General features: G+C 68.5%; 46 protein-coding genes (1 of these 46 only partly in view). 25 read left to right on the top strand and 21 right to left on the bottom strand.

What is annotated here, in order from left to right:
- The first annotated feature begins 533 nt into the window (after positions 1-533).
- The 8 genes from rpmH (at position 534) to ACQP0P_RS47850 (ending at position 5,947) form a co-directional block, all read left to right on the top strand.
- On the top strand, positions 534-671 hold the full coding sequence (rpmH, locus tag ACQP0P_RS47885) for a 50S ribosomal protein L34 (protein ID WP_010849920.1): 138 nt from the start codon (positions 534-536) through the stop codon (positions 669-671).
- Positions 672-732: 61 nt separating this feature from the next.
- Entirely contained in the window at positions 733-1,155 is a 423-nt protein-coding gene (gene rnpA / locus ACQP0P_RS47880; protein ID WP_433369937.1) for a ribonuclease P protein component, read from the top strand.
- Complete coding sequence (yidD, locus tag ACQP0P_RS47875; RefSeq protein WP_425580431.1) at positions 1,155-1,427, top strand: membrane protein insertion efficiency factor YidD; 273 nt, start codon at positions 1,155-1,157, stop codon at positions 1,425-1,427. The genes rnpA and yidD overlap by 1 nt, the downstream gene beginning before the upstream one ends.
- Before the next feature lie 4 nt (positions 1,428-1,431).
- A complete protein-coding gene (yidC, locus tag ACQP0P_RS47870) occupies positions 1,432-2,382 on the top strand; it encodes a membrane protein insertase YidC (protein ID WP_433369934.1) in 951 nt (316 codons plus the stop codon).
- Positions 2,383-2,417: 35 nt separating this feature from the next.
- Complete coding sequence (locus ACQP0P_RS47865; protein WP_433369932.1) at positions 2,418-2,921, top strand: protein jag; 504 nt, start codon at positions 2,418-2,420, stop codon at positions 2,919-2,921.
- Positions 2,922-3,114: 193 nt separating this feature from the next.
- On the top strand, positions 3,115-3,810 hold the full coding sequence (rsmG, locus tag ACQP0P_RS47860) for a 16S rRNA (guanine(527)-N(7))-methyltransferase RsmG (protein ID WP_433369929.1): 696 nt from the start codon (positions 3,115-3,117) through the stop codon (positions 3,808-3,810).
- A 196-nt stretch (positions 3,811-4,006) separates the two neighbouring features.
- Positions 4,007-4,930 (top strand): ParA family protein, encoded by a 924-nt coding sequence (locus tag ACQP0P_RS47855; RefSeq protein WP_433369926.1) that lies wholly within the window; start codon positions 4,007-4,009, stop codon positions 4,928-4,930.
- Positions 4,931-4,972: 42 nt separating this feature from the next.
- Positions 4,973-5,947: a ParB/RepB/Spo0J family partition protein gene (locus ACQP0P_RS47850; RefSeq protein ID WP_433369923.1), complete on the top strand. Its 975-nt coding sequence runs from the start codon at positions 4,973-4,975 to the stop codon at positions 5,945-5,947.
- A 471-nt stretch (positions 5,948-6,418) separates the two neighbouring features.
- Here the strand turns inward: ACQP0P_RS47850 and ACQP0P_RS47845 are convergent, their stop codons facing one another.
- The 3 genes from ACQP0P_RS47845 to ACQP0P_RS47835 all read right to left on the bottom strand — a co-directional run bounded on the left by ACQP0P_RS47845 (position 6,419) and on the right by ACQP0P_RS47835 (position 10,038).
- Positions 6,419-7,477, bottom strand: a complete 1,059-nt coding sequence (locus tag ACQP0P_RS47845) for a threonine aldolase family protein (RefSeq protein WP_433369920.1) — start codon at positions 7,475-7,477, stop codon at positions 6,419-6,421.
- Between the two features lie 186 nt (positions 7,478-7,663).
- Positions 7,664-8,617 carry a D-alanine--D-alanine ligase family protein gene (locus tag ACQP0P_RS47840; RefSeq protein ID WP_433369917.1) on the bottom strand — a complete coding sequence of 318 codons (954 nt, stop codon included), beginning with the start codon at positions 8,615-8,617 and terminating at the stop codon, positions 7,664-7,666.
- 188 nt (positions 8,618-8,805) lie between these two features.
- Positions 8,806-10,038: a PLP-dependent aminotransferase family protein gene (locus ACQP0P_RS47835; protein ID WP_433382466.1), complete on the bottom strand. Its 1,233-nt coding sequence runs from the start codon at positions 10,036-10,038 to the stop codon at positions 8,806-8,808.
- 298 nt (positions 10,039-10,336) lie between these two features.
- Between ACQP0P_RS47835 and ACQP0P_RS47830 the strand changes: the two genes are divergently transcribed.
- Positions 10,337-10,957, top strand: coding sequence for a GNAT family N-acetyltransferase (locus tag ACQP0P_RS47830; RefSeq protein WP_326646217.1), 621 nt, complete (start codon positions 10,337-10,339; stop codon positions 10,955-10,957).
- Positions 10,958-11,711: 754 nt separating this feature from the next.
- Here the strand turns inward: ACQP0P_RS47830 and trxA are convergent.
- From trxA to ACQP0P_RS47790, 8 genes are all read right to left on the bottom strand, one after another.
- Positions 11,712-12,035, bottom strand: a complete 324-nt coding sequence (trxA, locus tag ACQP0P_RS47825; RefSeq protein ID WP_433369914.1) for a thioredoxin — start codon at positions 12,033-12,035, stop codon at positions 11,712-11,714.
- 62 nt (positions 12,036-12,097) lie between these two features.
- Positions 12,098-13,033, bottom strand: a complete 936-nt coding sequence (gene trxB / locus ACQP0P_RS47820) for a thioredoxin-disulfide reductase (RefSeq protein WP_433382463.1) — start codon at positions 13,031-13,033, stop codon at positions 12,098-12,100.
- Between the two features lie 160 nt (positions 13,034-13,193).
- The gene (locus tag ACQP0P_RS47815) at positions 13,194-14,114 is read right to left on the bottom strand and encodes an anti-sigma factor family protein (RefSeq protein WP_433369912.1); all 921 of its coding nucleotides are present in this window, start codon (positions 14,112-14,114) and stop codon (positions 13,194-13,196) included.
- Positions 14,104-14,751 (bottom strand): RNA polymerase sigma factor SigM, encoded by a 648-nt coding sequence (sigM, locus tag ACQP0P_RS47810; protein WP_433369909.1) that lies wholly within the window; start codon positions 14,749-14,751, stop codon positions 14,104-14,106. The genes ACQP0P_RS47815 and sigM overlap by 11 nt, the downstream gene beginning before the upstream one ends.
- Positions 14,752-14,865: 114 nt before the next feature.
- Positions 14,866-16,380: a protein kinase family protein gene (locus ACQP0P_RS47805; protein WP_433369906.1), complete on the bottom strand. Its 1,515-nt coding sequence runs from the start codon at positions 16,378-16,380 to the stop codon at positions 14,866-14,868.
- Positions 16,381-16,575: 195 nt separating this feature from the next.
- Positions 16,576-18,180, bottom strand: coding sequence for a murein biosynthesis integral membrane protein MurJ (murJ, locus tag ACQP0P_RS47800; protein WP_433369904.1), 1,605 nt, complete (start codon positions 18,178-18,180; stop codon positions 16,576-16,578).
- A 21-nt stretch (positions 18,181-18,201) separates the two neighbouring features.
- Positions 18,202-20,325 carry a DUF6049 family protein gene (locus tag ACQP0P_RS47795; RefSeq protein WP_433369901.1) on the bottom strand — a complete coding sequence of 708 codons (2,124 nt, stop codon included), beginning with the start codon at positions 20,323-20,325 and terminating at the stop codon, positions 18,202-18,204.
- Between the two features lie 46 nt (positions 20,326-20,371).
- Entirely contained in the window at positions 20,372-20,893 is a 522-nt protein-coding gene (locus ACQP0P_RS47790) for an aminoacyl-tRNA deacylase (protein ID WP_433369898.1), read from the bottom strand.
- A gap of 160 nt (positions 20,894-21,053) precedes the next feature.
- On the opposite strand from ACQP0P_RS47790, the gene ACQP0P_RS47785 reads away from it, so the two are divergent.
- Positions 21,054-22,463, top strand: coding sequence for a CCA tRNA nucleotidyltransferase (locus tag ACQP0P_RS47785; protein WP_433369895.1), 1,410 nt, complete (start codon positions 21,054-21,056; stop codon positions 22,461-22,463).
- A 64-nt stretch (positions 22,464-22,527) separates the two neighbouring features.
- Positions 22,528-23,727 (top strand): adenosylmethionine--8-amino-7-oxononanoate transaminase, encoded by a 1,200-nt coding sequence (locus ACQP0P_RS47780; protein ID WP_433369892.1) that lies wholly within the window; start codon positions 22,528-22,530, stop codon positions 23,725-23,727.
- Here the strand turns inward: ACQP0P_RS47780 and ACQP0P_RS47775 are convergent.
- Complete coding sequence (locus tag ACQP0P_RS47775) at positions 23,681-24,979, bottom strand: MFS transporter (RefSeq protein WP_433369889.1); 1,299 nt, start codon at positions 24,977-24,979, stop codon at positions 23,681-23,683. The genes ACQP0P_RS47780 and ACQP0P_RS47775 overlap by 47 nt on opposite strands.
- Before the next feature lie 136 nt (positions 24,980-25,115).
- Here ACQP0P_RS47775 and idi point away from each other — a divergent pair, with 136 nt between their 5' ends.
- The gene (gene idi / locus ACQP0P_RS47770) at positions 25,116-25,697 is read left to right on the top strand and encodes an isopentenyl-diphosphate Delta-isomerase (protein ID WP_433369886.1); all 582 of its coding nucleotides are present in this window, start codon (positions 25,116-25,118) and stop codon (positions 25,695-25,697) included.
- A gap of 102 nt (positions 25,698-25,799) precedes the next feature.
- Here the strand turns inward: idi and ACQP0P_RS47765 are convergent, their stop codons facing one another.
- Both ACQP0P_RS47765 and ACQP0P_RS47760 read right to left on the bottom strand, forming a co-directional pair.
- Positions 25,800-26,879, bottom strand: coding sequence for an inositol-3-phosphate synthase (locus ACQP0P_RS47765; RefSeq protein ID WP_433369884.1), 1,080 nt, complete (start codon positions 26,877-26,879; stop codon positions 25,800-25,802).
- Between the two features lie 30 nt (positions 26,880-26,909).
- Positions 26,910-27,578 (bottom strand): helix-turn-helix transcriptional regulator, encoded by a 669-nt coding sequence (locus ACQP0P_RS47760; RefSeq protein ID WP_433369882.1) that lies wholly within the window; start codon positions 27,576-27,578, stop codon positions 26,910-26,912.
- A gap of 604 nt (positions 27,579-28,182) precedes the next feature.
- On the opposite strand from ACQP0P_RS47760, the gene ACQP0P_RS47755 reads away from it, so the two are divergent.
- Genes ACQP0P_RS47755 through ACQP0P_RS47745 form a run of 3 tightly spaced genes read left to right on the top strand, consistent with a single transcriptional unit; the run spans position 28,183 to position 33,328 of the window.
- Positions 28,183-30,840, top strand: coding sequence for a transglycosylase domain-containing protein (locus tag ACQP0P_RS47755; RefSeq protein WP_433369879.1), 2,658 nt, complete (start codon positions 28,183-28,185; stop codon positions 30,838-30,840).
- Positions 30,840-32,147 (top strand): glycosyltransferase family 87 protein, encoded by a 1,308-nt coding sequence (locus ACQP0P_RS47750; RefSeq protein ID WP_433369876.1) that lies wholly within the window; start codon positions 30,840-30,842, stop codon positions 32,145-32,147. The genes ACQP0P_RS47755 and ACQP0P_RS47750 overlap by 1 nt, the downstream gene beginning before the upstream one ends.
- A gap of 59 nt (positions 32,148-32,206) precedes the next feature.
- The gene (locus tag ACQP0P_RS47745; RefSeq protein WP_433369873.1) at positions 32,207-33,328 is read left to right on the top strand and encodes a mannosyltransferase family protein; all 1,122 of its coding nucleotides are present in this window, start codon (positions 32,207-32,209) and stop codon (positions 33,326-33,328) included.
- Between the two features lie 95 nt (positions 33,329-33,423).
- On the opposite strand, the gene ACQP0P_RS47740 is transcribed toward ACQP0P_RS47745, so the two are convergent.
- On the bottom strand, positions 33,424-34,182 hold the full coding sequence (locus tag ACQP0P_RS47740; protein WP_350913676.1) for a deoxyribonuclease IV: 759 nt from the start codon (positions 34,180-34,182) through the stop codon (positions 33,424-33,426).
- Between the two features lie 94 nt (positions 34,183-34,276).
- On the opposite strand from ACQP0P_RS47740, the gene ACQP0P_RS47735 reads away from it, so the two are divergent.
- Complete coding sequence (locus ACQP0P_RS47735) at positions 34,277-34,459, top strand: hypothetical protein (RefSeq protein ID WP_030919717.1); 183 nt, start codon at positions 34,277-34,279, stop codon at positions 34,457-34,459.
- 40 nt (positions 34,460-34,499) lie between these two features.
- Here ACQP0P_RS47735 and ACQP0P_RS47730 read toward each other — a convergent pair whose 3' ends face one another.
- Complete coding sequence (locus ACQP0P_RS47730; RefSeq protein ID WP_433369869.1) at positions 34,500-34,775, bottom strand: hypothetical protein; 276 nt, start codon at positions 34,773-34,775, stop codon at positions 34,500-34,502.
- Between the two features lie 257 nt (positions 34,776-35,032).
- Between ACQP0P_RS47730 and rpsF the strand changes: the two genes are divergently transcribed.
- The 7 genes from rpsF (at position 35,033) to ACQP0P_RS47695 (ending at position 39,547) form a co-directional block, all read left to right on the top strand.
- Positions 35,033-35,323, top strand: coding sequence for a 30S ribosomal protein S6 (rpsF, locus tag ACQP0P_RS47725; RefSeq protein WP_030919721.1), 291 nt, complete (start codon positions 35,033-35,035; stop codon positions 35,321-35,323).
- A gap of 77 nt (positions 35,324-35,400) precedes the next feature.
- The gene (locus ACQP0P_RS47720; protein ID WP_355547721.1) at positions 35,401-35,949 is read left to right on the top strand and encodes a single-stranded DNA-binding protein; all 549 of its coding nucleotides are present in this window, start codon (positions 35,401-35,403) and stop codon (positions 35,947-35,949) included.
- 83 nt (positions 35,950-36,032) lie between these two features.
- On the top strand, positions 36,033-36,269 hold the full coding sequence (gene rpsR, locus ACQP0P_RS47715; RefSeq protein ID WP_012895699.1) for a 30S ribosomal protein S18: 237 nt from the start codon (positions 36,033-36,035) through the stop codon (positions 36,267-36,269).
- A gap of 14 nt (positions 36,270-36,283) precedes the next feature.
- On the top strand, positions 36,284-36,730 hold the full coding sequence (gene rplI, locus ACQP0P_RS47710; RefSeq protein WP_433369866.1) for a 50S ribosomal protein L9: 447 nt from the start codon (positions 36,284-36,286) through the stop codon (positions 36,728-36,730).
- 229 nt (positions 36,731-36,959) lie between these two features.
- A complete protein-coding gene (locus ACQP0P_RS47705) occupies positions 36,960-37,841 on the top strand; it encodes an ABC transporter substrate-binding protein (RefSeq protein WP_433369863.1) in 882 nt (293 codons plus the stop codon).
- A gap of 61 nt (positions 37,842-37,902) precedes the next feature.
- The gene (locus tag ACQP0P_RS47700; RefSeq protein ID WP_433369861.1) at positions 37,903-38,769 is read left to right on the top strand and encodes an amino acid ABC transporter permease; all 867 of its coding nucleotides are present in this window, start codon (positions 37,903-37,905) and stop codon (positions 38,767-38,769) included.
- A 34-nt stretch (positions 38,770-38,803) separates the two neighbouring features.
- Entirely contained in the window at positions 38,804-39,547 is a 744-nt protein-coding gene (locus ACQP0P_RS47695) for an amino acid ABC transporter ATP-binding protein (protein WP_433369858.1), read from the top strand.
- A 69-nt stretch (positions 39,548-39,616) separates the two neighbouring features.
- Here the strand turns inward: ACQP0P_RS47695 and ACQP0P_RS47690 are convergent, their stop codons facing one another.
- A complete protein-coding gene (locus ACQP0P_RS47690) occupies positions 39,617-41,164 on the bottom strand; it encodes an APC family permease (RefSeq protein WP_433369855.1) in 1,548 nt (515 codons plus the stop codon).
- Between the two features lie 159 nt (positions 41,165-41,323).
- Complete coding sequence (locus tag ACQP0P_RS47685) at positions 41,324-42,646, bottom strand: MATE family efflux transporter (RefSeq protein ID WP_433369853.1); 1,323 nt, start codon at positions 42,644-42,646, stop codon at positions 41,324-41,326.
- 338 nt (positions 42,647-42,984) lie between these two features.
- On the opposite strand from ACQP0P_RS47685, the gene dnaB reads away from it, so the two are divergent.
- The gene (gene dnaB, locus ACQP0P_RS47680) at positions 42,985-44,340 is read left to right on the top strand and encodes a replicative DNA helicase (RefSeq protein ID WP_030919742.1); all 1,356 of its coding nucleotides are present in this window, start codon (positions 42,985-42,987) and stop codon (positions 44,338-44,340) included.
- Positions 44,341-45,011: 671 nt separating this feature from the next.
- On the top strand, positions 45,012-45,377 hold the full coding sequence (locus ACQP0P_RS47675) for a DUF5335 family protein (protein WP_433369850.1): 366 nt from the start codon (positions 45,012-45,014) through the stop codon (positions 45,375-45,377).
- A 147-nt stretch (positions 45,378-45,524) separates the two neighbouring features.
- On the opposite strand, the gene ACQP0P_RS47670 is transcribed toward ACQP0P_RS47675, so the two are convergent.
- From ACQP0P_RS47670 to ACQP0P_RS47660, 3 genes are all read right to left on the bottom strand, one after another.
- Positions 45,525-45,782, bottom strand: a complete 258-nt coding sequence (locus tag ACQP0P_RS47670; protein ID WP_433369848.1) for a zinc-binding dehydrogenase — start codon at positions 45,780-45,782, stop codon at positions 45,525-45,527.
- Between the two features lie 104 nt (positions 45,783-45,886).
- Positions 45,887-46,624 carry a phosphodiesterase gene (locus ACQP0P_RS47665; protein ID WP_433369845.1) on the bottom strand — a complete coding sequence of 246 codons (738 nt, stop codon included), beginning with the start codon at positions 46,622-46,624 and terminating at the stop codon, positions 45,887-45,889.
- Positions 46,625-46,751: 127 nt separating this feature from the next.
- Positions 46,752-47,174, bottom strand: the 3' portion of a protein-coding gene (locus tag ACQP0P_RS47660; protein ID WP_433369842.1) for an ABC transporter permease. Its footprint extends 312 nt past the window's final position; only the last 423 of its 735 coding nucleotides appear in the window; its start codon lies beyond the right edge, outside the window; its stop codon occupies positions 46,752-46,754.

Below are 47,174 nucleotides of genomic sequence, written 5' to 3'. Positions count from 1 at the left end.
GAGTCGGCTCCCCTCCTCCCGACGCGGCCCCCGCTGGCCTACCGCGATCTGTTTATCCACATCGATGGCCGCCGGAAGCACCGGATCTCGCCGTTGTCCACACGCCGGGCGTCCCGTGGCACCTTCGTGGGCATCGTTCGATATCCACACCGAATCCACAGGCTGTGCACAGTCTGTTACCCGCGGTCCGACGCGTCCTCGCAGTGGAGAGAGGGTTTGGAAGGGCCGTGGGTAGCCCTGTCCACAGCTGTGTACAAGACGTTGTCCACAGCCTAGTGGCAGTACGGGGGGGACAGAGTGCACATCCTGTGGACGGCGGGGCGCCGGTGGAAAACGTGCCTGTGGAAAGGTGGATAACCTGTGTTCGCGTGCTCCAGGATGTTCTCCGGTTTGACCTGGGACGCGCCTGCCCCGTAACGTACGACGGTCGGCTTGCCACGCGGCGGCTATTTCGCATGCCCCGCATCCGGCAGGCCAGCCATTGTCGAGCGTCCCCATGTGCTGGGGATGCGTCTTGAGCCTGGAGCCCACTCGTGAGCAAGCGTACTTTCCAGCCGAACAACCGCCGTCGTGCGAAGACCCACGGCTTCCGGCTCCGCATGCGCACCCGCGCCGGCCGCGCCATCCTTGCCGCTCGCCGTCGCAAGGGCCGCGCCGAGCTCTCCGCCTGACGCATCCGTTGCGCCCGGTCCGCCGGGCCAAGGCAGCAGCGCCCATCGCCCGTCGGCAGCGATGCCGACGGGCGACAGGCGTACCTGCCCAGGGTCACGAAGATCTCTCGTGTTGCCGTCCGGGTCCCGCATGCGCCGGGGCGACGATTTCGCCGGCGCGATCAGAAGGGGAAGCCGAGCAGGCCGCCCCACCCTGGTCGCGCACTTTGGCATGCGCCCTGACGCTGACGATCCCCCCCTGGTCGGATTCGTGGTGAGTCGCGCCGTGGGAGGCGCGGTCATCAGAAATCGGGTCAAACGTCAGTTGCGACACCTCATGCGAGACCGTCTCGACCGGCTTCCGCGAGGTAGCCTGCTTGTTGTACGCGCCAATCCATCGGCCGCGTCCGCGCGAAGCGAGCGCATTGCCGCCGAACTCGACGTCGCGCTGGATCGTTTACTCAGGCGGCTAGAGCCCCCGGGGGCTCGCATGGATGGGCGATGATGACGGCGCAGCAGATCGCCGGGATTTCTCCGGCTGCCAGGATCCTGATGGCTCCGATCCGGTTCTACCGGGCCTTCGTGAGCCCTTTGCTGGGTCCCCGTTGCCGTTTCCACCCCTCGTGCAGTGCCTATGGCCTCGAAGCCGTGGCCGTTCACGGCGCGCTACGCGGCACATGGTTGACGATCCGGAGAATCGGGCGTTGCCACCCATTCCATCCCGGAGGCTTTGACCCGGTTCCCCCGGGCCGGTCCGACGAAACGCAAGGGAGCTAGCTCGGTGGAGCTGTCCTGGCTGAACTGGCTTTACACGGCCGTCGCCCAAGTGATCACCTGGATTCACGAGGGCTACAGCACCTTCATCCCGAGGAACAGCGGGCTCAACTGGGCGCTGACCATCATCACGCTCACCGTGCTGATGCGGCTGCTGATCTTCCCGCTCTTCCTCAAGCAGATGCGCTCCTCGAAGAAGATGCAGGAACTGGCGCCAAAGGTCCAGGAGATCCGCAAGCGCTACAAGAACGACAAGCAGCGGATGAACCAGGAGGTCATGGCGCTGTACCAGGGGCAGGGCGCCAACCCGCTGGGTGGCTGCCTGCCGATTCTGGCGCAGTTCCCGATCTTCATCTCGATGTTCACCGTGCTCCAGGCCATGGCCAACAGCCCGGTTCCCAAGTTCGGCATGACCCAGCAGCTGATGGACAGCGCCAGGGCGGCCCACATCTTCGGCGCGCCGATCCCGGCGACCTTCTTCACCAGTTCGAACGACATCATCGCGCTGAACGCCGACCCCATCGTCACCAAGGTCGTTCTCGCCGTCTTCGTGGCGATCAGCTCGCTGACCACCTTCCTTACCGTCCGGCAGAGCGTGACCCGCTCGATGGCCCAGATGCCGGACAACCCGATGGCGCAGCAGCAGAAGATCCTGATGTACGTCTCGCCGCTGTTCGCCATCTTCTCGCTGAACTTCCCCCTGGGCCTGATCCTCTACTGGGTCACCACGAACCTCTGGACCCTCGGCCAGCAGCACTGGTTCTACAGCCGCAACCCCTCCCCGGTGGTCGACGCGAAGGGCAACGTCACGACCCCCGAGCCCAAGCCGAGCCTGCTGAGCAAGGTCAAGAAGACCGCCCCCGAGCCCGAGGTGCCGTCCGCGCCGGAGCCCAAGGTGGTCCGCCAGCAGCCCACCCGCCAGCCCCGCAGCAAGCGGACCGGTAGCAAGAAGTCCTGACGTCTCATCCCGACAGCACGAAGGAGTGGCCGGACGTGACCGAGGCCGAGGCCGAGAGGGAGCCCGTGAAGGCGGCTCCCGATCTCGCCGCCCTGGAGCAGGAAGGCGAGATCGCGGCGGATTACGTCGAGGGTCTGCTCGACATCGCCGACATCGACGGTGACATCGACATGGATGTCGAAGGTGATCGCGCCGTGGTGTCGGTGGTCGATATCAAGGGCGGTGATCTGGTCGGCCCCAACGGCGAGGTGCTGGAGGCCATCCAGGAATTGACGCGTCTCGCGGTCCATCGCCAGACGGGTGAGCGGTCGCGCCTGATGCTCGACATCGGCGGCTACCGCGACCGCCGCCGGAGCGAGCTGAGCGAGCTCGGCACCAAGGTCGCTGCGGACGTCAAGCGGGACGGCGAGCCCAAGTCGCTGCAGCCGATGACCCCGTTCGAGCGGAAGATCGTGCATGATGCCGTCGCGGCGGCGGGCCTGCGGAGCGAGTCCGAGGGCGAGGAGCCCCGCCGTTTCGTGGTGGTCCTCCCCGTCTAGCGACGGCGCGGACGGGCAGCGGCCGCCGCCCCTGGTTCTTCCAGGGGCGGCGGCCTTTTTTTGCGGCCTGTTCCGTACGATGTCGGCGGGGGCATACGAGTTCGGGGCCCGCGCCGTGCGGTGCCGTCGAGGCGGGCCGTTAGCCTTAAGACCGGCCTGACCCCGACATTTCCGAGGGAAGAGTGAGCGTCGAGTGAGTGACCAGATCCCTGAGCCGCCCGAGGTCGCGCGCGAGGTGTTCGCCGGTGACGCCTGGGCCAGGGCGGAGGCGTTCGCGGAACTGCTGGCCGGCCCCGGGGTGGTGCGCGGGCTGCTCGGCCCGCGGGAGGTGCCGCGCATCTGGGACCGCCATCTGCTCAACTGCGCGGTGGTCGCCGAGGCGGTGCCCGCGGGCGCACGCCTGGTCGACATCGGTTCCGGCGCCGGACTGCCGGGCCTGGTCCTGGCGATCGTACGGCCGGACATCACCGTCACCCTCCTGGAGCCGCTCCTTCGCCGGACGGTCTTCCTGGAGGAGTGCGTGGAGTCGCTGAAGCTCGGCAACGTCGAGGTGTTGCGCGGCCGGGCGGAGGAGTTCGCGGGCAGGCGGGAGTTCGACGTCGCCTCCGCCCGTGCGGTGGCACCGCTCGACCGCCTGCTGAAGTGGGCGCTTCCCCTTCTGCGTGAGGGGGGCGAGCTGCTGGCCATGAAGGGCGAGCGTGCCGCGGAGGAATTGGCGGACGCCGAACGGCAATTGCGGTCGAGTGGGGTTCAAACCGCTGAGCTCACATCGGTCGGGCACGGTAAGGTCGAGCCGCCCACAACTCTCATCCGGGTGGTCGCCGGTCGAGCTCCAGAAGGAGCGCGGAAGACCGCTCGCCGGAAGGATCGCGCCTCGCGAGACAGGTAGCGCGAGGCCAGTAGACAAACCGAGCAAAGCGAGTACGAGGCCAGTGGACGACCGTACAGGTGCGATTGCCAGCGCGACGAGCGGTCTCGGCTGGCCCGAGGATCCGGCCGCTTTGCCACATGGACGCCTTTCCGGTCTGGGTTGGCCGGCACCGGCTCCCGGTGCCGTAGTCAGGCCGGTTGAAAGGACGACGACCGTGACCCAGACCCCCCTTAATCCCGGCGACTCGCCGCTGGTACGAGAGGCACTCAGCTCAGTGGTTTCACGTGAAACACCGACCCGGAAGACCACCGCTCCCGGAGGTTCCACCGGGGTCCGAGATGGAGATTGGCCCCGCCCTCCCAAAACCCGGATCTTCACCGTCGCCAACCAGAAGGGCGGCGTCGGTAAGACCACCACGTCGGTCAACCTGGCGGCAGCGCTGTCCATGCACGGCCAGCGGGTGCTCGTGGTCGACCTCGACCCCCAGGGCAACGCCTCGACGGCCCTGGCCGTCGAGCACCGTGGCGACGTACCGGACATGTACAAGGTGCTCGTGGAGGACATGCCGCTCGCGGAGGTGGTGAAGGAGGTCCCGGACATGCCGGGTCTCTACTGTGCTCCCGCCACGATCGACCTGGCCGGTGCCGAGATCGAGTTGGTCTCCATGGTCGCCCGTGAGGCTCGCCTGCAGCGCGCGCTGACCGCGTACGACGCCGTTGAGTTCGACTACATCCTCATTGACTGCCCTCCCTCGCTCGGCCTGCTCACCGTCAACGCGCTGATGGCCGCCAACGAGTTGCTGATCCCCATCCAGTGCGAGTACTACGCGCTGGAGGGCCTTGGGCAGCTGTTGAGAAACGTGGATCTGGTCCGCGCCCATCTGAACCCCACGCTTGATCTCTCCACCATCCTCATGACGATGTACGACGGACGCACCCGCCTGGCCTCCCAGGTGGCCGACGAGGTCCGCTCCCATTTCGGCGCGACGGTGTTGAGCACGTTGATTCCCCGGAGCGTGCGCGTCTCCGAGGCCCCGAGCTACGGTCAGTCGGTCATGACGTACGACCCGGGCTCCAGCGGCGCGATGGCCTATATGGACGCCGCTCGTGAGATCGCTTATCGCGGTGTGGCCGTATGAGTACCGCGAATGCGGGCGACATCTTGAGCCTCGGGAGGGGCAGTGAGTAAGCAGCCGAGAGGGCTGGGCAGGGGACTGGGGGCCCTCATCCCGACGGGCCCGGCCGTCGTCGCCGAGACACCCGTGTCGATGACCGTGACGATGGTCGCTCCGGAGCCGGCGGTGCCGGAGCAGCCCGGCCCGAAGCCGGTCGCGGGCGCCTACTTCCTTGAGATCCCCGTCGACGACATCGCGCCCAACCCGCGCCAGCCCCGCGACGTCTTCGACGAGGAGGCTCTGAAGGAGTTGGCCGCCTCGATCGGTGAGGTCGGCCTGCTCCAGCCGGTCGTGGTGCGCGCGACAGGCGAGGGGCGCTACGAGCTGGTCATGGGCGAGCGCCGCTGGCGTGCTTCCAGGCTCGCCGGCCTCTCCGAGATCCCCGCGATCGTGCGGAGCACTCAGGAGGACAAGCTCCTGCTTGACGCGCTCATCGAGAACCTCCAGCGCGAGCAGCTCAACGCTCTGGAGGAGGCGGCGGCCTACCGGCAGTTGCTCGACGACTTCGGTGCGACCCACGAGCAGCTCGCCACCCGCGTCGGCCGTTCCCGTTCGCACGTGACCAACACACTGCGTCTGCTGAACCTGCCGGCCGGAGTACAGCTCAAGGTCGCGGCGGGAACGATCAGTGCGGGCCACGCGCGAGCCCTACTCGGCCTGGACAACCCCGCCGCCCAGGAGCATCTCGCCCACCGGATCACGGCCGAGCTGCTGTCGGTCCGCGCGGTCGAGGAGATCGTCGCCGTGGGCGACGCCAAGGCCGCTCCGGCTCCGACTCAGAGAGCTCCCCGGACCAAGCCCGCCGAGGAGCCCGCCCTCCGGCACCTGGCAGACCGTCTCTCCGACCGCTTCGAGACCCGGGTGAAGGTCGACTTCGGCCGCCGTAAGGGGCGCATCGTGGTGGAGTTCGCGACCATCGACGACCTGGAGCGCATCATCAGCACGATGGCTCCGGGATCGCTGCAGGTGCAGGAAGGATGATTTCCGGCAGGGCTTGTCGGCGCGGGGTCGATGGGGCCCCCGTTGTGAGCCGGTGAATCCCGCCCCCCGCTCCCCTCTCCCGGAGGGTTCTCCGCTCGAACGGCCTCCCTGTTTCACGTGAAACAGGGAGGCCGTTCTCATGTTCCCGGCGCCGCCCTCGCGTGACGCCCCTCCTTGGCCGTCGTACGCCACCGCGACGGTCGAGCGAAGCCCTCCCGTTCGATACGCCTCGCCGCACGCGCACGCGAGGCCTCAGGGCCGTACGGCTGCCAAGCATTCCGCCCCTGACGCCGGCGCGCCGGGGTTGGCCGGTGCGGCCCCCGTCGTCGTGACGGAGGCGGCGCCGTTTCACGTGAAACATCGAGCGCCGATCGACGCGGACGGGCAGGGGTGCCGTACCGGAACGCCGAGGTTCGCATTCGGGGACGGCGGGCTCGCACGGACGGCTGTTTCACGTGAAACAGCCGTCACTCAGGAGCCGGCCGCCTCCTGGACGGCGAGCCGGATGTCGGCGACGAAGGCGTCGACATGTTCGGAGGTGGTGTCAAAGGAGGTCACCCAGCGGACCACGTTCTCGGCCGCGTCCCAGACATGGAAGAGGTAGCGCTGCTGCAACTCCGCGATGACCTTCTCCGGAAGGGCGGGAAAGACCGCGTTGGACTGCACCGGGTAACGCAGGGAGACGCCGGGGAGGTCGGCGACGCCCTCGGCCAGGCGGTGGGCCATGGCGTTCGCGTGGGCGGCGTTCTCGCGCCAGAGATCATCGGTGAGGAGCGCGGTCAGCTGGGCGGAGACGAAGCGCATCTTGGAAGCGAGCTGCATTCCCTGCTTGCGGAGGAACGGCGTCGGGGCGTCCAGTTCGGGGCGGAGGACCACGAGCGCCTCGGCGCCCATGGCGCCGTTCTTGGTGCCGCCGAAGCTGAGCAGGTCCACGCCCGCGTCCGTGGTGAGGGAGCGGAGCGAGCAGCCGAGTTCGGCCGCCGCGTTGGCCAGCCGGGCGCCGTCCATGTGCAGGAAGAGACCGTGCGCGTGCGCGAACTCCGCGAGCTCGGCGACCTCGTCGGCGGTGTAGCAGGTGCCGCACTCGGTCACCTGGGAGATGGAGACGACCCTGGGCTGGGAGTGGTGCGCATCCCCCAGCACGGACAGCCTGCCCCGGATGTCGTCCACGGAGATTTTGCCGTCATCGGTGGGGATGGTGACCAGCTTGACACCGAGCACGCGTTCGGCCGCGCCGCACTCGTTGGTGTTGATGTGGGCGGTGACCGGGCAGAGCACCGCGTCGTACGGCCGCAGCGCGAGTCCTAGTCCCACGACGTTGGCTCCGGTGCCGTTGAACATCGGGTAGACGGTCGCCTGGGGGCCGAACTCGGCGCCGAAGGCGTCTTCCATCGCGGCGGTCCAGACGTCCTCGCCGTAAGCGGGGGCGTCTCCGGTGTTCGCTTCGAGGACGGCGGTGAGGACCGCGGGGTGCACGCCCGCGTGGTTGTCACTGGCGAAGCTCTTGGGAAATGGGGTGGAGGTCAGCACACGGCCAGCGTAGGGGGACACCGGTACGCCCGGCCCGCTTCCCTCCACCGAACCGCCGTCGGGCCCTTACCGGCCCTCGATCGGCTGATGATCGGACCGCCGGTGTTCCCGACAGGGGCCGCGCTCCAGGCTCCCCGCCCGGCCCCTGTCGCGCGCTTCGACCATTCCCAGCGGAGCGAGCGGAGGTCAGGCGCCGCGGGCGGCGGCCTGTTCGAGGAGGATCCGGCAGAGGGTGCCGAGGTCGTCGCCGGCGGCCTCCACGGCCATGGGGAGGAGGGACGTCTCGGTCATACCGGGGGCGACGTTGACTTCGAGGAAGTGCGGCAGGCCGTCCGCGTCGACGATCAGGTCGGTGCGGGAGATGTCCCGGAGGCCGAGGGCGGTGTGCGCGGTCACGGCCATCTCGGCGCAGGCCGCGGAGACCTCGGGCGAGAGGCGGGCAGGGGCGAAGAACTCGGTGTGCCCGGCGGTGTAGCGGGCCGCGTAGTCGTACACGCCCTCGTCGGGGACGATCTCCACGGGAGGCAGGGCCACCGGCCCGTCCCCGAGGTCGACCACGGAGACGGCGACCTCGACGCCGTCGATGCAGCGTTCGATCAGCGCGGTGTCGCCGTAGGCGAAGCAGCCGACCATGGCGGCGGGAAGTTCCTCCGCGCTGCGGACTATCGACGCACCGAGCGCGGAGCCGCCGCGGGACGGCTTGACGAACAGGGGCAGGCCGAGGCACTCCACGATGCGGGCCAGCACCGCGGAGGCGCCGAGGTCGTGAAAGGTCTCCTTGGGCAGCGTCACCGATTCGGGGGTGCGCAGACCGAAGGAGCGGACGACGGTCTTGGCGGTGGGTTTGTCGTAGGCGACCCGGCAGGCGTCGGGGCCGGCACCGACGTACGGGACGGAGAGGAGTTCGAGCACCGTGCGGATGGCGCCGTCCTCGCCCGCCCCGCCGTGCAGGGTGACGAAGACCGCGTCCGGCGGGTCCGCGAGTACGGAGGGAACCAGCGACGCGTCGGTGTCGCGGGTCTCCACGGAGATGCCCGCCCCTCGCAGCACCTCACTCACCCGTCGCCCCGAACGCAGTGAGACCTCCCGCTCGTAGGAGAGTCCGCCCGCCAGGACGAGCACATGGCCCAGGTCACTCATCCGACATACCTCTCGTCAAGGCCCGCTCCGAGCCTGTCCTGTCGCTCTCGTCGCGCATGGCCCGGCCTTCCCGGCGGACCGGATCTATCGCCGCGCACCGGCACAGGAAGTCACCGTACGGTACCGGGTGGGAGGAGATCATGCCGGTAGGTGTCCCGTGACGACGGGACACCTACCGTGCGGCATGGTTACGCGAGATCGGGGCCCGGGGTGTCGACCCCGGCGCGGTCCGGAGACGAGCCGGTTCCGAACGTGTCGCGGACACGGAGCTCCTGTTCGATCACCCCGGCCAGGCGGCGGACGCCTTCGCGGATGCGGTCGGGCTCCGGATAGCAGTAGGAGAGCCGCATGTTCCGCGCGCCGCCGCCGTCGGCGAAGAAACCGGTGCCCGGTACGAAGGCCACTCGTTCGGCGACCGCGCGGGGCAGCAGGGCCTTGGAGTCGAGCCCCTCGGGGAGGGTGGCCCAGACGAAGAACCCGCCCGCGGGGCGGGTCCAGGTGACGCCGGCGGGCATCAGAGCCTCCAGCGAGGCGAGCATGGTGTCGCGGCGCTCGCGGTAGAGCTCTCTGAACGACTTGATCTGCTCGAGCCAGGGCTGGGTGGCGAGATACTGGCCGACGGCCAGCTGGGTGAAGGAGGAGTGCGAAAGGACCGCGGACTCCATCGCCAGCACCAGCTTCTCGCGGACGGCGTGCGGGGCGAGCGCCCAGCCGACCCGGAAGCCGGGGGCCAGGGTCTTGGAGAACGAGCCGAGATAGACCACGCCTTCGGCGTTGTCGGCGCGGAGCGTCCGCATGGGCTCGCCGTCGAAGCCGAGCATGCCGTACGGGTTGTCCTCGACGATCAACACGTCGGCCCGCTGGCAGATCTCCAGGACCTGCTGCCTGCGCACGGCGTTGAGCGTCACCCCGGCGGGGTTCTGGAACGTGGGGATCGTGTAGAGGAACTTGATTCGTTTGCCCGCGCTCTTCAGGGCGTAGATGGTCTGGGCCAGCGACTCGGGGACGATTCCCTCGCTGTCCATCGCGACGTGGATGACATTGGCCTGGTAGGCGGCGAACGTGCCCAGGGCTCCGACGTAGGAAGGCCCCTCGGCGAGCACGACGTCACCCGGGTCGATGAAGATCCGGGTGATCAGGTCGAGGGCCTGCTGGGAGCCGACGGTCACGACGACGTCGTCGGCGTTCGCCTCGATGCCCTCCGGCCGCATGACGTCGCAGATCTGCTCGCGCAGGTGCGGGTCGCCCTGACCGGAGCCGTACTGGAGCGCGACGGGACCGCGCCTGGCGACCAGGTCGGCGACCAGTTCCCCCACCACGTCCAGGGGCAGGGCGGTGACGTACGGCATTCCGCCGGCGAGCGAGACCACCTCGGGCCTCGACGCGACGGAGAAAAGAGCTCGAATCTCGGAGGCGACCATCCCGGTTGCTCGTGCCGCGTACCGGTCGACGTAGGCGTCGATGCGCGATCCCTGGGTCGGAGCGATGGCCTGACCATGATCTTTATCCTGGGGCACGGTCCACCTCCTAAATTGTGTGGCGCATAAAGCGCTCATATTAGAGAAACCAGGTTACGTCAGAGGTCGTAGTCATCTGCGTGTGGGGATGGGACCTCCTGAAACCAAGACCCGCACTGAGCTACGATGCCAGCTGGAGACGCCGTTTTCGCGCGTTTTTCGCCATGGCTTGCACTCGTCTCGCCAGGATTGGGGCCAACAGGTGTCGCGTCGGCTGGCAAACGTCACCCTCGACAATCTCGACGACCTGCCGCGCCGCTGCCGCCGGTGCGTCTTCTGGGAGCTCGATCCCGTCAACGCGGATCGGGCGGTGAAGGCCGGTGATCCGGGGCTGGAGAAGGAGGCCTGGATCTCCTCCACGCTGCTGGAGTGGGGAAGCTGCGGCAAGATCGTCTACGTGGACGGGGTGGCGGCCGGTTTCGTGCTCTACGCGCCGCCGCACTACGTGCCGCGCTCGGTGGCCTTCCCGACCTCGCCGGTCAGCGCGGACGCGGTGCTGCTGATGACCGCGCACATCATCCCCGAGTTCTCCGGGGGCGGCCTGGGCCGGATGCTGGTCCAGGGCGTGGCCAAGGACCTGACCCGGCGCGGGGTGCGGGCGATCGAGGCGTTCGGCGACCTGAAGTGGGAGCAGCCGGGCGCGTGCCTGATGCCCGCCGACTACCTGCTCTCCGTGGGTTTCAAGACGGTCCGTCCGCACCTGCGCTTCCCCCGCCTCCGCCTGGAGCTCAAGAACGCCGTCTCGTGGCGTGAGGACGTCGAGGTGGCACTGGAGAGGCTCCTTGGGAGCATGAGTCCGGAGAGGGCCCTGCGGCCCGTCTGAGACCCCCTGGAGCCCGTACGGCGCCCCCGCCTCCGCCTGGAGCTCAAGAACGCCGTCTCGTGGCGTGAGGACGTCGAGGTGGCACTGGAGAGGCTCCTGGGGACATGAAAGTCCGGAGAGGGCCCTGCGGCCCGTCTGAGACCCCCTGGAGCCCGTACGGCGCCCCCGCCTCCGCCTGGAGCTCAAGAACGCCGTCTCGTGGCGTGAGGACGTCGAGGTGGCACTGGAGAGGCTCCTGGGGACATGAAAGTCCGGAGAGGGCTCTGCGGCCCGTCTGAGACCCCCTGGAGCCCGTACGGCGCCCCCGCCTCCGCCTGGAGCTCAAGAACGCCGTCTCGTGGCGTGAGGACGTCGAGGTGGCACTGGAGAGGCTCCTGGGGACATGAAAGTCCGGAGAGGGCTCTGCGGCCCGTCTGAGACCCCCTGGAGCCCGTACGGCGCCCCCGCCTCCGCCTGGAGCTCAAGAACGCCGTCTCGTGGCGTGAGGACGTCGAGGTGGCACTGGAGAGGCTCCTGGGGACATGAAAGTCCGGAGAGGGCTCTGCGGCCCGTCTGAGACCCCCTGGAGCCCGTACGGCGCCACCTTGGAGTCCGCGCGTTCCTGCATGCCCGCGATCTGGGAGCCGAGGCCCGGTAACGCCCGGCGCATGTGAAAGCCCCCCGCGGTGGGGCGGGGGGCTTTCTGTGGGTGGGTGTGCCGCTCGGAAGCGGGTGATACGGCGGGCGCCGTGGGGGGCGGCCGGCCGCAGGGGGCCTAGATGATGCCCTCGAGCTCGCGAAGCAGCATGGCCTTCGGCTTGGCACCGATGATCTGCTTCACAACCTCTCCGTTCTTATAGACGTTCAGGGTGGGAATCTGGAGTACGCCGTAATTTGTGGCCGTTGCCGGATTCTCATCGACATTCAGCTTGACGATGGTGAGCTTCTCGGCCTGCTCGCCGGCGATCTCCTCCAGGATCGGCGCCACCTGCCGGCACGGGCCGCACCACTCGGCCCAGAAGTCGACGATCACGGGCTTGTCGCTCCTGAGGACGTCGGCCTCGAAGCTGGCGTCGGTCACGTGCTTGATGGTCCCCAATGTCCTGCTCTCCCTCTGTGCCTGATGGGTGGCTGATACCTGATGTGTCTCGCGGGCCGGCGTCACTCGCCGGCGTGCTCGGCCAGCCAGCGCTCGGAGTCGAGCGAGGCGGCGCAGCCGGTGCCCGCGGCGGTGATCGCCTGCCGGTAGGTGTGGTCGACGACGTCGCCGGCGGCGAAGACGCCGTCGAGGTTGGTGCGGGTCGAGGGGGCGTCGACCTTGATGTAGCCCTCGTCGTCGAGCTCCACCTGGCCCTTGACGAGCTCGGTGCGGGGGTCGTGCCCGATCGCGATGAACAGGCCGGTGGCCGCCAGCTCGGACTCCTCGCCGGTCTTGAGGTTGCGAAGGCGCACCCCGCTCACCTTGTTCTCGCCCAGCACGTCGACGACCTCGCTGTCCCAGACGAAGCGGATCTTCTCGTTCGCGAACGCGCGGTCCTGCATGATCTTGCTGGCGCGCAGCTCGTCGCGGCGGTGCACGACGGTCACCGAGGAGGCGAACCGGGTGAGGAAGGTGGCCTCCTCCATGGCGGTGTCGCCGCCGCCCACGACCACGATGTCCTGGCCGCGGAAGAAGAAGCCGTCACAGGTGGCGCACCAGGACACGCCGTGGCCGGACAGGCGCTTCTCGTTGGGCACGCCCAGCTCGCGGTAGCCGGAACCGGTGGCCAGGATGACGGACCTGGCGTAGAAGGTGTCGGTGGCGGTCTTGACGACCTTGGGGCTGGCGGTCAGGTCGACCTCCACGACGTCGTCGGCGACCAGCTCGGCACCGAACCGCTCGGCCTGCTTGCGCAGCCCGTCCATCAGGTCGGGGCCCATGATGCCGTCGGGAAAGCCCGGGAAGTTCTCAACCTCGGTGGTGTTCATCAGAGCGCCACCGGCGGTGACGGATCCCTCGAAGACCAGTGGGTTGAGGTCGGCACGCGCGGAGTACACAGCGGATGTGTAACCGGCGGGACCCGATCCGATGATGATCACATTCCGGACGTCCATCAGTGCTCGTGCCTCTCCCTCTGTTGATGCCACCGGCGTCAACAGATCCTAGGCGCAGCTGATTCCCGCCCGGTGCACCGACGGATCCGCAGGTGGAACGGGAAGGCCCGGCACGGACGAATCCGTGCCGGGCCTTCCCGGGAAGGGCGAGGGCGCTACCCGATCACTTCCAGCGTGCGAGGCCGGGCTTGCGCACGTTGTCGCACTGCGGGCCCACGACGTGGACACGCACGGTGTTCTTGGCCTGGTTCTGCCAGAAGAGCAGGATGTTGGCCTCCTGCCCGTTGTAGAACCCCTGGTCCACGGCGAAGGGCGATTTGCCGATCTCCGCCGAGATCTGCCGGACACACTTGTCGATCCCGGACTTGTCGGTCGTGCCGACGATGGTCGCGGGGCCGATGTAGTTGAGCAGCGAGCCGCGGAGCTCGGCGTCGGTGTAGTTCCAGTTGCTGTCGGTCAGCGCGTACTGGACCGTGTCACTCGGCGCGGGCTGGGCGATGACAGGCGCTGGGGCCGGACCGGACGCGGTGAGCGTCCCGGTCGCCAGCACGGTCGCGCCGATCACCGCCGCCGCCGCACCCGCCGCCGCCGCGGGCATCGCCCACCGGCGCCGCCGGGTCGCCCGCCGGGGCGCGCCATGACGTCTGGCCGGGCCCGCGGGGTTCACCGGGGTCACGGTGCCGTCGTCGCCGACGACCCCCAGCCGTACGGCCGGCTCGGGCTGCTGCTCGGGAAGAGGTGCCCTCTCCCACGGCGCCGGTTCGGCGGGAGATCCCGTCTCCCACGGCGCGTCACGCATTATGTCGTCCCAGGCCGGTGCTTCCACCAGCCCCACTCCACCTCCACGGAAGCTCTCGGCCTCGGCGGCCAGCGCACGGTCGATTCTCAGCGCGACTCCCATCGGCATCGCCGGTGTGGGCGTCGCCGCGAGCATCTCACGGACCGCTGCGAGGTCGGCGAGACTTTCGCCACAGGGATCGCAGATCGCGAGATGTTCGCGTACCTGCACGGCCGTGGCGGCGTCGAGGAGTCCCTCGGCCAGTTCGGCCAAGATCTCCAGGTCGTAGTGCGTATCACCCGTCACGAAGTTGTGCTCCCTTCGCGGATGAGACGCGAGACAGGTCTGATCGGTTCCGCAAATGGGAAAGAATCGGGGCGAGTTTCGCCCGGCCGCGCGCGCACCGGCTCTTCACCGTGCCGCTCGGCACCTCCAGCACCTGGGCCGCGTCCTCGATCGAGTAGCCCATCATGTCCACGAGCACCAGCGCGGCGCGCTGGTCGGAGGGCAGCAGCTTCAGCGCCGCGGAGACCTCCATGGAGACCTCGCGCTCGGCCGTCTGGTCGAGCATCGGGGTGTCACGCTCCGCGGCCTCGACGAGCTCGTCGTCGGCCACCGGGCGTACCGATTTCCTGCGCATGCGGTCGAGGCAGGCGTTGACCACGATGCGGTGGAGCCACGTGGTCAACGCCGCCTCGCCGCGGAAACTCCCGGCCTTGCGGTAGGCCGAGACGAAGGCATCCTGAACGGCGTCGGCCGCCTCGTCGGGGTCGCCCAGCGTGCGCAGGGCGACCGCCCACATGCGGTCTCGATGTCGCTTGACTATCTCACTGAAGGCGTGCGGATCCCCGGCGATGTGCCGGGTGAGCAGGTCGGCGTCGGACACGGAGGTCTTCGCCGTCTGCTGGTCCGCCGCTGGCGGGGTCTCGGGTGGGGAATTCACAAGGAGAGTCCTGCTATACCGGTCCGGGGAGAACACCACTACGGGATAGATGGTGCCACGGATTCTCCGATGATCTGTAAGAAGCCACGTAAAACAGATCAAATCGCGCTGATGTCACTTGGTCGTGAGGACCTTTATCTCCTGCACCTGGCCGCGGAACTTCCCCTGGTAGGTGGGCAGTTTGGTGAACCAGACGAGCACGTAGCGGCCCTTCCCCGGGCTCTCCGCGGTGTACGTCTTCTTGCCGGAGAGCCCGCTGAACTTCTCGACCGAGGTCAGGGCGTCGAGGGCGGGCGAGTCACCGATCCTGAGCTCCGCGGCGCCGCCCGAGGTGCCGCCGAAGTCGATCGAGACCTGCTTGACCGGAATGCTCTCGCCCATGTCCAGCAGCAGGCCGACACCGTTCTTGAGCCGCCCGAAGTCGGCGGAGTCGTACGTCTCGGAGTGCCAGTCGGTGGAATCCTTGCCGTCGACCGCGGCCGAGGCCCACCTGCTGCCCTCCTCCTGGTCGCCCAGCGGGTCGAAGCCGATGACCGAGGAGGGCTTCACCTCGCGGGTGGCGACGGCCACGGTCGGCGTGGGAGTGGCGCTCTGCTCGCCGGTGACCGGGGTGCCGGCGTTGCCGATACTGCGGCCGAGCGTCCAGGCGCCCAGGCCGACGGCCGCCATCACCAGCAGCACGACGACGGTCATGGCGACCTTGTTGAGCATCCCGCCACCCGCCTGGCGGGGCATCGGACGGGGCTGGTGCTGGGGTGGGGGCGTGTGCTGCTGGGGCGCCGCGGTGTCGATGCCCTCGGAGCGGGAGGAGGCCACCGGGAGCACCGTCATCGGCATCGGCGTCGGCATCGGCAGCGGGCTGGGCCGCGACACCGAGGCCAGCGCCTCGGCGAGTTCGGCGGGCGTGGTCAGCGGGTCGGCCCCGCGCCTGGTCTCCGGCAGCATCGCCCGGCAGACGATGGTGTCGAGGTAGCCGGGAACACCCGCGGTGACCTGGCGCGGCGTGCAGAAGTGCCCGTCGTCCATGGGGGCGACGGGCAGGCCGCCGCTGTCGTGCTCCTCGCCCGGCCAGTGGCCGGTCAGCCCGGCGTACAGCAGGCGGCCGAGGCCCTCGGCGTCCTCGCGGGCCCCGTCGTCGCTCGTCACGTCGTTCAGGACGGCGTCGACACCCAGGCCGAGCAGCTTGACGGTACTGCCCGCCGTCCAGACCAGGTGCTCGGGGGTCAGGCAGAGGTGGGAGAGGTTCGCCTCGTGCGCGTGGGCCAGCGCCTCGGCGGCCTCGGCGACCATCGCGGCGGCCCGCTCGGGGTCGAGCGGGCCGCCCGCGATCATGTCGCCGAAGGTCTCACCGCTCACCCACTCGCTGACCACGTAGGAGTGGCCGTCGTCCTCGGTCGCGTCGAAGACCTGGGTGAGACGGGGGTCGGTCAGCCGGCTGGCCACCCGGGCCGCCGTGACGACCTCGTTCAGGCGCGGGAAGTCGGGGTCGAAGGTGTGGACGGCGACGGGTCGGGCGAGCACCTCGTCGATGGCCTTCCACAGCGTGGCACCACCGGACTCGTGGACGCGGTCTTCGAGCCGGAAGCGCTCGGCCAGCTTGGTGCCGGGCTCGACGGTGGGAGAACTCATGAGGACTCCGAAACTGAGAACACGACAGCACCACGCCAGGTCGGCACATCAAGACACATCACATGATGCCGGGTGGATCCGCCCACGCCCTCCTGCTTCCATTAGCCGCATGTCACCACACGTGTCGCACCATGGTAGTCCCGCGCCGGTTCCGCCCGTGTTCGCCTTGTCAGACGTTTGAGACAAGTCTTTGGGTTACCGGCCTACCCGTCCTGCCACCATTCCAACGATCGAGCTCACTTCGGGGATGCGCATCCGGTGGGCGATCGCCAAGTAAAGAACCATACCGAGTCCGCCGCCCGCCGCCAGCATGACGGCGGCGCTCAGCGCGTCCAGCCCGGTGAGTTCCTGCGTGACCCAGAGCACGCCGAGCGCGAGCGCCGCCGCCGGGAGCGAGGCCAGGTACATCCGGGACAGCCCGGCGGCCACCCCGCGCCCTCCCAGGCCCCCGACCCGGCGTGCGGCCAGCGTCCAGGCGACCGCGCTGCCCACCACGTAGGCGACGGTGAACGCCAGAGCCAGGCCCATCACGATGTACTCCGCCGGCAGGGTGACGTAGGCCACCATGCTGAGCAGGGCGTTCACCGCCACGTTGCCGAGGGCCAGAAAGGCCGGGGTGCGGGTGTCGCCGAAGGAATAGAAGACGCGCAGTAGTAGCTGGAAGATCGAGAAGGGGACCAGCGCCAGTCCGAAGATCTGCAGCACGTTGCCGATGTAGATCGCCGAGTCGACGGTCATGTTGCCCCAGGAGAAGATCAGCACGGTCACCGCGGGGCCGAGCACCATCAGCAGCAGCCCGGCGGGTACGAGGAGCACCGAGATCAGCCGTACCCCCGAGGAGAACTCATCCCTGACCGTATCCAGGCTTCCCTCGGCCACGCCCCTGCTCATCCGGGGCAGCATCGCGGTGATCACCGAGACCGCGATGATCCCGTAGGGGAGCTGGAAGAGCTGGTAGGCATAGGCGTAGGCGGCGTTTCCCGCACCGGGCGCCCGCTGGCCCGCGCCGGTCGCCAGCTTGGTGGTGACCAGGAAGCCCAGCTGGCTGATCCCCACGTACGCGAAGGTCCAGACCGCGGTCCTGCCCATCTCGCCGAGCCCTGCGTTGCGCAGGTCGAACCTGGGCCGGAAGCGGAAGCCGACCCGGTGCAGCGCGACGACCAGCACCGCGCACTGCGCCACGATGCCGGCGGTGGTGCCGAGCCCGATCAGCGCCAGGTCGGCGTCGCTGATCGTGTTGACGTCGGTGCCCGCCCCGCCCAGTTTCACGTAGTAGACGACCGCGACGCCGATCATCACGATGTTGTTCAGCACCGGCGCCCACATCGGCGCGGCGAACCTGTCCCGGGTGTTGAGAATCGCGCCGGCGATCGCGCCGACCCCGAAGAAGGCGATCTGCGGGAGGATGAACTGCGCCAGCCGCACCGCCACCTCGGTCTGCCGAGGACTCCAGCCGGTGCTGTAGAGGCTGATCAGCGGCCTGGCCAGCAGCACCGCGACCACCGCAAGCAGCGTCAGCGTGACGAACCCGATCGTCATCAGCCGCTGCTCGTAGGCCCGGCCGCCGTCGGGGTCGGCCTGCTGCCGCCGGATGATCATCGGGACCACGACGCTGCTCAGGATCCCGCCGATGAGCAGGTCGAACAGGGTGAACGGGATCGTGTAGGCCACGTTGTAGGCGTCGCCCAGGGCGAAGGTCCCGAGGGCCGCGGCGAGCACCGCCGTCCGGACGAAGCCGGTGACGCGGGAGACCATCGTCCCCGCCGCCATGATCGCGCTCGCACGCAGGACCCTGCTCATGCGCCATTCCTCCGCTGGGTGTCAGGACTCGGTGCCGGTCGGCTCGCGATCGCGCTCCGGCGGGGGAGCGGCCGCGGGGCGGCGGCCTCCCCGCCGGCGCAGCACGCGCATGACGACGGCGGCCAGCATCACCACGAGGGCCGCCCCCACGATCACCAGAGCGACCCCGGTGTACCCGGTGGTCCGCACGGTCAGCTCGACCGGCTTGCCGTACTTGCGGCCGTCGTCGGTGGTCAGCTGCACCGTCACCGTGGTCTGGCCGCTGGCGGTCGAGGTCATCGGGATCCGGATGGTCTGGCTCTGGCCGCCGAGGATCATCAACTGGTCCACGTACGGCTCGATCTTCAACAGCTTGGGCTGGTCGGAGGTGACCCTGAGGCGGACCGCGATCCGGCTGGCCTCACCGCTCAGCTCGTTGCGCACGCTGATCGGCACATCGCCGTTGCTGCCGGCCAGGGTGCGCAGGCGCGACTGCTCGCTGCCGGTGATGGAGACCATGGCGATCCGGCCGTCGATCGCCTCCGCGACCTGCTGGACGTACGGCGCCGCGGCGGCGGTCCTGCCGCGCCAGGCCGAAGAGGCCAGGCGGAGCAGCGCCAGGTCGAAGACGTCGAGATCCTGGGCGGTGGTGATCGCGGCGGTCAGATCGGCGCGGGCGCCGACCTTCTTGACGCCCGTCAGGTACTGCTTGGGGAGCTCCGCCCGCCGGTTCTGGTCGGTGTAGGTCAGGTCGGCCCGCGGTGTCGGGGCACCCTTGCCGCGCTTGACCGCGTCGAGCCCGACGGGCAGCAGCCAGGGCAGGCCGGCGGCGGTCTCGACCAGGTTGGTCACGTACCTGGGGTCGGGGTCCCAGCGGCGGTGCGGAACGGCGATCACGGTCCTGGCCGTGCTGACGGGCTCCGCGCTGATCATCGCCGTCTCCGCGATGAACCGCTGGCGGTTCATCAGCGCCGAGCCGGGGGCGGAGGTGTCCGCGCCGACGGTCTCGCTCAGCTTCGCGTCGGCGACCAGGGCGGTGACCGGGCCGTTCACGCTCTCCAGGGTCGCCGAGGCGTCGGGGGTGGTGACCGGGGGCGCCGCCGGCGGCAGGTTGAGCACGTTCAGCAGCACGGTGTCGACGCCGCCGGTGGCCAGCAGGTCCAGCCCGTCGTAGTCGATCAGACCGCCCAGCGGCCAGTTCACGTTGGTGATCACATCGCGGCCGAGGGTCTCCTTGCCGATGATCCTGGCCGCGTTGATACCGGTCGCGGTGGCGTTGTCGACGCCGTTGTGGGCGAGGGCCGCCACGTCGGGGTCGCCGTACGGGGTGGCCATCACCGGGTGGTCCGCGACGGCCTCGCGGAAGTCGCTCAGCCACTGGGCGGTCTCGGGGGTCGCGGGACGCGGCTGGGTGCGGTTCTTGGACCTGGTCGCGTGCGGCCTGCCCATGGCCCGCGCGTCGTCGAGCAGGGCGGGGTCGACCACCCAGGTGAGGCCCTTGGCCGAGGAGGTGTCCTGGGCGATCTTGAGCAGGTCGCCGAGGCGCTTGCCGGGGGCCATGGCCGCGGGCAGTCCCTCGTCCGCGAAGACGCCGTCACCGCTCCGGCGCGGCTGGTCGACGATGGGCAGCACCATGGCGAGCCGGGTGCGGGCCACCCTGGTCTCCCTGGGCATGTAGGTCACCGGGACGCGGAGGGCGGCGAGCGGCTGCCCGTAGGCGTCACGCACCTCGACCATGATCGGATAGACGCCGAAACGGGAGAACTTCCAACTCTGCGGTGTGAAGGTGAACTGCCACGGAAGCTTCCCGGCCGGCGCGATCGGCGCCTGGACGAAACTCTCGCAGCACCACGAACCCGGCTGGGGGCCCTGCCCGGTCAGGTAGGCGTCCAGTTCGCCGCGCCGGGTGAACGGCTGGGGCGAGGAGTACATCCGGATGCGCAACCCGGTCAGGGGCTCGGTGCCGGAGTTGACCAGCGATCCGGAGATCTTGATCTCGGTGGTCGGCTCACGGGGAACGTCGGGGCTGATGGCCTCCAGCACGATCTGGAGCCCCAGCCTGCCCGTCGCGGTCGCCTGGGCGTTCGCCGTACCGGAAACGACCACGGCCGCGGGTAGGAGCAGCGTGGTGGCGAGCAGGGCGAGCAGCATGACCTTGCGGATCACGTGCCGGCCAGGGGTCGAGTACGGCGCACGCCCGTAATGGTATGGCCTAACCGGCGAGGGGAAAGGTCGCCGCCTCCCCCCGGGAACCCTGGCGGGTCAGATCGACGACCCTGCCCGAAACCAGTGTGAGCAGGTGGTCCGCACGGATCAGGAGTGCCGTGTGACGCTCCCCGGTGGGCACGTAGACGGACGTGGCGATGTCGGTGAGTCGCTCGTCCACCAGCACGGTCAGCGTGGCCGGCAGCAGCAGCGGGCAGACCAGACCCGAGGCGTAGTCGGTGGCGGAGTTGACGGTGAAGGCCGAGGCCGGCCGGACCCGCCGCGCACCCAGGATGCCGCCGATCAGGCCGGGGCGCGGAGGGGAGCCGACGGAGGTGACGATCGCCACGGGCTCGCGGGCGATTCGTGTCGTGACCTCGTAGACCGTGACCGCCAGGCAGATGGCGGGGCTCGCGGAAAGCACCTCGGGCAGTTCGTCCGAGCATGTCATCGCGCGCGGAAGGCGTACGATCTCATGATGGACCTGGTGTGCGAGGAGCCGGCGGTGGATCGCGAGCGCATCCTTCATGTGTGTGCTCCTTGCCTCGACGCACGGCCCCCGAGGTTCTCCTGACTGACCGTAACCTGGTGATCGCTTCAGGTGTATCCCCACAGGGGAACATGTTCCGTAACCGAAGGACCTACCCGGCTTGTCCCTTTCAAATCTGACCCAGAGCCAGCGCCACGGCATGAGCGAGCTGTTCCGGAAGATCGCTCCTGTGGCGGACGAGCTTGGCGAGCTGTTCGCCGCCAAGGGTTACCAGATAGCCCTTGTCGGCGGCTCCGTACGCGATGTCTTCCTGGGCAGGATCGGCAACGATCTCGACCTGACCACGGACGCGAGGCCCGAGACGGTCCTGGAACTCGTCCGTGACTGGGCCGACTCCGTCTGGACGATCGGCATCGACTTCGGCACCGTCGGCGTCCGTAAGGGCGGGTGGCTGCTGGAGATCACCACCTACCGCAGCGAGTCGTACGACCCCAAGTCGCGCAAGCCCGAGGTCGCCTACGGCGAGACGCTGGAGGGCGACCTGGCCCGGCGTGACTTCGCGATCAACGCGATGGCGCTGCGCCTGCCGTCCCGCGAGTTCGTCGACCCGTACGGCGGCCTCGACGACCTGCACGCCAGGCTGCTGCGCACCCCCGGCCCCCCCGAGCGCTCCTTCGGCGACGACCCGCTGCGGATGCTGCGCGCGGCCAGGTTCGCCAGCCAGCTCGGTTTCACCGTCGACGAGGCGGCGCTCGCCGCGATGGACGCGATGGCCGACCGGATCGACATCGTCTCCGCCGAGCGCATCCGCGACGAGCTGGACAAGCTCATCGGCGGCGATCACCCCCGCGAGGGGCTGAAGATCCTCGTCGAGTCGGGGCTCGCCGCCCACGTGCTGCCCGAGGTGCCCAGGCTCCGCCTGGAGATCGACGAGCACCACCGGCACAAGGACGTCTACGAGCACTCGCTGATCGTGCTTGAGCAGGCGATCGACCTGGAGGAGAACGGTCCCGACCGGATCCTGCGCTGGGCCGCGATCCTGCACGACGTGGGCAAGCCGAAGACCCGCCGCCACGAGTCCGGCGGCCGGGTCTCCTTCCACCACCACGAGGTGGTCGGCGCACAGCTCGCCAGGAAGCGGATGACGGAGCTGAAGTTCCCCAAGGACGTGGTGGCCGACGTCTCCCGCCTGGTGGAGCTGCATCTGCGCTTTCACGGGTACGGCACGGGCGAGTGGACCGACTCGGCGGTGCGCCGCTACGTCCGTGACGCCGGGCACCTGCTTGAGCGCCTGCACAAGCTGACCCGCGCCGACTGCACCACCCGCAACCGGCGCAAGGCCCAGGTCCTGTCGCGGACCTACGACCAGCTGGAGGAGCGGATCGCCAGGCTGGCCGATGAGGAGGAACTCGGCAAGATCCGCCCCGAGCTCGACGGCAACGAGATCCAGGAGATTCTCGGCGTCCCGCCGGGCCCGGTCGTGGGCCGCGCCTACAAATTCCTCCTGGACATGCGCCTGGATCAGGGGGTTCTCGGCAAGGAGGCCGCCGCGGACGCCCTCCGCGAGTGGGCGCGGGCGAACGAGGTGACCCCTGAGCGGCACTCCTGACCGGACCGCGGGCCCCGGGGTCTCCGGGGTATCCGGCCATGTCGCCGCACTCGACCGGGAGCACGTGTGGCACCCCTACGCGGCCGTGCCCCAGCCGGTGGCGCCGCACGTGGTCTCCCGCGCGGAGGGGGTGCGGCTGACGCTCGCCGACGGGCGCGAGCTCGTCGACGGTATGTCGTCGTGGTGGGCGGCCATCCACGGCTACAACCACCCCGAGCTCAACCGGGCGCTGCGGGATCAGCTGGAGGACATGGCGCACGTCATGTTCGGCGGGCTCACCCACGAGCCCGCCGTGCGGCTGGCCCACAGGCTCGCCGCCATGACCGGTCTGCCGAAGGTGTTCCTCGCCGACTCGGGGTCGGTCGCCGTCGAGGTGGCGATCAAAATGGCGTTCCAGCTCACCGGCAGGGGCAGGCTGCTCACGGTCAGGGGCGGCTACCACGGCGACACCTTCGGGGCGATGTCGGTCTGCGACCCGGTCAACGGCATGCACCACCTGTTCTCCGGTGTGCTGCCCGAACACGTGTTCGCCGACCGGCCGCCGCGCGAGTACGACGAGGCCTACGCGGCCCGGCTGGCGGACCTTCTCGCCAGGCACGCCCATGAACTGGCCGCGATCATCGTGGAGCCGGTGGTCCAGGGGGCGGGCGGCATGCACTTCTACCACCCGGCCTACCTGCGCCTGCTCCGCGAGCTGGCCGACGAGCACGGCGTCCTGCTGATCGCCGACGAGATCGCCACCGGATTCGGCAGGACCGGAGAGTTGTTCGGCTGCGACCACGCCGGGATCAGGCCCGACATCATGTGCCTGGGCAAGGCACTGACCGGCGGTTACCTGTCGCTGGCCGCGACGCTGTGCACCGAGCGGGTGGCCCGGGGTGTCGGGGTGCTGATGCACGGGCCGACCTTCATGGGCAACCCGCTGGCCGCGGCGGCCGCGAACGCCTCCCTGGATCTCCTGGAGGAACGCCCGTGGCGTGAGGAGGTCCGCCGGATCGAGGCCGGTCTCCTCGCGGGCCTGGCGGGGGCCGCGGAGGCGCCGGGCGTGCGCCAGGTGCGGGTCCTCGGTGCGATCGGGGTGATCGAGACCCGTGAACCCGTCGACGTCCCCGCCGTCCAGGACGTCGTCATGCGGCACGGCGTCTGGCTCCGCCCGTTCGGCCGCCTGCTCTATGCGATGCCGCCCTACTCGATCGGCGACGACGACCTGGAGACGGTCACGACGGCGATGACGGCAGCGGCTCGATCACTCGGGCAGGCGTGATGGCCCGGTATGCCACCGCGCCCGCGAGATATCCGGCGGCGATGACCACCAGCACGAGCGTCGATCTGCCGTTCGCCGGGAGCAGCGCCGCGGCCAGGGCGGCGGCCAGCACATAGCTGCCGTTGAAGAGCATGTCGTAGATGGAGAAGGCCCGGCCCAGATAGGCGTCCTCGACGTCCCGCTGGACCGTGGTGTCCGCGCAGATCTTGATGCTCTGCCCGGCGATGCCGAGCACGAGGCCCGCGGCTGCGAACCCCCACTGCTGGAAAGGCACGCAGAGTGCGAACGTCAGCACCCCGGCGGTGACCAGCATGGCCGGGACCCACCGCTCGATGCCGAAGCGCTCGGTGGCCCAGGGGGTGATCAGGATGGCCAGGAAGTAGCCGAGTCCGGAGGTGGCGACCACGACGGAGACCGCGTTCAGCGCGTCCTCGGCGTTCTCGGCGAAGTAGTAGCGCGACAGCATCACGAGCATCGCCGTGCACATGCCGTAGACGAACCGGTGGGTGGTCATCGCGCCCATCGCCGCGGCGGCGGCCCGGTGGCGTACCAGGTGCCGTGCGCCGTCGATCAGGCCGCTCAGCACGTGGCGCACCGCCTCGCGGGCCTGCGGGCGGTTGGGATCGTAGGCGGGGCCGAGCAGCCGCCTGTCCATGGTCCTGGAGATGAGCGCGCTGAGCCCGAAGATGAGACCGGAGACGACCAGCAGCACCGCCGTCCCCCGGTGGTCGGAGCCGAAGATCGCCCGGAGGAGGTAGCCGGCGCCCACGCCCACGAAGGTGAGCACGGTTCCCGAGGTCGGGGTGACCGCGTTGGCGACCATCAGCCGGTCGGCCGGCACGACGTGCGGGAGTGAGGCTCCCAGTGCGGTCAGGAAGAACCGGTTCACCCCGAGCACGCCGAGCGCGGCGGCGTAGAAGATCGCGTCAGGGGCGTCCGCGGCGACCAGCGCCGCGGCCGCGAGCAGCAGTGTCCCGCGGATCAGCGGCGCGACGACCAGGATCTGCCGCCGTGACCAGCGGTCGATGAACACCCCGGCGAAGGGGCCCAGGATCGAGTACGGCAGCAGCAGCACGGCCAGGCCGGCGGCGATCCCCACCGCGCTCGTGCTCTTCTCCGGGCTGAAGAACGCGAATCCGGCCACGGCGAACTGGAAGATCCCGTCGGAGAACTGCGAGACGAGGCGGGTCCCGTACAGTCTCCGGAAGTCCCGACCCTCCAGGACCACACGTAGGTCGGATATGAATGACACGCGCTCAGCCTATGGGGGACCGACCTCGATGGACATCGGGAACGTCCCTGAATGTATGGGTGAGCATTACCGACCTTTACCTACGTATCGTCAAGTGGGGCGCGGTAAGCCAACATGATCACGTACCCTCGGTCGAGTGACACCTGATGAACACGTTGTGCTCGTCGACAGGGCGGGGAACGCGATCGGCACGGCGGCCAAGGCCACGGTGCACGGTCCCGACACTCCTCTCCACCTGGCCTTCTCCAGTTACGTGTTCGACGAGCAGGGGCAGGTTCTGCTGTCCCGACGCGCACTGCACAAGATCACTTGGCCGGGGGTGTGGACCAACAGCTGTTGCGGCCACCCCCTGCCGGGCGAGCCGCTCTCCGCGGCGGTGACCCGCAGGCTCTCCCACGAGCTGGGCCTCGTGGCCGGCCAGGTCGACCTGCTTCTGCCGCGCTTCTCCTATTGCGCGGTCATGGACAGCGGCATCGTCGAGCGGGAGTTGTGCCCGGTCTACCGGGTGATCGCCGCCTCCGAGGCCGTGCCCAACCCCGACGAGGTCGAGGACGTGCGCTGGATGCCGTGGAAGGAGTTCACCGACGGGGTGCTCGGCGACCGCCTGGCGATCTCCCCGTGGTGCCGCGAGCAGGTCCCCCAGCTGATCGAGCTTGGTGCGGACCCGCTCGCCTGGCGGGCCGCCGACCCCGCCGACCTCCCACCCGCCGCCCGCTGAGGCGGGAGCCCCGCGCAGACCCACCGGCGATCCTCATATGGCGAGAGCCCCCGACCCGTCCACCCGGGTCGGGGGCTCTCGCCGTGAGCGGGCGCCGATCGGTCAGCGCTCGACCTCGCCGCGGATGAACTTCTCCACGTACTCGCGCGCCTCGTCGTCGGAGTACTGCTCCGGCGGGGACTTCATGAAGTACGAGGAGGCCGACAGGATCGGCCCCGAGACGCCCCGGTCAAGGGCGATCTTGGCGGCGCGTACCGCGTCGATGATGATGCCGGCGGAGTTGGGGGAGTCCCAGACCTCCAGCTTGTACTCCAGGTTGAGGGGTGTGTCGCCGAAGGACCTGCCCTCCAGGCGCACGTACGCCCACTTGCGGTCGTCGAGCCACGGCACGTGGTCGGAAGGACCGATGTGCACATCGGCCTTCCGCATCTCGTGCGGGATCTGCGAGGTGACCGACTGGGTCTTGGAGATCTTCTTGGACTGCAGGCGCTTGCGCTCCAGCATGTTCATGAAGTCCATGTTGCCGCCGAAGTTCAGCTGGTACGTGCGGAGCAGTTCGACGCCGCGGTCCTCGAACAGCTTGGCCATCACGCGGTGCGTGATCGTCGCCCCGACCTGTGACTTGATGTCGTCACCGATGATCGGGACACCGGCGTCGACGAACTTCTGGGCCCAGGTGGGGTCGGAGGCGATGAACACCGGCAGCGCGTTGACGAACGCGACCTTCGCGTCGAGGGCGCACTGGGCGTAGAAGCGGTCGGCTTCCTCCGAGCCCACCGGCAGGTAGGAGACGAGCACGTCGACCTTGTTGTCCTTGAGGACCTCGACGACGTCGACCGGAGTCTCGTCCGACTCCTCGACCATCTCCCGGTAGTACTCGCCCAGACCGTCGAAGGTGTGACCGCGCTGCACCGTGACGCCCAGCGGCGGTACGTCGCAGATCTTGATCGTGTTGTTCTCCGAGGCCACGATCGCCTCGGACAGGTCGCGGCCGACCTTCTTGGCATCGACGTCGAACGCCGCGACGAACTCGACGTCGCCGACGTGGTAGTCGCCGAACTTGACGTGCATCAGGCCCGGCACCCGGGCACCGGGGTCGGCGTCCCGGTAGTAGTGCACGCCCTGTACGAGCGACGTGGCGCAGTTGCCTACACCGACAATGGCTACGCGCACCGAACCCATGGCACTCGCTCCCCTTTTGTTCTTTGGTGGTCAGTTGTCTTCCGGGGTGGCAGGCCGCCCCGTCGTGCCCGTTCCGGGCTCGGGCGCCCGGGACGTTTCCTCCCGCGCGGATCGCTGCTCCTCGTCCGGCGGCGACGCTCGCCGTTCGGTGGCGATCAGCTCATTCAACCAGCGCACTTCGCGTTCGACCGACTCCAGACCGTGACGCTGGAGCTCAAGGGTGTAGCTGTCCAGCCGCTCACGCGTGCGGGCCAGTGCCGTGCGCACGCCGTCCAGGCGTTCCTCGAGCCGGCTGCGCCGGCCTTCGAGGATGCGCAGGCGCACCTCCGCCTCGGTGTGTCTGAAGAAGGCGAAGTGCACACCGAAGCTCTCGTCCTCCCAGGCCGAAGGGCCGGCCTGGGTGAGCAGCTCGTGCAGGCGTTCTTTGCCCTCCGCGGTCAGTCGGTAGACGATCTTCGAACGGCGGCCGGGGAGTGTGATGGGGCTGTCGGCGTTGGCCGCGGCGGCATCGCCGTCTTCGATGATCAGTCCGTCGGTGAGCAACTGGCGGAGGCACGGATAGAGCGAGCCGTAGGAGAAGGCCCGGAACATGCCGAGCAGGGCGTTGAGCCGTTTGCGCAGCTCGTAGCCGTGGAGCGGGGTCTCGTGCAACGACCCGAGCACGGCCAGCTCCAGCACCCCGCCACGTCCGCCGGCCACCGGAAACCACCACCTCTCGCGTCGATGTATCGAGTCGATACATCCGCAGGATACGTCCATTCAACATAACCCTGCAATCAGCGACTTTCCCAAGAGGTTGGGAGCAAACAACAAAAAGCCGTAGTCTGGCGCCTATGTGGTCACAACAGGCGGCAATGGGGCACAGTCCCCGCGCGGCGTGGACCGCTTTCCAATACGGGGAATCCCGCGTCAACGTGGGAGAGGTCTGCCAAGGTTGTTGTCGAAACCAGCTGACGATCTCGTTTGTCCTCGGGAATGGAGATCCACCCGAATGGGCCGGCTACCAGTGAGCCAAGGCGGCGAGATCTCCGGTGATCAGGAGGTAGTCTCGCCCGCCAGCACGCCGTCGTAGACCCCGATGACCGAACGAGGACGCGTGAGTTACAGCCACAGCAATGACCCGGAGCCGAACGGGCGCCAGGAGGGCGCCGACGGGTCGGCTCGTCAGGGGCGGCGCCGTCGCTCAGGCCCGGGAGCCGCTCCCCGTGCGGTTCCCCCTTCACGAAACTCTCAAACCGGCGGCGCGAGCTGGGAACAGCAGCAAGGTCGGCCGCCACAGGGCGCGGGGGCCGACAACCGGACCATGATGATGCCCCAGCCCGGCGGGATGCCCGGCGGGATGCCCTACGCCGGCGGCGCGCCCCAGCACCCGGGTGCCCAGCCCCGGCGGGACGCGGGCGCTCCGGGCGGGATGCCCCCGCGCGAGCCCGAGCAGCGGGGCGGTGAGCTCCGTCGCCGTGACACCGACCCGACAGGCCGCCGGGCCGAGGCCGCGTTCGAGGACACCCAGGCGATGCTCGCCGCCCAGGCGGGAGCCGGTTCGAGGTCCGGTGAGGGCGGCGTGCGCAGACGCCGCGCCGGGCGTGGCGCGGGCGGTCCCGGAGGCCAGGGGGGTCCAGAGGGTCCGGGCGGCCCCGGGGGGTACGGTCCCGGCGACGGCGAGGACGAGCCCAAGGCCAGGCGGTGGACGCGCTTCCTGCCCAACTGGAAGATCGTGATGGCCAGCTTCGTGGTCCTCAGCGCCGGCGTCTTCGGCATGATCGCGGTTGCCTACGCCAACACGCCGGTCCCGGAGACCACGCAGGCCGGTGTGGACGACCGGGGCAGCGTGGTCTATTACCGGGACAAGAAGACCCCGATCGCGCGTCTCGGCGTCAAGCGCACCCCGGTGAAGATCAGTCAGATTCCCAAGCACGTCCAGGACGCGGTGATCGCCCTGGAGAACCAGAGTTTCCGCACCGACAGCGGTATCGACCTGGCCGGTATGGCCCGTTCCCTTTGGAGCACGGTCAGCGGCGCACAGCTCCAGGGCGCCTCGACCATCACCCAGCAGATGGCCCGCGGCTACTACGACGGCCTCAGCCAGGAGGTCTCGGTACAGCGCAAGATCAAGGAGATCTTCGTCGCCGTCAAGATCAGCAAGACGCTGGAGAAGGACGAGATCCTTGAGCGCTACCTCAACATCATCTACTTCGGCCGCGGCGCGTACGGCATCCAGGCCGCCTCGAAGGCGTTCTTCGGCAAGAACATCGGTCAGCTGACCCCGCAGGAGGGCGCCTACCTGGCCGGCCGGATCCAGAACCCGGACGCCTTCGACATCCAGGAGAAGGCCGGCAACTACGCCGCGACCAAGGAGCGCTTCACCGCCGCGCTCAGGAACATGGCCGAGATCGACCCCGCCGCGTACGGCAAGTACGCGGGAAGCTCCTTCGAGGACCTGAAGTTCGCCGAGGTCAAGGTCTCGCAGACCTTCAAGGGGATCAAGGGCTACATGCTCAACATCGTCTTCCGGGAGCTCAAGGGGCGGGGCATCACCCAGGAGGATCTGGAGACCAAGGGGTACAAGGTCTACACCACCTTCGACGAGAAGATGATGAAGGAGGCGCAGAAGGCGGTGAAGGCCCGCACCGCCGGCCTGGAGTCGACCATCCACGCCAGTGTCGCCTCGGTGGATCCGAAGAACGGCCGGGTGCTCGCCTTCTACAGCGGCGACGACTTCGTCAACGACTTCAACAACCGCGCCTTCGACTCCACCAAGCAGGCGGCCTCGGCGTTCAAGCCCTACGTGCTCGCGGCCTGGCTGGAGAGCGGCAGGTCGCTCGACAGCTACGTCGACGGCATGGCCACGATCAAGATGCCCGGCACCACCCCGATCAGCAACTCGGGGAACACCGCGTACGGGGTGATCAACATGATCAAGGCCATGGCCAGCTCGGTCAACACGGTCTTCGTGCAGATGGGTGAGGTCGTCACGCTTGCCGAGGTGGCGAGGATCGCCAAGGAGGCGGGGGTCGGCGAGACCGCCAAGTACAACCCCTCCTACGGCGGTAAGAACGCGGTCGACTACGCGGTCGACGAGCAGAAGTTCCAGGTCACCATCGGCAGCGCCTCGGTCACCGCGGTCGAGCAGGCCGCCGGCTACTCGATCTTCGCCAACGAGGGCAAGCACGCCGACTGGCACACCGTCGTCAAGGTGACCAAGATCGACGGCTCCCCGGTGCTCGCGGAGCAGGCCGCCGTAGAGCAGGTCATCAGCCCCGAGTCCGCGGCCGACGCGACGGTCGCGCTCCAGGCTGTGGTCAAGGGCGGCACCGGCGCCACCGCGAACATCGGCTCGCGGCCGGTGGCCGGCAAGACCGGCACGAACAACGGTTACAAGGACGCCTGGTTCGTCGGTTTCACCCCGCAGCTTGTCACCGCAGTCGGCATGTCCAAGGACGTGCCCTACAACAAGGCGGGGACGCGCAAGCTCAAGGTCGACAAGTACGGCCTGCCGAACCGCAAGATCGATGATTCGAAAATCCTCTGGAAGGAGGAGCCCATGCCCTCCTTCATCGGCGGTGGTGGCACCCCGACCCAGATCTGGCATGACTACATGCAGGCCGTGACCGCCAAGGACGAGGTCCAGCAGTTCCCGCCGAGGGCCAACACCGGTTCGCAGAGCAACCTGGCCACGCCCAAGCCGACGCCCAGCGCGACGCCGACCATGGACGACAACCCGTTCCCCGACAGCGGCGACGGCGGCTGGCCCGACGACGGTGGCGGCGGCGAGCCGGACAACCCCGACGGCCGCGAGTGCGTGCCCTGGGACGGCTCCTGCGACGTCGGCAACGACGGCTCGGGCGACGGTCCGCCGAACGGCGAGATCACCGAGAATGGCGCCCCCGGCGCGGTCGGGGCTCCTGGGGCACCCGGCGCGGCGATCATGCCGACACCCACCGCGAACGGACGTCGCCCCTGATGAAGGACCTCCTGACGTCGCGGCGCTCGCTACCCGAGTTCGGCACCCGGGCCATCCCGTACGTGCCCCTGGCCCTGTTCGCGGGGCTGGGGGCCATCCTGGCCTGGTTCTGGAAGTGGCCGTGCCGCGTCGGCGGGGCGTGGAACGACGGAACCCTGCAGTTCACGAACTTCTGTTACACCGACATCTATCCCCTGTGGTGGAACGAGAAGCTCAACGAGGGCAAGATCCCTTATTTCGACTACCCGGTCGAGTACCCCGTCGGGATCGGCGGGATCATGGAGTTCTTCCGCCGGATCGTCGCCTCCATGAGCGACCAGGGGACGGCATTCTACGACCTCACGGTCATCCTCATGGCGATCTGCCTGGTCGTCGGCGTGTTGCTGATGGCCGCGCTGGCCGGTCCGGCCAGGCGCTGGGACGCGCTCTGGTACGCCCTGGCTCCCGGGCTGATCCTCACCGCGTACATCAACTGGGACCTGGCGGCCAACGCCCTCGCGCTGGGCGCGCTGCTGGCCTGGTCGAAGCGGAGGCAGTGGCTCGCGGGCATCCTGCTCGGCCTGGCGATCGCCACCAAGTTCTACCCGCTGATGTTCCTCGGCCCGCTGTTCCTGCTGACGCTGCGCACCGGCAGGTGGGTGCCGTTCCTCAAGACGCTCGGCGGCGTCGTGGGATCCTGGCTGGTCGTCAATGTGCCGATCATGGTGTTCGCCTTCGACGGCTGGAAGAGGTTCTACGTCTTCAGCCAGGAGCGGGGGGCCGACTGGGGTTCGCTCTGGTACTTCTTCAACCAGAAGCAGTGGCCGATCCTCGGTGACGCCGAACTCGTCGACAAGCTGGGCATCGTCTCCCTCGCCGCGTTCTGCCTGGCGATCGCCGTGCTCACCGTGACGGCCAGGACCCGCCCGCGGCTGATGCAGCTCTGCTTCCTCACCCTGGCCGCGTTCATGCTGACCAACAAGGTGTGGTCGCCGCAGTACGTGCTCTGGCTGATCCCCTTCGCGGTGCTGGCCAGGCCGAACTGGAAGCCGATCGCGCTCTGGCAGCTCGCCGAGTGCTGGTACTTCTTCGCGATCTGGCTCTATCTGGTCGGTATCCAGCCGGGCAACGAGGCGTTGGGCATCGCCGGCGACACCTACTTCACCGCGGTGTGGGCCCGCGCGATCACCATTCTGATCATGATGGCGTTCGTGGTGAGGGACATCCTCGTCCCCGACAAGGACGTGATCCGACAGAACGGGGCCGACGACCAGGCGGGCGGTGTCTTCGACGGCGCACCCGACCGTTTCCGGCTCGCGCTCTCCTAGCACCGGGGAACGACGTGAGTCTGGCGGCCGGTCGGGATGATCCGCGACAATCCCAATTTGTGATCGATCCTGTTGAGCCCCCGCGGGATACCGCGCAGGAAGGGCTGCTGCTCTGGCTGGCCTCCAGGCTGGGAATCGTCGCCCTGGTCGTCGTCGGTACCCAGGCGATGATGGAAGGGGACGCGGTCCCGCCGCCGTTCCTGGAGCGCTGGAAGCACTGGGATGCCAGCCTCCTGGTCACCATCGCCGAGCACGGTTACGGTGGCGCCCCCGGCAGCGAGCCTGACGAGGGGCTGCCCGCCTTCTTCCCCGGGATGCCCCTGGCGCTCCGCGCGGTGCACCTCGTGGTCGGCGACTGGACGGTCGCCGGGCTGCTGATCTCCTTCGTGGCCGGTGCCGTCGCGATGATGGCGCTCGCCAGGCTGGCCGAGTTCGAGGGGCCGCCGGGGACCGGCCGGCGCGCGGTGCTGGCGCTGCTGCTCTGGCCGATGGCGGTGTTCCTGTTCGCGGGCTACAGCGAGTCGCTCTTCCTGGCCTTCGCCGTCCCCGCCTGGCTCGCGGCGCGCAGGGGGCGCTGGCCGCTCGCCGCGGCCCTGGCGGCGGGCGCCTCCTGCGTGCGGATCACCGGCCTGTTCCTGGCCCTGGCGCTGATCGTGGAGTTCTTCGCCCGGCGGCAGCCCGTACGGCAGGCCGGCTGGCTGGTGCTCCCGTTCGTGCCGCTGGTGCTCTACTCCGCCTACCAGCACTCCCGCACCGGCGACTGGCTGGCCTGGAAGAGTGCCCAGGAGGCCGGCTGGGGTCGGCACATGGTGTGGCCCTGGGAGTCGCTGATCACGACCTGGAACTCGGCCATGGGCGAGGGCCGGTTCGCCTGGGCGTTCCGGCTTGAGATCGCGGGGGCGATCGTCGGGGTCGTGCTCGTACTGGTCCTGCTCTACCTGCGGAGGTGGAGCGAGTTCGTCTACGTGGGACTTCAGGTGGGTGCCCTGCTCTGCTCCGCCTACTACCTGTCGGTTCCGCGCTCGGCGCTGCTGTGGTGGCCGCTCTTCATCCTGATCGCGAAGGCGAGCGGCGGGCAGGCACCGTGGCAGCGGTGGATCATCGTCGTCTACGCCCTGGTGGTGGGCCCGCTGATGGCCCTCAACACGCTGATCTTCGCCGACGGTGCCTGGGTGGGCTGAGCGCCGGGAGCAGCCCCTTACCCGTTTCCGGGGAAAAGTAATCCCACCAAGTTATCCACAGGCTGTGGACGAACTCTCCCGTCCGAGGTCTCGCGCTAGAGCTTCGATCTGAGGAAGGCGATGTCGGCGGCCTGGCCGTCGAAGGGCGTCTCCACCACGATCGGCGCGTTCGCGCTCCGGCACACGCTCAGGATGAGCTCGGGATCGATCTGGCCCGCTCCGAGGCTCGCGTGCCGGTCGGCACCGGAGTCGAAGGCGTCGCGAGAGTCGTTGCAGTGGATCAGGTCGATCCTGCCGGTGATCGCCATGACCCGCTCGACCACGTCCGCCAGGTCCTCGCCACCCGCGTGGGCGTGGCAGGTGTCGAGACAGAAGCCCACGTCGAAGCCGTCGAGCGCGTCCCAGAGCCGGGCGATGCGCTCAAGCTTGCGTGCCATCGCGTTGCCACCGCCTGCGGTGTTCTCGATGAGCACGGGGATCCGGTGCTCCTCCAGGCGCTCGAACACCTTGCGCCAGTTGTCGAAACCCTTCTGCGGGTCGTCTCCGGCCCCCACGTGCCCGCCGTGGACGATCAGCCCCCTGGCGCCGAGCTCGGCCGCCGCGGCGAGATGCGAGCCGAGCAGCTTGCGGCTGGGGATGCGGACCCGGTTGTTGGCGGTCGCCACATTGATCACATAGGGGGCGTGGACGTAGACCTCCACGTCCGAGTCCTTGATCTCCCGGGTCTTCTCGCCGATGACCGGGCCCTTCCAGCCCTGTGGGTCACCGAGGAAGAACTGCACGACCTCGGCGCCGCGCGCCCTGGCGTGCGCCAGCGGGTCGTCCTGGTCGACATGAGCTCCGATAAGCGGCATGTGTCCGAGCCTAGCTGTTTCAACGGCGAGGCCCTGGGCAGTCGCAGGGCGCGCCCTACCACTCACCCCCACGGGCCGAACACAAGGAGTCCACGTGGCCTACTATCGAAGAGGGATCAGTCTCATCGGCCTCATCTACATCCTGGTCGGTCTCTACGTCGCCTGGGTGTACGACTACATCACTCCCGCGCTCCTGAAGGACGTCGCCGAGGCTCTGCTGGCGGTCTTCCTGTGGTTCCTCGTCCTGCTCGGCGTGGACCTGCGCCTGAATGGTTAGCCGCCCCCGCGCCGGTGTGGCCCTCGTCTGATTCGGGGCCTCACGGGAGGAAACCCCCGTGATAGATGCCGAAGGCCACACCGACGAACGAGGCCACGATGCCCACGATGTTCAGCGCGCGCTCCGGTGTCGTCGCGGAGACGTACTGCGAGTAGAGGCCCCCGAAGAATCCCAGCACCCCCGCCCACGAGGCGACGATGTGCGCGGCGGGGATCAGTCCGGTGGCGAAGGCGAGCAGTCCGCAGCCGATCGTGACGACGCTCAGCACGTTCTCGATCCTGTGACGACGCCCGTCGGTGTTCAACGTGAACCGCAAGGGTCTCTTCCGGGCATGTCCATCCGCACGAGGCATCTTCACCGCCTCCTCTTTCTCCTGCGACAGGACGTGCCCGGCGAGGCGACGGCCCAACCCTTGACGGGCTGGTAGGCTGGCACGGCTACGTCGAATGGGTGTGTTATCGCCCACCCTCCACCCCGAGCGCCGAAATGGGCGCCCGAGGTGAAGCACGTCAGCGTCCTCCTGTCACGGCACGGTGTCGTGACCGCAAGAGTCCAGAGGAGGTTGAAGTCAGCATGCGCCGTTACGAAGTGATGGTCATTCTTGACCCCTCGCTCGATGAGCGTACGGTCGCCCCTTCCCTCGACCAGTTCCTCACGGTCGTCCGCAACGACGGCGGCACCGTGGAGAAGGTCGACGTGTGGGGTCGCCGCAGGCTGTCCTACGACATCGCGAAGAAGCCCGAGGGCATCTACGCCGTCATCGACCTGAGCGCCGAGCCCGCCACGGTCAAGGAGCTCGACCGGCAGATGAACCTCAACGAGGGAATCCTGCGTACCAAGGTTCTCCGCCCGGACGTGCACTAACTCCCGGCATTTTGTCGGGCGGCAGCCGTACTCTGAGCCGATAACCAGCGAAGGCCGCAGGAAGGGCAGCGCTAGCCATGGCAGCAGGCGACACCACGATCACCATCGTCGGCAACCTCGTCGACGACCCGGAGCTGCGCTTCACCCCCACGGGGCAAGCGGTGGCCCGGTTCCGCATCGCATCCACTCCGAGGTTCCTCGACAAGACGACCAACGAGTGGAAGGACGGCGAAGGCCTGTTCCTGACCTGCAACGTGTGGCGGCAGGCGGCGGAGAACGCCGCCGAGAGCCTCCAGCGCGGCATGCGGGTCATAGTTCAGGGACGGCTGCGCCAGAGGTCTTACGAGACCAAGGAAGGCGAGAAGCGCACGGTCTACGAGGTTGAGGTCGACGAGGTCGGCCCCTCCCTGAGAAACGCGACCGCCAAGGTCAACAAGACCGCCCGTCAGGGCGGTGGCGGTGGCTTCGGCGGCGGCCCGGCCAACGACCCGTGGGCCTCCGCGGCGCCCGCCGCACCGCAAGGTGGCGGCTTCGGCGGCGGCGGCAACAACTACGGGGGCGGCGGCCAGCAGCAGGGTGGCGGCGGCTTCGGCGGCGGCGACTTCAGCGACGAACCGCCTTTCTAGGGACGGCGGTCCTCCCGCAATCCCAGTCCATATCCGCAGCGACCATTCCCGCCTGACGGCGGGGCTCTGAAAGGAGCACCACGATGGCCAAGCCGGCACTGCGCAAGCCCAAGAAGAAGGTTTGCCTGTTCTGCCACGACAAGATCTCCTACGTCGACTACAAGGACACGGCGCTGCTTCGGAAGTTCATCTCCGACCGCGGCAAGATCCGTGCCCGCCGGGTGACTGGCAACTGCACCCAGCACCAGCGTGACGTGGCGACCGCTATCAAGAACGCTCGTGAGATGGCGCTCCTGCCGTACATGAGCACCGCGCGCTAAGGAGGTCCGGACAGATGAAGCTCATTCTCACCAGTGAGGTCACCGGCCTCGGCGCCCCCGGCGACATCGTCGAGGTCAAGGACGGCTACGGCCGCAACTACCTGCTTCCCCGCGGCTTCGCGATCCTCTGGACGCGCGGCGGCGAGAAGCAGATCTCCTCGATCAAGAAGGCTCGCGACGCTCGCGAGATCCGTGACCTTGGCACCGCCAAGGAGGTCGCCGGTCAGCTGCAGGCCCTGAAGGTGGTCCTGAAGACGAAGGCCGGCGAGTCCGGTCGCCTCTTCGGCTCCATCACCACGGGTGACGTCGCCGAGGCCGTCAAGGCCGCCGGTGGCCCCGTGCTCGACCGCCGTCGCATCGAGATCGCCTCCGCGATCAAGAGCCTCGGCTCCCACCGGGTCAGCGTCAAGCTGCACTCGGAGGTCTCCGCGTCCCTCGATGTCGAGGTCGTCGCGGCCTGAGAGGCCCAGTGAGACAAGGGCTCCTCCCCGTTCGCAGGGGAGGAGCCCTTGTTCTTTCGCAACCGGCGGTGTCGGTTCTCCACGGCCTGACCGCCCGTCGGGATATCAGCGGGGCGTGCGGAAAGCTCTTTGTCCGCGAGCGGATGCTCACATGCCGAGACCGTGTTACTCCAGGTCATCGCTGATACATACAATTCGGGAATCGTTGCTTCCCCCTGGAGGTCTTGTCATGGTCCGTCCCTCGATGCTGCTCGCGTTCGGTGCCCTCGCGGCGACCGCGGTGGCCTGTGCGCCGGCCTCGGAAACGACGACCCAGACGAGCTCCGCGGCCCCGAGCGCCTCCGGAGCCGTCTCCAGCGCCTGTGCCAAGGAGAGCCTCGCGCTGAAGACCCCCGGCAAGCTCACCATCGGCACCGACAAGCCCGCCTACGAGCCGTGGTTCAACGACGACGACCCGGCCAACGGAAAGGGCTTCGAGAGCGCCGTCGCCTACGCCGTCGCGGGCCAGATGGGCTTCGCCGAAGGTGACGTCACCTGGGCCACCGTGAAGTTCGACTCCGCGTTCGCACCGGGTGCCAAGCAGTTCGACTTCGACGTCAACCAGGTCTCGGTGACCCCCGACCGGGCCAAGGTCGTCGACTTCAGCAAGGGCTACTACACGGTCAAGCAGGCGGTGGTCGCGCTGGACGGCTCGAAGGTCGCCGCCGCCACGGACCTGGCGGCCCTGAAGGACGCCAAGATCGGCGTGCAGGTCGGCACCACCTCGCTGCAGGCGGTCAAGGACGTCATCCAGCCCTCGGCCGAGCTCAACGTCTACAACGAGCAGATCGACGCCGTCAACGCGCTGAAGAACAAGCAGGTCGACGCGGTGGTGGTGGACCTGCCCACCGCGTTCTACGTGACCGCCGCCCAGGTCGAGAACTCCAAGATCGTTGGCCAGTTCGGCACCGCCTCCGGCGTTCCCGAGGTCTTCGGCGCGGTGTTCGAGAAGGGCAGCCCGCTGGTGAGCTGCGTCAACGAGGCGATCGACAAGCTGACCGCCTCCGGTGAGCTGGCGAAGATCGAAACCGAGTGGCTCGGTTCCGCCGCGGGTGCGCCGGAGCTGAAGTGATCCCGGAACTCATGTCACCGCCGTGGGCGCGGAGCGCGTACGGTCCGCGCCGCGGCGCTCGATGAGGAACGACGAGAGCCTGCGGCTCTCCGACGACTGGACGAAGAGCGAGCGGCAGCTTGAGCGGGAGCGGCTCCGCAGGAGGTCGTCTCTCCGCTCGGGCTCCGTCGCGACGGTCTCGACGATCATCGTGATCGTCCTGCTGTTCTGGCTCTTCACCGCCTCCCCCGGCTGGCCTCGGGTGCGGGACACGTTCTTCGATCCCGAGCAGTTCGTCAAGGCACTGCCGGACGTGCTGAGCGGGTTCCTGCTGAACATCAAGATCTTCCTGATCGCCGAACCGCTGATCCTTCTCGTGGGCCTGCTGGTCGCGCTGGCCCGCAACCTCACAGCGCCGGTCTTCTTCCCGCTGCGCGCCCTGGCGGTGATCTACACCGACGTCTTCCGCGGTGTGCCCACGATCCTCATCATCTATCTCGTCGGCTTCGGGCTGCCCGCGCTCGGCCTGCAGGGCACCCCGACGGACCTCGCGACGCTGGGCATCATCGCACTCACGCTCTCGTACGGAGCGTACGTGGCGGAGGTCTTCCGGGCGGGTATCGAGTCGGTGCACCCCAGCCAGCGGGCCGCCGCCCGGTCCCTCGGCCTGAGCCACGGCCAGACCATGCGCCACGTGGTGGTGCCGCAGGCCGTGCGCCGGGTGGTGCCACCGCTGCTCAACGACTTCGTCTCGCTGCAGAAGGACACCGCGCTCGTCGCCACGATCGGCCCGCTGGAGGCGCTGAGGCAGGCGCAGATCCACGTGGCCGGCAACTTCAACTACACCCCCTACCTGGTGGCGGCGCTGCTGTTCATCCTGCTCACCATTCCGATGGCCCGCTTCACCGACTATCTGGCGGCCCGCTCGCAACGGCGGCGGAGCCAGTGAGCGGGCAGCGGGAAACCGGCGGAAAGGAGGGGACATGAGCCTGCTGAGCATCGAGGGCCTGTGGAAGAACTACCGGGGCCACAGCGTGCTGCGTGGCATCGACCTGGAGGTCGACCCGCACGAGGTGGTCTGTCTGATCGGTGCCTCGGGATCAGGGAAGTCCACGCTGCTGCGCTGCGTGAACCTGCTGGAGACCGCCGACGACGGCACGATCCGCCTGGACGGCGAGGAGATCACCGACGCCCGTGCCGATCTCAACGACGTGCGCAAGCGCATGGGCATCGTGTTCCAGGCCTTCAACCTGTTCCCGCACATGACCGTGCTGGACAACATCACGCTGGCCCCGCGGAAGGCGCACGGCGTGGGCAGAAGGCAGGCCGAGCAACAGGCCCGTGACCTGCTGGACAGGTTCGGCCTGGCGGACAGGGCGGGCGCCTACCCGGATCAGCTCTCCGGCGGCCAGCAGCAGCGCGTCGCCATCATCAGGGCCCTGGCCACCCAGCCCCGCCTGATGCTGCTGGACGAGGTCACCTCGGCGCTGGACCCGGCGCTGGTCAAGGAGGTGCTCGGGATCATCCGGGAGCTCAAAGAGGGCGGTATGACCATGGTCCTGACCACACATGAGATGGGTTTCTGCCGCGAGATCGCCGACACCGTCTGTTTCCTCGACGGTGGCGTGCTCCTGGAGCGCGGCACCCCCGAGCAGATCTTCACCGATCCCCGCGAGGCCCGTACCAGGGAGTTCGTGCAGAGCGTGATCGACGCCCGGCGCCTTTGACGTTCTCCGGCCCGGGGAGACCGGATTTTCGAAGGACGGGACCCCGCGCCCCAGACGCTCGCAGAGACCTCAGCGCCGGTGCCTGCCGCGGGACCCGGTGCCGGGGCCGCCGGGACCTTCCGGCGGGCCGGGAGGCCCAGCGAAGGGGACGGGAGCCTCGGGGACGGACTGCGCCATCCTGGCGAGCACGCTGTTGCGCCTGCCGTACACCAGGTAGACCAGCACGCCGAAGGCCATCCAGATGATGAAGTACAGCCAGGTGATGAGCTGGAGGTTCACCATGAGCCACAGGCAGGCGGCGATCGAGGCGATCGGCACGCCGGGAGAGAGCGGGGTGCGAAAGCCCCTCGGCAGGTCCGGCATCGTCTGCCGCATCCTGATCACTCCGCAGGCCACGGAGATGAACACGAACAGGGTACCGATCACGACCAGCGGTTCGAGCGTGAGCACGTCCACGAACTCGGCCAGCAGGATCGCCAGGAATCCGATGACCAGAGTGGCCCTCGTCGGGCTGTGGTAGCTACGGTTGATCTTGGAGAGCGAGCGGGGCATCAACCCGTCGCGTGCCATGGAGAACAGCACACGGGTCAGGCCGACGAGCAGCACCAGGACGACCGTGGTGAGGCCGAGCACCGCCCCGATGTTGATGACGTGCACCATGAAGCCCTCGCCGGCGTCGCGGAAGGCGTTGGCGAGTGGCGCGCTGGTGTCGATCTTGTCGTACGAGGTCATCCCGACCATCACCAGGGCGACCGCGATGTAGATGACCGTGGTGATCACCAGCGCGCGGATGATGCCCTGCGGGATCGAGCGCGGGGCGTCCTCGGCCTCCTCGGCGGCGGTGGCCACGACGTCGAAGCCGATGTACGCGAAGGTGATGACCGCAGAGGCCGCGAAGATGCCGAACCAGCCGAAGGCGCCCGTCTGGCCGAAGACGATGCCGAGCAGCGGGGAGTGCAGGGCCTCCTCGGCCTGCTCCGCGGGCACCGGCGGCACCGGGATGGCCGCCAGGTTGCGCCGGTCGAAGTGGAGGGCGCCGACCACGATGACCGCGCCGACGGCCAGCAGCTTGGCGATGACGATGATCCACAGGGCGCGCAGTCCGACGCGGGCGCCCAGGGCCACCACGGCCGTCAGGATCACCAGGATGAACAGTGTGAAGAGGTCGAAACCCGTGTGCCGGCCGACCATTCCCGCGACCACGTCGGGAAGGCGTACCCCGAAGTCGGTGAGCATCTGGGCGGCGTAGAGCGACCACGCGCGGGCCACCGTCGCTGTGGCCAGCAGGAGTTCCATGACCAGCGCCCAGCCCACCACCCAGGCCCAGACCTCGCCGAAGATGACGTAGCTGAAGGTGTAGGCGCTTCCCGAGGCCGGCATGGCGGAGGACAGTTCGGCGAGGCAGAAGGCCACCAGCAGGCTGGTGATTCCCGCGATCATGAAGGAGAGGATCACGCCGGGTCCGGCCATGGTCGCCGCCTGGCGGCCGGCGAGGCTGAAGATGCCCGCACCGATCATGACGCCGATACCGAGAACGACGAGGTCGGCCCTGCGGTAGGCCATGGGCAGGCCGTGGCGCGCACCGGTCCACCGGTCCGTGGCAAGGCTCGGAGGCATGCGGCGCACGATCGACGGGGGAGAACCTTCGGTCACGACCTGGCCAATCGTGGTGGGCTAAATACCCTTATTGTCGGACTTGCTTCACAGTGCCGCAGGGAGTCACTTGGGACAAGTGCTATCCGGTCACGTCGTGGACACCACAGTGTCACGCCCGGATTACCCGCCCGGTCGGCTGCCGACCACCAGCCACGCCGTGCCGTACGCACGCGTCGAAAGGGTGATCAGCCGGGCGGTCATCCACAGCCCGAACGCCAGCCAGAGCGTCACCAGGCCACCGCCCCACAGGTCCACCAGCAACGCGGCGGGCAGGTAGGCGATCGTCGTCCACACCCCCGCCCAGGCGAGGTAGCGCTGGTCCCCGGCACCGATCAACACGCCGTCCAGCACGAACACCACCCCGGCGAGCGGCTGCAGGACGGCCACCACCCAGAGCAGGTCGAGCAGCTCCGCGGCGACGACCGGGCTCGCGTCGAACAGACCGGGGATGAACGGCCTGGCCACCAGCACGGCGAGGCCGAGCAGCACGCCGGAGCCGACTCCCCAGATCACCATCCTCCAGGTCGCCGCGCGAGTTCCCGCCACGTCGCCGGCACCCAGGGCGCGACCGGTGATCGCCTGTCCGGCGATCGCGATCGCGTCCAGGGCGAACGCCATCAGGATCCAGATCCTGATGGCGACGGTGTATGCCTCGATCTGGTCCGTTCCCATCCGGGTGGCCACCGTGGCGGAGACGGCCAGCACCGTCTGCAGGCACGCCGTACGGATGATCAGGGCGATCCCGGCCGAGCCCGCCGCCCGCACGCCCGCCGGGTCCGGGCGGAACGGCGCACGGTAACGGACGAAGATCAGGACCAGGTAGACGGCGGCGGCGAGTGCCTGGGCCAGCACCGTACCCCAGGCCGAGCCGGCGATCCCCCAGCCCAGTCCCAGGACGAACGTGACGTTGAGCACCGCGTTCAACGCGAAGGATCCCACCGACACCAGCAGCGGAGTCGAGGCGTCCTGCATGCCGCGCAGCACGCCCGTGCCCGCGAGTACCACCAGCATGGCGGGAACGCCGAGCAGGCTGATCCGCAGGTAGGTGACCGCCTGCCGGGCGAGCTCTCCCTCGGCGCCGATCAGGTGGACCAGCCAGGGGGCCAGGGGCCAGACGACCACGATGATCGCCAATCCCACCCCGGCGGCCAGCCAGAGGCCGTCCACCGCCTGCCGCAGTGCCCGCCCGGTCTCGCCCGCCCCGATCTGCCTGGCCACCGCCGCTGTCGTGCCGTAGGCCAGGAACACGCACATCCCCACCAGGAAGCTCAGCACCGTGCTCGCCACCCCCAGGGCGCCGAGCGCGGGGGCGGGCAGGCGGCTGACGATGACGGTGTCCGTCAGCAGGAAGAGCGGCTCGGCCACCAGGGCGCCGAACGAGGGCAGGGCCAGCCGCAGGATCTGCCTGTCATGGTCGCGACCGGAGCGAGGCGTAAGAGTCACAGGTTCATTGTGCCTCTTACCTATCGATGGATCTCCAGCAGGATGAACCGGTCGGCTCATGCCATCTAAGGCGACTCCCGGCGTGTCGCCCCAACTTTCTTTTCTCCACAGGCGGTGGATTATATTTCCCCTGGTCAGAAGGGTATCCATAGCTGTGGACAACAGTTATCCACAGGACTGTCCCCAGGCTGCCCACACCTCTGGGGAAGAAGTGCACAGCTTATCCACACCCCTGTCGACAGCCCGCGTTGCCAGTCGGGGCGCCGAGCCGCGAAACTGTCACACCGGTCGGCTAAAAATAGAGATAACGTAACTGTGTTCGAAAGAGGGGGTGTTCGGTGAGCATCGCAGAGCCACCGGTCTTCGAGCCAGGTTTCGAGCGCACCCCGCCGAACAACATCGAGGCCGAGCAGTCCGTCCTGGGTGGCATGCTGCTCTCCAAGGACGCCATCGCCGACGTGGTCGAGATCCTGCGATCCGATGACTTCTACCGGCCCGCCCACCAGATCATCTACGACATCATCACCGACCTCTACGGCCGGGGTGACCCCGCAGACGCCGTCACCATCTTCGATGAGCTGCAGAAGCGAGGTGAGGTCGCCCGGGTCGGCGGCGGAGCCTACCTGCACACGCTGACCGCCGTCGTGCCGACCGCGGCCAACGCCGGTTACTACGCGAGGATCGTCCGGGAGCAGGCCATCCTCCGCCGCCTGATCGAGGCGGGCACCCGCATCGTCTCCTACGGCTACGGTGGCCAGGACGAGGAGGTCGACGACCTCGTCGACCGCGCCCAGGCGGAGATCTACAAGGTCACCGAGCGCCGCACCTCCGAGGACTACATCCCCCTGGCCGACATCATGCCGGGCGCCCTCGACGAACTGGAGGCCATCGGGGGCCGGGGTGGCCAGATGGTCGGTGTCCCCACCGGGTTCCAGGACCTCGACTCGCTCACCAACGGCCTGCACCCCGGCCAGATGATCGTCGTGGCCGCCCGTCCGGCCATCGGCAAGTCGACTTTGGGGCTAGATTTCGCCAGATCTGCCGCTATCAAGCACGGCATGACGACTGTGGTGTTCTCGTTGGAAATGTCCCGTAACGAGATCACGATGCGCCTGCTGTCGGCCGAGGCGCGGGTGGCACTGCACGCCATGCGCTCGGGCACGATGACCGACGACGACTGGGCCAAGCTGGCCCGGCGGATGGGCGAGGTGGCCGAGGCGCCGCTGTTCATCGACGACTCGCCCAACATGTCGATGATGGAGATCAGGGCCAAGTGCCGCCGTCTCAAGCAACGCAACGACCTGCGGTTCGTCATCATCGACTACCTGCAGCTGATGTCCTCGCCGAAGAAGACCGAGAGCCGCCAGAACGAGGTCTCGGAGATCTCCCGGGCCATCAAGCTGCTCGCCAAGGAGCTGGAGGTCCCGGTGATCGCGATCTCCCAGCTCAACCGTGGCCCCGAGCAGCGAACCGACAAAAGGCCCATGGTCAGCGACCTTCGCGAGTCCGGAAGCATCGAGCAGGACGCCGACATGGTCATCCTGCTCCACCGGGAGGACGCCTACGAGCGAGAGTCGCCCAGGGCCGGTGAGGCAGACCTGATCGTGGCCAAGCACCGTAACGGCCCCACCGCCACGGTCACCGTGGCCTTTCAGGGTCACTACAGCCGCTTCGTCGACATGGCCCCCCACTAGGCGGACCTGTAGGATCTCACCGCTCTTGGCCAATTCTCATGGGCCAAGGCCACTGTCCGGCCGGTTGGCCACCATGCCGAGACGGTATGGAGTCCGTTGTCTCGTCTCAGGGAAGCAGACACCATCCGCTCCCGGGCCCGCTGCGGGGATGGCCGACTGTCACATCGGACTGGCCGCAACTCAGCCATGAACTCCCTCACAGGACGGACACCTCAGCTCGCGAGCATCTGTCGTTGGACACGGGAGTGTCAGTGGAGCTGTGGTTCGCCTCGAACACGGCGCCGTCGGCGCTGCGCTCACCTCGGACGCCGCTGGTCTCCAGCATGACCGGTACCACCCGGGCACTGGTCAACTTGGAGCCAGGGTGTGTCGAAAACCGTACTGTCCCGCCCCAGGAGACCAGGGGCAGGACAGTCAAGTTCGGGAGTCTCACGGCGCTGCTACGGGGTGCCGTCAAGACCGGTGTCACCAGGGACATCAGAGTCTCCACCGAAGCCGGGGCACTCGGAACGGCGGCACGGTCAGGGCCGGGAGCCGCAGCCGGATGGCGTTCGGGATGCTGCTGCCCCGACGGGGGATTCCTACTCGATCGGGTGATGTGGCATGGTCTCGGGATCGCTAAGGATGGGGACCACGCGGCCTACGGGCTTTGAGCGGGAGGGAGCCATCACATGAACCAGCAGCGGTTGGAGCTCGTGCGTGAGGAGTGGCGTGAGTTCTTCGACACCATGACGCGCAACTACGAGGGCGCCGAGGTGACGGTCGAAGTGATGAGCAAGGACTTCGGGGACCTGCTGGGGGCCGAGAAGCTACCGCTGGCCTACCTGGAGTACGACCCCAAGGACGATCAGTTCTCGATCGGAGTGGGAGGCCGTGACAGGCGCTATCCGGTGGTGCTGCGCCATGCCGTCGACCACCCGCAGAGGATCCTGACCGACACCCTGCAGCAGGGCACGATGCGAGCGTTCGACGTCTTCGACGCCGAGGGGGGTCAGACGATCGTGACCCTCTACCTGGCCTCGATCTCCTCAGCGTAGCCACGCACTCCCCGCGTTCGGGAGACAATCTTTTCACCCCTTTCTCCCGAGAAGAGGGAGATATGCCATCTCGGTGACCTCGGTCCGGCGCCATGACCGGACCGGGCCGTCACGGAGAAACACTGGAATGAAGCCCGCGGGTGGGTATCAGGGAATCAGGACGATCTTTCCGGTGGTGCGGCGGGTCGACAGGAGCTCATGCGCCTTGGCCACCTCGGTCAGTGGCGGCGCCTGGTCCACGTGGACCCTGAGCCGGCCCGACTCCGCCAGGGCCACCAGCCGAGACAGGTCGGCCGCCGAGGGACGCACGTTCACCACCTGCCCGTGATCCGGCTCAGGCCGGTCGACCTGGACGGTGCCGAGTACGGACGGGTCACCGAAGGCGGACTGGGTGATGGCACGCATCGTGATCCCCGGGTTCTGCCTTACCAGCCGCTGCCGGACCTGTAGAGCCGGCCGCGTACCGCGCCGCCGCCGGTCATCCTCCCGGCACTCGGGCCGAGACGAGGTCAGAGGACCGGGCGGGCGTGGGTGACGAGGCGGCCGCCGTCGAAGACGTGGATGGCGATCTGTGGCGGCAGGTCATAGTCGATCGGGACCGGGATGTCGAGTTCCTGGTTGAGCAGCAGCGTCGAGACGACGCCGGGAGCGACCGAGAGCGGCAGGCCGGCGAAGGTGGTGCTCGCCGCGGTGTGGGCGTGGCCGACGATGACGGCCGCCACCTGCGGGTACTGCCGCACGATCTCCTCCAGCCGCTCCGGGTTCCGTAGCCGGATCGTGTCCACGTACGGGATGCCCAGCGACACCGGCGGGTGGTGCATACCGATGATGGCTGGGGTGTCCGGGCTCTCGGCGAGCACGTCCCGCAGCCAGGCGGTCGTCTCGTCCTCCAGGAAACCCTCATGTCGGCCGGGGACGCTGGAGTCGCACAGCGCGACGGTGAGCCCGTCGAGCCGGAGAACCTGGTTGACCGGCCCGTCGCCGTCCTCGTCGAGCATGACCTTGCGGAACGCCGAACGGACATCGTGGTTGCCCGGACAGATGATCGTCGGATAGCGCGTGGTCAGCAGTTCGCGCGCGATCTCGTACTCCTGGATCAGGCCGTTGTCGGCGATGTCGCCGGTCACCACGACCGCGTCCAGCGGGCCGGAAAGGTTCTCCAGGTGCCGCATGACGGACCTGGTCCTGTCGATGCTGCGGGGGGAACCGTCGATGTGAACGTCACTTATGTGCGCCAGGGTCAGCATCACTCAAGGGTGACATATCAGCTTCCCGACGCCCAGTACGTCGAACTCTTCCCGGGAAAGAAGCCGTGGCCCGTCCCTGCCCCACGCGAGGGACGGACCACGGCGGATCGCGATCACACCCTGTTCGCTACTCCCATCGGAACAGTCGCGTGGCCAGTCCACCCGTGACCAGCAGGGTCACCGCCACCACCACCAGGTGCAGCGGCTGTGGCGCGTGCCCCGCCCACGTGTCGCGGAGCGCCGTGGCGAACGGGGCCATCGGTAGGAAGTCGCCGATCCGCCGCACCAGGTCCGGCATCAGTTCGCGGGGAAACCACATCCCGGACATGAACAGCAGCGGGAACATCAGCAGCGAGCCGATGCCCGGCGCGGACTTCGCGCTGGGCGCCAATGCGGAGATCAGCAGCCCCAGGCCGAACATCGAGGCCGTGCCGAGCACGAACACCCCGGCGAAGGCCAGGAGGTTCCTGGGCGGGGTCAGGCCGAGGACGAGGCCGCCGAGGCCGATCAGCAGGACGGTGGCGATGATCGCCACCGCGAGGTTGTTCAC

It is taken from the genome of Streptosporangium sp. CA-115845 (assembly GCF_050943795.1).
Classification (GTDB): domain Bacteria; phylum Actinomycetota; class Actinomycetes; order Streptosporangiales; family Streptosporangiaceae; genus Streptosporangium.
The sequence above is the reverse complement of the archived record's forward strand: the minus strand, read 5'-3'. Positions and strand labels throughout refer to the sequence as shown.

Bases quoted from the DNA above. Each gene is read 5' to 3' on its own strand.
- rnpA (WP_433369937.1), top strand. From the start codon at position 733: ATGCCGACGGGCGACAGGCGTACCTGCCCAGGGTCACGAAGATCTCTC.
- yidD (WP_425580431.1), top strand. From the start codon at position 1,155: ATGACGGCGCAGCAGATCGCCGGGATTTCTCCGGCTGCCAGGATCCTG.
- ACQP0P_RS47840 (WP_433369917.1), bottom strand. From the start codon at position 8,617: ATGAGTGACCTGGGCCATGTGCTCGTCCTGGCGGGCGGACTCTCCTAC.
- ACQP0P_RS47835 (WP_433382466.1), bottom strand. From the start codon at position 10,038: ATGGTCGCCTCCGAGATTCGAGCTCTTTTCTCCGTCGCGTCGAGGCCC.
- ACQP0P_RS47805 (WP_433369906.1), bottom strand. From the start codon at position 16,380: ATGAGTTCTCCCACCGTCGAGCCCGGCACCAAGCTGGCCGAGCGCTTC.
- murJ (WP_433369904.1), bottom strand. From the start codon at position 18,180: ATGAGCAGGGTCCTGCGTGCGAGCGCGATCATGGCGGCGGGGACGATG.
- ACQP0P_RS47790 (WP_433369898.1), bottom strand. From the start codon at position 20,893: ATGAAGGATGCGCTCGCGATCCACCGCCGGCTCCTCGCACACCAGGTC.
- ACQP0P_RS47785 (WP_433369895.1), top strand. From the start codon at position 21,054: ATGAGCGAGCTGTTCCGGAAGATCGCTCCTGTGGCGGACGAGCTTGGC.
- ACQP0P_RS47765 (WP_433369884.1), bottom strand. From the start codon at position 26,879: ATGGGTTCGGTGCGCGTAGCCATTGTCGGTGTAGGCAACTGCGCCACG.
- ACQP0P_RS47755 (WP_433369879.1), top strand. From the start codon at position 28,183: ATGATGATGCCCCAGCCCGGCGGGATGCCCGGCGGGATGCCCTACGCC.
- ACQP0P_RS47750 (WP_433369876.1), top strand. From the start codon at position 30,840: ATGAAGGACCTCCTGACGTCGCGGCGCTCGCTACCCGAGTTCGGCACC.
- ACQP0P_RS47740 (WP_350913676.1), bottom strand. From the start codon at position 34,182: ATGCCGCTTATCGGAGCTCATGTCGACCAGGACGACCCGCTGGCGCAC.
- rpsF (WP_030919721.1), top strand. From the start codon at position 35,033: ATGCGCCGTTACGAAGTGATGGTCATTCTTGACCCCTCGCTCGATGAG.
- ACQP0P_RS47720 (WP_355547721.1), top strand. From the start codon at position 35,401: ATGGCAGCAGGCGACACCACGATCACCATCGTCGGCAACCTCGTCGAC.
- rpsR (WP_012895699.1), top strand. From the start codon at position 36,033: ATGGCCAAGCCGGCACTGCGCAAGCCCAAGAAGAAGGTTTGCCTGTTC.
- rplI (WP_433369866.1), top strand. From the start codon at position 36,284: ATGAAGCTCATTCTCACCAGTGAGGTCACCGGCCTCGGCGCCCCCGGC.
- ACQP0P_RS47705 (WP_433369863.1), top strand. From the start codon at position 36,960: ATGGTCCGTCCCTCGATGCTGCTCGCGTTCGGTGCCCTCGCGGCGACC.
- ACQP0P_RS47700 (WP_433369861.1), top strand. From the start codon at position 37,903: ATGAGGAACGACGAGAGCCTGCGGCTCTCCGACGACTGGACGAAGAGC.
- ACQP0P_RS47695 (WP_433369858.1), top strand. From the start codon at position 38,804: ATGAGCCTGCTGAGCATCGAGGGCCTGTGGAAGAACTACCGGGGCCAC.
- ACQP0P_RS47690 (WP_433369855.1), bottom strand. From the start codon at position 41,164: ATGCCTCCGAGCCTTGCCACGGACCGGTGGACCGGTGCGCGCCACGGC.
- ACQP0P_RS47675 (WP_433369850.1), top strand. From the start codon at position 45,012: ATGAACCAGCAGCGGTTGGAGCTCGTGCGTGAGGAGTGGCGTGAGTTC.
- ACQP0P_RS47670 (WP_433369848.1), bottom strand. From the start codon at position 45,782: ATGCGTGCCATCACCCAGTCCGCCTTCGGTGACCCGTCCGTACTCGGC.
- ACQP0P_RS47665 (WP_433369845.1), bottom strand. From the start codon at position 46,624: ATGCTGACCCTGGCGCACATAAGTGACGTTCACATCGACGGTTCCCCC.